53 protein-coding genes and 2 tRNA genes (1 of these 55 running past the window's edge) are annotated in these 57671 nt (G+C 39.7%); 26 read left to right on the top strand and 29 right to left on the bottom strand.

All coding sequences use genetic code 11. The annotated features are described in order from the left end of the window. Positions 1–54, top strand: the 3' portion of a protein-coding gene (locus ACFSR3_RS00275; RefSeq protein ID WP_379819185.1) for a universal stress protein. 663 nt of this gene lie to the left of the window's left edge; only the last 54 of its 717 coding nucleotides appear in the window; its start codon lies off the left edge, out of view; its stop codon occupies positions 52–54. Positions 55–75: 21 nt separating this feature from the next. Further along, positions 76–1026: a bestrophin family protein gene (locus ACFSR3_RS00270; protein WP_379819184.1), complete on the top strand. Its 951-nt coding sequence runs from the start codon at positions 76–78 to the stop codon at positions 1024–1026. 52 nt (positions 1027–1078) lie between these two features. Here the strand turns inward: ACFSR3_RS00270 and ACFSR3_RS00265 are convergent, their stop codons facing one another. Further along, positions 1079–1360: a hypothetical protein gene (locus ACFSR3_RS00265; RefSeq protein ID WP_379819183.1), complete on the bottom strand. Its 282-nt coding sequence runs from the start codon at positions 1358–1360 to the stop codon at positions 1079–1081. A gap of 330 nt (positions 1361–1690) precedes the next feature. On the opposite strand from ACFSR3_RS00265, the gene fabD reads away from it, so the two are divergent. Continuing rightward, the gene (gene fabD / locus ACFSR3_RS00260; protein WP_114758605.1) at positions 1691–2575 is read left to right on the top strand and encodes an ACP S-malonyltransferase; all 885 of its coding nucleotides are present in this window, start codon (positions 1691–1693) and stop codon (positions 2573–2575) included. Between the two features lie 167 nt (positions 2576–2742). Here fabD and ACFSR3_RS00255 read toward each other — a convergent pair whose 3' ends face one another. Then, on the bottom strand, positions 2743–3192 hold the full coding sequence (locus ACFSR3_RS00255; RefSeq protein WP_379819182.1) for a GNAT family N-acetyltransferase: 450 nt from the start codon (positions 3190–3192) through the stop codon (positions 2743–2745). Continuing rightward, positions 3192–4418 carry a 3-deoxy-D-manno-octulosonic acid transferase gene (locus ACFSR3_RS00250; RefSeq protein ID WP_379819181.1) on the bottom strand — a complete coding sequence of 409 codons (1227 nt, stop codon included), beginning with the start codon at positions 4416–4418 and terminating at the stop codon, positions 3192–3194. Before ACFSR3_RS00250 ends, ACFSR3_RS00255 begins: the two co-directional genes overlap by 1 nt. A gap of 99 nt (positions 4419–4517) precedes the next feature. Between ACFSR3_RS00250 and ACFSR3_RS00245 the strand changes: the two genes are divergently transcribed. The 3 genes from ACFSR3_RS00245 to galE are packed head-to-tail and all read left to right on the top strand — an operon-like array spanning position 4518 to position 7095. After that, positions 4518–5648 (top strand): DegT/DnrJ/EryC1/StrS family aminotransferase, encoded by a 1131-nt coding sequence (locus tag ACFSR3_RS00245; RefSeq protein WP_379819180.1) that lies wholly within the window; start codon positions 4518–4520, stop codon positions 5646–5648. Beyond that, a complete protein-coding gene (locus tag ACFSR3_RS00240) occupies positions 5648–6079 on the top strand; it encodes a hypothetical protein (RefSeq protein WP_379819179.1) in 432 nt (143 codons plus the stop codon). Before ACFSR3_RS00245 ends, ACFSR3_RS00240 begins: the two co-directional genes overlap by 1 nt. Positions 6080–6081: 2 nt before the next feature. Continuing rightward, positions 6082–7095 carry a UDP-glucose 4-epimerase GalE gene (gene galE / locus ACFSR3_RS00235; RefSeq protein ID WP_379819178.1) on the top strand — a complete coding sequence of 338 codons (1014 nt, stop codon included), beginning with the start codon at positions 6082–6084 and terminating at the stop codon, positions 7093–7095. A 221-nt stretch (positions 7096–7316) separates the two neighbouring features. Here the strand turns inward: galE and ACFSR3_RS00230 are convergent, their stop codons facing one another. Both ACFSR3_RS00230 and ACFSR3_RS00225 read right to left on the bottom strand, forming a co-directional pair. Further along, entirely contained in the window at positions 7317–7751 is a 435-nt protein-coding gene (locus tag ACFSR3_RS00230) for a carboxymuconolactone decarboxylase family protein (protein WP_379819177.1), read from the bottom strand. A gap of 104 nt (positions 7752–7855) precedes the next feature. Beyond that, positions 7856–8425: a Crp/Fnr family transcriptional regulator gene (locus ACFSR3_RS00225; RefSeq protein ID WP_379819176.1), complete on the bottom strand. Its 570-nt coding sequence runs from the start codon at positions 8423–8425 to the stop codon at positions 7856–7858. A 92-nt stretch (positions 8426–8517) separates the two neighbouring features. On the opposite strand from ACFSR3_RS00225, the gene ACFSR3_RS00220 reads away from it, so the two are divergent. From ACFSR3_RS00220 to ACFSR3_RS00210, 3 genes are all read left to right on the top strand, one after another. Then, positions 8518–10653, top strand: coding sequence for a S46 family peptidase (locus ACFSR3_RS00220; protein WP_379819175.1), 2136 nt, complete (start codon positions 8518–8520; stop codon positions 10651–10653). 229 nt (positions 10654–10882) lie between these two features. Further along, positions 10883–11089 carry a hypothetical protein gene (locus ACFSR3_RS00215; protein WP_379819174.1) on the top strand — a complete coding sequence of 69 codons (207 nt, stop codon included), beginning with the start codon at positions 10883–10885 and terminating at the stop codon, positions 11087–11089. 131 nt (positions 11090–11220) lie between these two features. Continuing rightward, a complete protein-coding gene (locus ACFSR3_RS00210) occupies positions 11221–12132 on the top strand; it encodes a magnesium transporter CorA family protein (RefSeq protein ID WP_379819173.1) in 912 nt (303 codons plus the stop codon). On the opposite strand, the gene ACFSR3_RS00205 is transcribed toward ACFSR3_RS00210, so the two are convergent. From ACFSR3_RS00205 to mutS, 4 genes are all read right to left on the bottom strand, one after another. After that, the gene (locus ACFSR3_RS00205) at positions 12110–12628 is read right to left on the bottom strand and encodes a hypothetical protein (protein ID WP_379819172.1); all 519 of its coding nucleotides are present in this window, start codon (positions 12626–12628) and stop codon (positions 12110–12112) included. The genes ACFSR3_RS00210 and ACFSR3_RS00205 overlap by 23 nt on opposite strands. Before the next feature lie 51 nt (positions 12629–12679). Next, positions 12680–12765: transfer RNA gene (locus tag ACFSR3_RS00200), tRNA-Leu, on the bottom strand. A 16-nt stretch (positions 12766–12781) separates the two neighbouring features. Next, positions 12782–12854 (bottom strand) — tRNA-Gly (locus ACFSR3_RS00195). A gap of 325 nt (positions 12855–13179) precedes the next feature. Beyond that, positions 13180–15786 (bottom strand): DNA mismatch repair protein MutS, encoded by a 2607-nt coding sequence (gene mutS, locus ACFSR3_RS00190; protein WP_379819171.1) that lies wholly within the window; start codon positions 15784–15786, stop codon positions 13180–13182. A gap of 245 nt (positions 15787–16031) precedes the next feature. Between mutS and ACFSR3_RS00185 the strand changes: the two genes are divergently transcribed. The 3 genes from ACFSR3_RS00185 to ACFSR3_RS00175 all read left to right on the top strand — a co-directional run bounded on the left by ACFSR3_RS00185 (position 16032) and on the right by ACFSR3_RS00175 (position 19414). Continuing rightward, positions 16032–16640 carry a hypothetical protein gene (locus tag ACFSR3_RS00185; RefSeq protein ID WP_379819170.1) on the top strand — a complete coding sequence of 203 codons (609 nt, stop codon included), beginning with the start codon at positions 16032–16034 and terminating at the stop codon, positions 16638–16640. A gap of 95 nt (positions 16641–16735) precedes the next feature. Then, on the top strand, positions 16736–17275 hold the full coding sequence (locus ACFSR3_RS00180) for an RNA methyltransferase (RefSeq protein ID WP_379819169.1): 540 nt from the start codon (positions 16736–16738) through the stop codon (positions 17273–17275). 24 nt (positions 17276–17299) lie between these two features. Then, a complete protein-coding gene (locus tag ACFSR3_RS00175; RefSeq protein ID WP_379819168.1) occupies positions 17300–19414 on the top strand; it encodes an Ig-like domain-containing protein in 2115 nt (704 codons plus the stop codon). A 170-nt stretch (positions 19415–19584) separates the two neighbouring features. Here ACFSR3_RS00175 and ACFSR3_RS00170 read toward each other — a convergent pair whose 3' ends face one another. Both ACFSR3_RS00170 and folK read right to left on the bottom strand, forming a co-directional pair. Continuing rightward, positions 19585–20232: an HAD hydrolase-like protein gene (locus tag ACFSR3_RS00170; protein WP_379819167.1), complete on the bottom strand. Its 648-nt coding sequence runs from the start codon at positions 20230–20232 to the stop codon at positions 19585–19587. 172 nt (positions 20233–20404) lie between these two features. Beyond that, positions 20405–21535 (bottom strand): 2-amino-4-hydroxy-6-hydroxymethyldihydropteridine diphosphokinase, encoded by a 1131-nt coding sequence (folK, locus tag ACFSR3_RS00165; protein WP_379819166.1) that lies wholly within the window; start codon positions 21533–21535, stop codon positions 20405–20407. 172 nt (positions 21536–21707) lie between these two features. Between folK and sppA the strand changes: the two genes are divergently transcribed. Continuing rightward, complete coding sequence (sppA, locus tag ACFSR3_RS00160; RefSeq protein ID WP_379819165.1) at positions 21708–23534, top strand: signal peptide peptidase SppA; 1827 nt, start codon at positions 21708–21710, stop codon at positions 23532–23534. A gap of 104 nt (positions 23535–23638) precedes the next feature. Here the strand turns inward: sppA and ACFSR3_RS00155 are convergent, their stop codons facing one another. After that, complete coding sequence (locus ACFSR3_RS00155) at positions 23639–24196, bottom strand: hypothetical protein (RefSeq protein WP_379819164.1); 558 nt, start codon at positions 24194–24196, stop codon at positions 23639–23641. 269 nt (positions 24197–24465) lie between these two features. On the opposite strand from ACFSR3_RS00155, the gene ACFSR3_RS00150 reads away from it, so the two are divergent. Further along, positions 24466–27126 carry an AsmA-like C-terminal region-containing protein gene (locus tag ACFSR3_RS00150; RefSeq protein ID WP_379819163.1) on the top strand — a complete coding sequence of 887 codons (2661 nt, stop codon included), beginning with the start codon at positions 24466–24468 and terminating at the stop codon, positions 27124–27126. A 223-nt stretch (positions 27127–27349) separates the two neighbouring features. Here ACFSR3_RS00150 and ACFSR3_RS00145 read toward each other — a convergent pair whose 3' ends face one another. Then, the gene (locus ACFSR3_RS00145; protein ID WP_379819162.1) at positions 27350–28147 is read right to left on the bottom strand and encodes a DUF2797 domain-containing protein; all 798 of its coding nucleotides are present in this window, start codon (positions 28145–28147) and stop codon (positions 27350–27352) included. A gap of 40 nt (positions 28148–28187) precedes the next feature. Here ACFSR3_RS00145 and ACFSR3_RS00140 point away from each other — a divergent pair, with 40 nt between their 5' ends. Then, complete coding sequence (locus ACFSR3_RS00140; protein WP_379819160.1) at positions 28188–29723, top strand: GH3 auxin-responsive promoter family protein; 1536 nt, start codon at positions 28188–28190, stop codon at positions 29721–29723. Positions 29724–29790: 67 nt separating this feature from the next. Then, a complete protein-coding gene (locus ACFSR3_RS00135) occupies positions 29791–29964 on the top strand; it encodes a hypothetical protein (protein ID WP_158537880.1) in 174 nt (57 codons plus the stop codon). A 107-nt stretch (positions 29965–30071) separates the two neighbouring features. Here ACFSR3_RS00135 and ACFSR3_RS00130 read toward each other — a convergent pair whose 3' ends face one another. Then, positions 30072–30371, bottom strand: a complete 300-nt coding sequence (locus ACFSR3_RS00130; protein ID WP_379819159.1) for a hypothetical protein — start codon at positions 30369–30371, stop codon at positions 30072–30074. Positions 30372–30509: 138 nt separating this feature from the next. Next, complete coding sequence (locus ACFSR3_RS00125; protein WP_379819157.1) at positions 30510–30797, bottom strand: hypothetical protein; 288 nt, start codon at positions 30795–30797, stop codon at positions 30510–30512. Between the two features lie 294 nt (positions 30798–31091). Between ACFSR3_RS00125 and ACFSR3_RS00120 the strand changes: the two genes are divergently transcribed. Then, positions 31092–31457: a hypothetical protein gene (locus tag ACFSR3_RS00120; protein WP_379819156.1), complete on the top strand. Its 366-nt coding sequence runs from the start codon at positions 31092–31094 to the stop codon at positions 31455–31457. Between the two features lie 246 nt (positions 31458–31703). On the opposite strand, the gene ACFSR3_RS00115 is transcribed toward ACFSR3_RS00120, so the two are convergent. The 9 genes from ACFSR3_RS00115 to ACFSR3_RS00075 form a co-directional block, all read right to left on the bottom strand. After that, positions 31704–33800, bottom strand: a complete 2097-nt coding sequence (locus tag ACFSR3_RS00115) for a glycoside hydrolase family 97 protein (RefSeq protein ID WP_379819155.1) — start codon at positions 33798–33800, stop codon at positions 31704–31706. A 164-nt stretch (positions 33801–33964) separates the two neighbouring features. Further along, positions 33965–35428 (bottom strand): glucosyltransferase domain-containing protein, encoded by a 1464-nt coding sequence (locus ACFSR3_RS00110; RefSeq protein WP_379819154.1) that lies wholly within the window; start codon positions 35426–35428, stop codon positions 33965–33967. Next, complete coding sequence (locus ACFSR3_RS00105; RefSeq protein ID WP_379819153.1) at positions 35406–36353, bottom strand: glycosyltransferase family 2 protein; 948 nt, start codon at positions 36351–36353, stop codon at positions 35406–35408. The genes ACFSR3_RS00110 and ACFSR3_RS00105 overlap by 23 nt, the downstream gene beginning before the upstream one ends. Before the next feature lie 380 nt (positions 36354–36733). Continuing rightward, the gene (clpX, locus tag ACFSR3_RS00100) at positions 36734–37966 is read right to left on the bottom strand and encodes an ATP-dependent Clp protease ATP-binding subunit ClpX (protein WP_379819152.1); all 1233 of its coding nucleotides are present in this window, start codon (positions 37964–37966) and stop codon (positions 36734–36736) included. A 73-nt stretch (positions 37967–38039) separates the two neighbouring features. Next, positions 38040–38714, bottom strand: coding sequence for an ATP-dependent Clp endopeptidase proteolytic subunit ClpP (gene clpP, locus ACFSR3_RS00095; protein WP_169521816.1), 675 nt, complete (start codon positions 38712–38714; stop codon positions 38040–38042). A gap of 93 nt (positions 38715–38807) precedes the next feature. Continuing rightward, positions 38808–40133 (bottom strand): trigger factor, encoded by a 1326-nt coding sequence (tig, locus tag ACFSR3_RS00090; protein WP_379819151.1) that lies wholly within the window; start codon positions 40131–40133, stop codon positions 38808–38810. A gap of 124 nt (positions 40134–40257) precedes the next feature. Then, positions 40258–40602, bottom strand: a complete 345-nt coding sequence (locus ACFSR3_RS00085) for a phage holin family protein (protein ID WP_379819150.1) — start codon at positions 40600–40602, stop codon at positions 40258–40260. 185 nt (positions 40603–40787) lie between these two features. Then, positions 40788–42368 carry a G-D-S-L family lipolytic protein gene (locus ACFSR3_RS00080; protein ID WP_379819149.1) on the bottom strand — a complete coding sequence of 527 codons (1581 nt, stop codon included), beginning with the start codon at positions 42366–42368 and terminating at the stop codon, positions 40788–40790. A gap of 15 nt (positions 42369–42383) precedes the next feature. After that, complete coding sequence (locus ACFSR3_RS00075; RefSeq protein ID WP_114758637.1) at positions 42384–43667, bottom strand: OmpP1/FadL family transporter; 1284 nt, start codon at positions 43665–43667, stop codon at positions 42384–42386. A gap of 289 nt (positions 43668–43956) precedes the next feature. Here ACFSR3_RS00075 and ACFSR3_RS00070 point away from each other — a divergent pair, with 289 nt between their 5' ends. Next, positions 43957–45585: a hypothetical protein gene (locus tag ACFSR3_RS00070; protein ID WP_379819148.1), complete on the top strand. Its 1629-nt coding sequence runs from the start codon at positions 43957–43959 to the stop codon at positions 45583–45585. An 82-nt stretch (positions 45586–45667) separates the two neighbouring features. Here ACFSR3_RS00070 and ACFSR3_RS00065 read toward each other — a convergent pair whose 3' ends face one another. Continuing rightward, complete coding sequence (locus tag ACFSR3_RS00065) at positions 45668–46432, bottom strand: alpha/beta fold hydrolase (protein WP_379819257.1); 765 nt, start codon at positions 46430–46432, stop codon at positions 45668–45670. A gap of 4 nt (positions 46433–46436) precedes the next feature. Next, complete coding sequence (locus ACFSR3_RS00060) at positions 46437–47150, bottom strand: pyridoxine 5'-phosphate synthase (protein ID WP_379819147.1); 714 nt, start codon at positions 47148–47150, stop codon at positions 46437–46439. A gap of 99 nt (positions 47151–47249) precedes the next feature. Between ACFSR3_RS00060 and ACFSR3_RS00055 the strand changes: the two genes are divergently transcribed. From ACFSR3_RS00055 to murI, 8 genes are all read left to right on the top strand, one after another. Further along, positions 47250–47909 carry a CBS domain-containing protein gene (locus ACFSR3_RS00055; RefSeq protein ID WP_379819146.1) on the top strand — a complete coding sequence of 220 codons (660 nt, stop codon included), beginning with the start codon at positions 47250–47252 and terminating at the stop codon, positions 47907–47909. 9 nt (positions 47910–47918) lie between these two features. Beyond that, a complete protein-coding gene (locus tag ACFSR3_RS00050; protein ID WP_379819145.1) occupies positions 47919–48803 on the top strand; it encodes an NAD kinase in 885 nt (294 codons plus the stop codon). A gap of 155 nt (positions 48804–48958) precedes the next feature. Then, entirely contained in the window at positions 48959–49636 is a 678-nt protein-coding gene (gene porG / locus ACFSR3_RS00045) for a type IX secretion system protein PorG (protein WP_379819143.1), read from the top strand. Position 49637: 1 nt separating this feature from the next. Continuing rightward, positions 49638–50378: an isoprenyl transferase gene (locus ACFSR3_RS00040; protein ID WP_379819142.1), complete on the top strand. Its 741-nt coding sequence runs from the start codon at positions 49638–49640 to the stop codon at positions 50376–50378. Further along, positions 50311–53070, top strand: a complete 2760-nt coding sequence (locus ACFSR3_RS00035; protein ID WP_114758645.1) for a BamA/OMP85 family outer membrane protein — start codon at positions 50311–50313, stop codon at positions 53068–53070. The genes ACFSR3_RS00040 and ACFSR3_RS00035 overlap by 68 nt, the downstream gene beginning before the upstream one ends. A gap of 36 nt (positions 53071–53106) precedes the next feature. Beyond that, on the top strand, positions 53107–54312 hold the full coding sequence (locus ACFSR3_RS00030; RefSeq protein WP_379819141.1) for an OmpH family outer membrane protein: 1206 nt from the start codon (positions 53107–53109) through the stop codon (positions 54310–54312). Positions 54313–54357: 45 nt separating this feature from the next. Next, complete coding sequence (locus tag ACFSR3_RS00025) at positions 54358–54867, top strand: OmpH family outer membrane protein (RefSeq protein WP_114758647.1); 510 nt, start codon at positions 54358–54360, stop codon at positions 54865–54867. A 63-nt stretch (positions 54868–54930) separates the two neighbouring features. Continuing rightward, positions 54931–55713 (top strand): glutamate racemase, encoded by a 783-nt coding sequence (gene murI / locus ACFSR3_RS00020; protein WP_379819140.1) that lies wholly within the window; start codon positions 54931–54933, stop codon positions 55711–55713. Between the two features lie 3 nt (positions 55714–55716). On the opposite strand, the gene ACFSR3_RS00015 is transcribed toward murI, so the two are convergent. From ACFSR3_RS00015 to ACFSR3_RS00005, 3 genes are all read right to left on the bottom strand, one after another. Further along, positions 55717–56235, bottom strand: a complete 519-nt coding sequence (locus ACFSR3_RS00015; protein ID WP_379819139.1) for a gamma carbonic anhydrase family protein — start codon at positions 56233–56235, stop codon at positions 55717–55719. 62 nt (positions 56236–56297) lie between these two features. After that, entirely contained in the window at positions 56298–57290 is a 993-nt protein-coding gene (locus ACFSR3_RS00010) for a PorP/SprF family type IX secretion system membrane protein (RefSeq protein ID WP_114758650.1), read from the bottom strand. Positions 57291–57526: 236 nt separating this feature from the next. Continuing rightward, a partial coding sequence (locus tag ACFSR3_RS00005) for a T9SS type B sorting domain-containing protein (protein ID WP_379819256.1) occupies positions 57527–57671 on the bottom strand: 145 nt, incomplete at its 5' end.

The raw sequence follows: 57671 nt of genomic DNA, 5'->3' as shown, positions 1-57671 counted from the left end.
TATGTAAATGAAACACTTGGATTACCGGTGCTTTCTATATTCGAAGAGGTCTGATTAATTAAAATTCCAAAAGACATGCTATTAAGAAAGAGAATTCCGTTACAATATACTTTAGGCAAGATCAGGCTTGAGCTTGCCCTTGTAATTGTCTACACTATAGGATTTGAGATAATACATCATTTTTATCATGCCGTATCCATAAACATCCCTATTGCAGTTCCGGCAATTATAGGAACCATCATATCATTACTCCTCGCTTTTAAATCGAACCAGGCTTATGACAGATGGTGGGAGGCACGTACTATTTGGGGTGCTATAGTAAATGATTCACGCACATTGCTGCGTCAGGTTATCGCCTTTTACGAAGACCCTGATTTCTCGGTAGAGGCTAATGACTTTAAAGAGCGTTTTGCCAAAAGACAGGCTGCATGGTGTTATGCCCTTGCTCAGGCCCTGAGAGGCAAAGATCCTGTTAAACCCATAAAAAGCTTGCTTAGCGAAAAAGAACTGCGCTTTGTAGAGAACCATAAACACGTGCCAAACGCTATACTGATGCTGCACGCCAAAGAAATTAAAAAAGCAAAAGAGAATAAAAAAATAAACGTATACCAGCAGGTAGAGATAGACAACACCCTGACAAGGTTGTGTGACTCGATGGGTAAATGCGAACGTATTAAAAATACAATTTTCCCAACAACTTACAGTATGTACATAAGGTTTACATTATTCCTTTTTATACTTCTGTTGCCATTTGGCCTTACCGATTACCTAGGCTGGATACAAATTCCTGTAATTGCTACTATTGGCGCCGCATGCTTTCTTATAGAAAAGATGGCAATCCATCTTCAGGATCCATTTGAGGGTAAGCCAACTGATACTCCTATGGTTTCTATCTCAAACAACATAGAGAAGAATCTAATGCAAATGGTACACGAATACCGTAACGAGTTTGAAGAAGAAAAATTTGCACATAACCCTACACTGCATCACATACAGCCCGTAAAGAACGCTTATTTTGTGCTTTAATATTTAGGTTTTGGATTGACGAGAAGCCCTTCGCGAAAGCGGGGGCTTTTTTTTATATTCTTTTGTTCCAGTTCTTACCCAGCCATATATTCATTTCACCACGGGTTATGCATTTTTCGGGCATATGCTTCTTTATGAGGTTTTCGAGGCGATGAAATGAATCGAGAGAAAAAAGACCCGACATCTGAAAAAAGCGCTTCATGAAATCGAGCATCTGGTAACCATTGTTTCTGTCGATGACATCATCATCGCACACGTTCTTAAAAATTTTAGCCTTATCGGTGTCCGACCACGAATATTCATAGCGCAGGGACGGTTTATCAGATCTGAACATAGGCTTATAAGTTAGACGGTTGGGGGGCTTAAAAAAAGTCAATATCACTCTAAGATTTGACACATGTCTCTAACAATATTAATAAAAAAATCCCTCAGGCGGAGGGATTTAATTAAAAAATATTTTAGGAAAACCCAGCGGGCTTTAATAAGGTTTTTCAAAAGTACAACATTATTCAACATGCAAACACGGCAAAATGTTAATTAACATGTTAAAAATTAAGTGCTTCACAATAAATATTACAAACCTGAAATGTGATTTTGGGACGACCTATAGAAAAAACATTATTTTTGCGTGACAAACTAAAAACAGAAACAAATATCTCTCAGTATGAAAGCATATGTATTTCCGGGACAGGGTGCCCAGTTTACAGGCATGGGAAAAGACCTTTATGAAAAATCTCCCCTTGCAAAAGAACTATTTGAAAAAGCTAACGAAATATTAGGTTTCCGTATAACAGACATTATGTTTGAAGGAACAGCCGAAGAACTTAAAGAAACTAAAGTAACACAACCTGCAGTATTCCTTCACTCGGTTATACTGGCTAAAACCCTTGGTGAAGATTTTAAGCCTGAAATGGTAGCGGGCCACTCCCTTGGAGAATTCTCTGCCCTTGTTGCAGCTGGCGCACTTACTTTTGAAGACGGACTTAGACTGGTATCGCAGCGTGCTATGGCAATGCAGAAAGCTTGTGAGATCACTCCATCTACTATGGCTGCTGTACTTGGCCTTGACGATAAAGTGGTTGAGGATGTATGCGCAACTATCGAAGGCGTGGTAGTTCCTGCGAATTACAACTGTCCTGGTCAGCTTGTAATCTCAGGTGAGACCACAGCTGTTGAAGCTGCTTGTGTTGCAATGAAAGAGGCTGGTGCTAAACGTGCTCTTATCCTGCCTGTAGGTGGTGCTTTCCACTCGCCTATGATGGAGCCTGCACGCGAAGAGCTTGCGGCTGCTATTGAGAAAACAACTTTTAGCGCACCGGTTTGCCCTGTGTACCAAAACGTACCGGCAAGTGCTGTGACTAATCCTGACGAGATAAAACAAAACCTTATCATACAGCTTACTGCTCCTGTAAAATGGACGCAGTCAGTTCAAAATATGGTTGCCGATGGTGGTACACTTTTCACAGAAGTTGGACCAGGTAACGTACTACAGGGGCTTGTAAAAAAAATCGCTCCTGAAGCGCAAACGGCTGCTGCTGTTTTGAGTTAACAGTACTCAGCGTAACGTTTTTGTACTACCCGTCATCGCGAGCCTGCCTGCCGGCAAAGGCAGGGAGGAACGACGAAGCAATCTAAAGATTGCCGCGCTCCATTGCATTACGCTCGCAATGACCAAAATTCATAAAAAATCCCGTTCACCGAGGCGAACGGGATTTTTTATTTCACCACCAACTTCATCAGCCCGCGATTGTGTATACTGTATCCTTTAGAGAGGTATAGTTGCTGAGCAATGGTATTATGCCCTTCTATCTCGAGGTATATTATCTTAACCGATAAAGCCTTTGCCTGTTCGCTGATAAAATCAAGTGCCTGTTTACCAAAACTAAGTCCACGCGCAGCAGGTGAAATAAACAACTCATCTAAAAAAGCGATTCGTCCTTTGTATTCAAAAGAAAATACAAAAGTCATGATTACATAGCCTACCGGTTCATTTTCTTTCAGTATCAGCCATCCCCTTCCCAATGCATCATTCTCCAAAAACTCATGCATCAGTCCGCGAGAAACATTAACGTCAATCGGGTAATTATCGATAGCATAGAATTCTTCCATCATGGCAATTACCAAAGGGATATCCTGTGCTTCTAAAGGTTTGAATACGGCCTGCATCAGTCGATGTTTTTAAGAATTACATTTACAGCACCTCGGTTCATGCTCACAAATGTTCCTGCAACATGACCGGTTTCATAACGCACATCATCATTATATACCAGTGATGATAGTGCATTATTCATCTCTTCTTTATTTTTTACGGCAATGCATCCACCCATATTGACCAAAGCAACTGCTTCGGGAAATTTTTGATGGTTAGGCCCAATGATTATTGGCACACCAAAAGCAGCAGGCTCTAAAATATTATGCAATCCCGCAGTACCGAATCCTCCTCCTACATAGGCTACATCAGCATAGCTGTAAATTTTAGTCAGTATACCTACTGTGTTGATGATGAGCACGTCATATTCAGCAAGGTTCTTCCCCTCCTTTTCTGAGAACAGGACCACTTTGCCTGTTAGGCTGTTTTTAATATCATTAATGTGGTCTTCGCCTGTGGTATGTGGCGCAATAATGAATTTAGTGTTTACCGCCGTATTAATAAAATCGACAAACATGGCTTCATCCTTTGGCCATGAACTGCCAAATACCACGGTGGTTGTATCATTTTTAAATTCTTCAATAAAAGTAAGTGAATTATCACGCTCCAGTATTTCGCTCACCCTGTCGTAACGGGTATCACCGCTAATGGTTACATTATTGAAACCGATACCCTGCAACAGCACTTTTGAACTTTCATACTGTACAAAAAAGTGATTAAAGGTTTTAAGTGCCTTTCTGTAAAAACCTCCATACCATTTAAAAAACACCTGATCTTTTCTGAAAAAACCTGAGATAAGATACACCTTTGCATCGGTCTTTTTCAACTCGTTTAGGTAATTAGGCCAGAATTCATATTTGACAAAAAATACTTTCTCCGGCTTAACGATTGAAAGGAACTTTTTAGCATTTGCCAAAGTATCCATAGGCAGGTAAACAATAACATCGGCAGTAGTGGCATTTTTCCGTACTTCGTAGCCCGATGGCGAAAAGAAAGTAAGCACAATTTTATGGCCGGGATGCATGGCTCTTACCTTTTCCATCACCGGAAGCCCCTGTTCATACTCTCCCAACGATGCCGCGTGGAACCAGATTGTCTTATCTCCCTGCTGAATTTTTTCCTGAAGTGTACTAAAAACAGTCTTTCTTCCGTTTACGAAGAGTCTAATTTTAGGGATGAAAAAAGCCACAAGACTCAGCACCCATTTAGCGATTATAATAAGCACATTATATAGAAAAAACATAGGCATAAAATTGAGGTGCTAAATTACATACTTTATGCTATTTTCATTGTCAGGCAGTCATTAAATTAGTAGTTTTGCGCTGATTAATAATTTCACATCATGAAAAAAATCCAAATGGTTGACCTGAAAAGTCAGTACGACCAGATTAAAGATACTGTAAATGCTTCTATACAGGAAGTTTTAGATACTACATCATATATAAACGGCCCACAAGTTCATAGTTTCCAAAAAAATCTTGAGACTTATCTTGATGTTAAACACGTAATACCATGTGCAAATGGTACCGATGCCCTTCAGATCATCATGATGGGTATGGGACTTCAGCCGGGCGACGAGGTAATTACTGCCGATTTTACCTTTGCCGCTACTGTAGAAGTTATTGCCCTACTGCAACTTACACCGGTACTTGTAGATGTTGAGCCGGATACTTTCAACATTTCTATAGAGGCTATCAAAAAAGCGATCACACCAAAAACGAAAGCTATCGTTCCGGTACATCTTTTTGGCCAGGCAGCCAATATGGAAGAAATTATGGACCTTGCTACTGAGCATAATCTTTATGTAATTGAAGACAACGCTCAGGGAATAGGTGCCAACTATAAATATGCCGATGGTTCTAAGAAAAAGACAGGTGTTATAGGCCATGCCGCTTCAACATCGTTCTTCCCATCTAAAAACCTTGGCTGTTATGGCGATGGTGGTGCTATATTCACAAATGATGATGCGCTTGCCCATACGCTAAGAGGAATTGTTAATCACGGTATGTATGTGCGTTACCACCACGATGTTGTAGGTGTTAACTCAAGGCTTGACAGCATTCAGGCTGCGGTACTTAATGCTAAGCTCCCATTGCTTGACGGTTATAATGTAAAAAGACAGGAAGCCGCTGCAAAATACAGTGCTGCTCTTGCCAACCATACAAATATTATTACCCCTGTAATCACAGGAGAACAGGACAGCCACGTGTTCCATCAGTATACACTACGTATAATCAACGCTGACAGGGACGGACTAATGCAACACCTTCTTGACAAAGGTATTCCGTGTGCTATATACTACCCTATTCCGCTTCATAGCCAAAAGGCATATGCGGATAGCCGTTATAACGAATCGGATTTCCCGGTAACAAATCAACTTGTAAAAGAAGTAATATCGTTGCCAATGCATACTGAGCTTGATGATGAGCAGATAAAATTCATTACGGATAGTGTAATTGAGTTTTTAAGCTAATGGAAATAACAAAAAAGAAAGCGTGGGGTCCGATTATCGGAATAGCTATAGGAGTTGGCGTCATGACAGGGATAAGCAATGTAAACAGGACAAGTCCTTACAAAGAGCTTTCAAAATTTTCAAAAGAAATCAATGCAAAAGGAGCTGTAACAATTGATCCGGACACCAGAATGGACAGCACATCTGTAGCTGAAGATCCGCTTATGGTTGTTTATCACTATACGGTTGTATCTGTTGATAAAGACTCTGTTACCATTGACGAAAAAGAGGCTAAAGAGGTATTGATAAAGCAAACGCAGGAAAACCTTGACAACAGCCCGGACATGGAAACGTTCAGAAAACATGATGTTTCTATGAAATATGATTACAAGGATAAAAAAGGCAGACATTTGTTTGACTTTACCATAAAACCAGCAAAAAACATCCAGTAAATATGAAAATTCTTGTAACCGGCGGACTAGGCTTTATAGGTTCGCATACTGTAGTAGAACTTCAGAACGAAGGTTTTGATGTGGTTGTAATTGACGACCTGTCTAATTCTTCTATCGAGGTACTTGACGGTATACAGGCCATTACCGGCAAAAAACCGGATTTTGAACAAACAGACCTTCGCGATAAGGCTGCTGTACAAAACTTCTTTGCAAAATACAGCGATGTATCAGGCATCATTCACTTTGCAGCTTCTAAGGCTGTAGGCGAAAGTGTAGAAAACCCATTATTGTATTATGAAAACAATATTGGTGCACTGGTATACCTTTTACAGGGATTACAGGCAAAACCTGAATCGCATTTTATCTTTAGCTCATCATGTACTGTTTACGGACAGGCAGAAAAAATGCCTATTACCGAAAACGCTCCTATACAAACTGCAATGTCTCCTTATGGAAATACAAAACAAATAGGTGAAGAGATCATTCAGGACGTTGCAAAAGTAAGTGGCATCAATTCAATATTGTTACGTTACTTTAACCCTATCGGAGCCCATGAGTCTGCTAACATTGGCGAATTACCTAAAGGAACTCCGCAAAACCTTGTTCCGTTCATTACGCAAACTGCTATTGGACTAAGACAACAGCTATCGGTTTTTGGGTCTGACTACCCAACGCCGGATGGCACCTGCATTCGTGATTACATTCACGTGGTAGATCTTGCCAAAGCACACGTTACTGCGCTTAAGCGATTAGTGAACAAAGCGAACGCTGATAAAGTTGAAATCTTTAACCTTGGAACAGGTAAAGGAAGTTCGGTTCTTGAAGTTATCAATGCGTTTGAAAAAGTAAGCGGACAAAAACTGAATTACAAAATTGTAGACAAACGCCCGGGCGACATAACAGAAGCCTATGCAGATACTGATAAAGCCAATAACGTCCTAGGCTGGAAAGCCGAACTTTCTCTTGATGAGGCTTTGGCTTCAGCATGGAAATGGGAACAGAAAATAAGAAAGTAGGCCGTCGCAGTATTCAGTATACAGACAATCACACTATAATTTAAAAAATCCGAAGCTAATGCTTCGGATTTTTGTTTATAATTCTTTCTTCATTTTATAGTTGATGAGTATAACATCACTTCTTTGGTTTTGCTGAAGAGTTCTTTCATCTCGGGGAGGTCGCTTAATGATGCCCGACGTATTATGACTTTATCTTTGCTCATATCAAACAAATATAGACATTATTCAGGCTGCATACCCGTAGTAATGGCAATACGGTTCCAGCCATTGATCGCAATGATTGCCATAATAACCTGAGCAACATATTTTTCGCCCAACAGCGTTACGGCATCACTATACGTTTTATCCGAAACATGGTTTGATATTTGGGTAACCTCTTCGGTAAGCGCAAGTATAGCCTGCTCTTCTTTAGTGAAGAAAGGAGTATCCCTCCACGCACTAAGTGTAAAGATACGTTGTTGGGTTTCACCATATTTAAGAGCATCTTTAGTATGCATATCCAGACAGAAAGCACAACCATTAATTTGTGATGCTCTTATTTTAATAAGCTCTTTATGAGTTTTGGTAAGTTCTGTAGCTGCAAGGTATTTTTCAAATGCAAGCATCGTGTTATATCCTTCAGTTTCAACTTTAAAAAGGTTCATTCTATTTTCCATAACTTTAAAAATTAAATTTGTTATTTGATTTGTACATGACAAATTTCCGTCAATACCTCCTCAAAAAACTTAATCATGGTTAAGAAATGAAATTTAGTCAAAATTTATTTTTTCGCCCTCACCTTACTTAAAAACTCAGGAGTAATCCCTAAAAAGGAAGCCAGCATATATTGTGGAACACGTTGAACAAATTCCGGATAGCGCTCTACCATCATTCTGTATTGTTCCTCCCCTCCCAAATTGAAAATATAATGAATTCGATTAAGCTGGGCTGCATATGCTTTTTCCAAAACTATTCTGAAATATTTTTCCAGCTGAGGAAGCTTTTCAAAAAGCTCGTCCTGTGCCTTTCTGCTAATTGCTATTACAGTAGTTTTTTCTATTGCCTGTATGTAAAAATTTGACGGCTGATTACTTTTAAAACTGAAATAATCGGTCATCCACCAGTTCTCAATAGCAAACTGTATAACCTGTTCGGTTCCTTTATCTGTCGTAAGATACATCCTCAGGCAACCGTCGGCTACAAAGTAATTCTCATTGCAAATCTGTCCGGCTTCCAGCAAATGCTCTTTCTTTTTAAGTTCCCTAAGCTCAAGAGAAGCCAACAGCAATTCCGTCTCCTCGCGGGTGAGGCTTACATGTTTTTTTATATGTGTAACAATTGCATCAAACATACTACTCATTATTAAACAGCTGAAAGATACAAATTATAGCTTTTTATAAATAATGTGTACCTTGCACACCGCTAAAACAATTAAACCCAAATATGAGATTATTACGACTTCTTGTCCTGATATTGGTTCTTCCTGCCTATGCGCAGCAAGGCGGTATGTGGATTCCTTCCCTGCTTAAAGGGATGAACGAAAAAGAAATGAAAAGCCTGGGCATGAAAATGTCTGCATCAGACATTTATGATGTAAACCATTCGAGCCTTAAAGATGCGGTTCCGCAATTTAACGGAGGCTGTACATCGGAGGTTATTTCTTCTCGCGGATTGTTGCTTACTAACCACCACTGTGGTTTTGGAGAAATACAATCGCACTCAACTGTAGAACACGATTATCTTGCCAATGGCTTCTGGGCTATGAGCCTAGCAGAAGAGCTGCCTAACCCAGACCTTGAAGTAACTTTTATCGTAAGGATAGAAGATGTTACCACCCAAGTTCTTGAAGGTGTAGCATCACTGACAAACGAGAAAGACAAACAGAAAAAAATCCAGGAAAATATTACACGTCTTACCAATACACTTCCTAAAGAATCGTGGCAGGGTAACAGCATCCGTACTTTTTACGAAGGTAATCAATACATGCGTTTTGTAACTGAAACTTTTGAAGACGTTCGTCTTGTAGGAGCACCACCTTCATCAATAGGTAAATTTGGGTCGGATACCGACAACTGGGTATGGCCAAGACATACAGGTGACTTCTCTCTTTTCCGTATTTATGCCGGTAAAGACAACAAACCTGCAAAATACTCTAAGGACAATGTTCCGTATGTGCCCAAGCATTACTTCCCGGTATCTATCGGTGGCGTAAAAGAAGACGACTTTACAATGGTATTTGGTTATCCTGGGAGAACTACCGAGTACCTTCCTGCGGTTGCGGTAGAACAAATTGTAAACAGCCTTAACCCAGCAAAAATTGAAGTAAGGGATGCAGCTCTTAAAGTAGCTGACGGCTTTATGCGTAAAGACCAGGCAATAAAAATACAGTATGCTGCTAAATATGCACAAATTGCCAACTATTGGAAAAAATGGATAGGTGAAACGCAGGGACTTAAGAAAAGTAATGCCGTTGCCATTAAAAAAGCAAACGAGAAGGATTTCCTTGCACGCGTTGCCAAAGCCGGTAAGCAGGCCGAGTATGGCAATCTTCTGGCAGATTTTGAAAAGAATTATAATGAGATCGCTCCTTATGCACTGGCAAGAGACTATTTCACGGAGGTTGTTTTACGAAACACCGAACTACTTACAACAGCTTACAGACTCTACCAACTGGAGCAGATTTACAATGCCAGAGGAGAGCAATCATTCAGTGACAGAAGGGACAACACAATTCTTGGACTTGAAGAGACCTACAAGAATTTCAACAAGAATGTGGATGAGAAAGTTTTTGAACAGCTTATAGCACTTTATGCTGCAAAATTGCCTAAGCAATTCCAGCCGGAAATTCTTAAGGGTGCCGACCTGAAGGCTATGACATCTGAAATTTACGGCACTTCAAAACTAACCTCTTATGATGGAGTAAAAGAACTTCTGAAAGGTGATGCCAAAACTGTTATTGCCAATCTTAATGAAGACAAAGGTTACAAACTGGTAAAAGCACTTACAAATGCTTATTACGAAAACGTAGCTCCAAAATATGACGAGATCAACCTGAAGATAACAGGTCTTCAGCGCACCTATATGAAAGGCATACTGGAACTAAGCCCGAAAGATGCACGCATCTTCCCGGATGCTAACAGCACACTGCGTGTTACTTATGGCAAAGTAGATGGCTACGAACCTAAAGATGCCACTTACTACGGACCTGTAACTTACCTTGACGGTGTTATGGAAAAGTACATTCCGGGTGATTATGAATTTGACGTTCCTCAAAAACTTATCGATCTTTACAATAAAAAAGATTACGGCCGCTATGGCGAAAACGGTAAGATGCCGGTATGTTTTATAGGCACTAACCACACTACGGGAGGTAACTCAGGCAGCCCGGCAATTGATGCTAAAGGAAACCTTATAGGCCTTAACTTTGATCGTGTGTGGGAAGGAACCATGAGCGACATTTATTATGACCCGTCTATTTGCCGTAACATTATGGTAGATATGCGCTATGTGTTATTCATTATCGAGAAGTATGCCGGAGCCAAGCACCTGGTAGACGAAATGAAGGTTGTAACCAAATAATCGTAATCGTTTTCGTAAAAAAACAAAAGAGAAACCTTTGCGGTTTCTCTTTTGTTTTTTATAGCTACCATAAAGGCAAAAACCTACAAAAAAAGCAAACCAAAATCATCAAACCCCTTGATTTTAAAGGGCAAAACGGAAATATTTTTTTTTCAGCCAAACAGCCCCTGATATTAAAAAATTTATATCTTTGCTTCGAATTAATAATTAACCTTTATAATTTAGTAAGATGAAAAAAGTTGTTTTAAGCCTAGCTCTAGTAGCAATGATGAGTGTTTCTTTCGTTTCTTGTAAAGAAACTAAAACTGAAGAAACTACAGTAGAAGAAACTGCAACTCCAGTTGAAGAAGCTCCAGTTGTTGAAGAAACTCCTGCTGCTGCTGATACTACAGCTGTTGAGGCTGCTAGCCCAGCTGAAGCTGCTCCTGCTCACTAAGAAATAGCAAGACGACAGTCAAAGTATTTGAAAACCTTCGCTAAGCGAAGGTTTTCTTTTTTTACAGGGTTTATAAAAAACTTAAGAAAAGATATGCTAACTTTGAGTAAACCACCCCAAAACAAAGTAGTATGCCTACAACATCCTGCCGTATCAACGACACCGATATAGACTGGATAGACATTAGCGATCCCAGTAAAGATGAATTAATAGAGGTAAGTAAAAGGTACAGCCTTAACCGCTATACGCTAAGAGACTCTTTAGATCCGGATCACCTGCCAAAATATGAAGAACATAATGATACGCATTTTATCATTGTAAGGATACTGAAGGACATTGATTCCGAAAGCAGGAACCAGCAAACCATACAAAGCCTTAGCAGCAAGATTGCGCTCTTCTTCAACAAGAACTTCATCATTTCAATACACCGCAACGAGCAATCAATTATACACGATATAAAGGCTGGTTTTGTCGATACCGGAAAAATTACCTCAACAACGGGAGTTGCCATACGCATATTACGCGATGTACTCCACTCTTACGAGCAACCTGCAATCAAACTTTCAGATGAAATAGATTTTTTTGAATCGAAACTTTTCCTAAAAAAGAATACCCCTTCCGACATGATAGAAGACATTTATTATGTGAAGAACAAAGCCGGACTCTATAAAAAGCTGTTGGTATTAAGCAACGAGGTAATCAATTCGCTTATTACAGAAGGAGAAGACAGGCCTGCATTACGCGATGTACGCGACCTGCATACCAAACTGATGCTGCTGTATGACCAGATACTCGAAGACGCCAATAACCTGCTGAATATTTACCTTTCGCTTTCGGCACGAAAAACCAATGATGTAATGAAGATACTCACGGTATTTTCAGTATTCTTTATGCCACTTACTTTTATTGTTGGGGTTTACGGAATGAATTTCAAATTTATGCCCGAACTGGAATACAAATGGGGTTATCCACTCTCAATAGCATCTATGGTGATAATATCAGTGATTATCTATATTTGGTTTAAGAGGAAGAAGTGGCTGTAGTCATTTCTTTTTTGAGACGAAAGAGGCTTATGTAGTGAAATGGGGCATGAAATGGACTTCTTATATCATGTCGCATAAGCTTTACCTTGTTAACATAAGCACTATTTTCATCAAATAATATTACAAGCTTATGACCCCCAGTAAACATACCTGTACTTGTATGTACTTCGATTATATTTTTACCTTCGTCAATTATTTTTATATTGGGATACCAGGATTTCAAAGATTCGACTACCGCCTCTCTGTTTTCAGGCAGTGCGCCACCCTCTATACAAATTAGCTTACCCCTCAAATACAAGCCAGAGAGAATATACAAATCTACAATCCATACTAATAAAGGCACATCATTTATGCCCTGTATAAAAATCTCTACAATAGTAAACACAGGAAACAGCAACCAGAAACCACCATCAAGAACAGCATCCAATATACTTTCCCATCCCCATTTATAGAGAATTCGTTTGTGTTTTATACTACGTGCAATATCAATTGTCATGAAAGAATATAATAAATAAAAAAGCCCTAAACTTTCGTTTAAGGCTTTTTGTACTCAAGGCGGGACTTGAACCCGCACGGGCATTACTACCCACTGGATTTTAAGTCCAGCGTGTCTACCAATTCCACCACTCGAGCATAAACTGATAGTTTGAGCGAAAAACGGGGTTCGAACCCGCGACCTCAACCTTGGCAAGGTTGCGCTCTACCAACTGAGCTATTTTCGCGTTTTATACCGCTGTTTGTTTCAGTATTACGGGTGCAAATGTAGCACTTAATTTCAATTCTGCAAACGTTTCAGCGAAAAAAAATCAAAGAAAAACATAACCTTCTGATAACGTTTCGCTTAAAATTGAAAGTTTTTTAGACCCGGAAGCTACACCACAGAGATTCGCAAAGAAATCGCAAAGGTTCGCAAAGACTTTTATCAGCTTAAACACCCAAAGCCTCTCTATTCTGCGCGCCGAACTGAACACTGAACACTGAACACTGAACACTGAACACTGAACACTGAACACTGAACACTGAACACTGAACACTGAACACTGAACACTACTTCGTCAGCATTCTCTTTATCTCGTTCAGTTTCATTAGTGCCTCTACCGGTGTAAGCGTATTGATATCAAGATTCACGATCTCTTCTTTTATTTCCTGCAATAACGGATCATCAAGATTAAAGAAGCTCAGTTGCAGTTCATCTTTGGCAGTAGCTTTGCCGTTTGACAATGCTTCACCTGAATGATCTTTCTCAAGCTTTTTAAGGAGTTTTTGCGCCTTCTGGATTACTGTTTGCGGCATCCCCGCCATCTTGGCTACATGGATACCAAAACTGTGTGCCGAACCGCCTTTTACAAGCTTACGGATAAACAGCACTGTATCCTTAAGCTCTTTTACCGAAACGTTGAAATTCTGGATGCGCTCAAAGATATCCTGCATCTCGTTCAGTTCGTGGTAATGCGTAGCAAACAGCGTTTTTGGCTGTGCAGGGTGTTCGTGCAAAAACTCGGCAATAGCCCATGCGATAGAGATACCATCATAGGTACTCGTACCACGACCAATCTCATCCAACAGAATTAGGCTTCGGTCGGATATATTGTTCAAAATGCTGGCCGTTTCATTCATCTCTACCATGAAGGTCGATTCACCCATAGAGATATTATCCGACGCTCCTACCCTTGTGAATATCTTATCCACTATACCCATGCGCACGCTCTCTGCAGGTACAAAGCTACCCATCTGCGCCAGCAGTACTATCAGTGCAGTCTGACGCAGGATGGCCGATTTACCCGACATATTAGGACCGGTAATCATAATGATCTGCTGTCCGCTTCGGTCAAGGTAAACATCGTTGGTAATATATTCTGTACCGACAGGTAGTTGCTTCTCAATTACCGGGTGGCGCCCTTCTTTTATCTCAAGATCAAAGCTATCATCTATAACCGGGCAAACATATTTATTGTCAATTGCCAGTTGGGCAAATGAACTAAGACAGTCCATTTGTGCCACAAGGCTTGCATTAAGCTGCACCGGTTTTATGTAGGTTCCGATCCAGATAACAAGCTGCTCGAACAACTGTGTTTCAAGCGCATGGATTTTTTCCTCGGCACCTAATATTTTCGATTCGTATTCTTTAAGCTCTTCGGTAATGTAACGCTCCGCATTCACCAATGTTTGCTTACGTATCCACTCTGCCGGAACTTTGTCTTTGTGTGTATTACGTACTTCGATATAATATCCGAATACATTATTAAATGAAATCTTCAATGAAGATATCCCTGTCGCTTCCGACTCCCTTCTTTCAATTCCTTCAAGATATTCTTTACCGGAATTGGAGATATTCCTCAAATCATCTAGTTCAGGATGAATACCTGTTGCAATGGCATTTCCTTTATTGATAGACACCGGAGCATCAGGGTGAAGTGTAGTTTTTATCTTCTCACGAAGCAGGTCGCAGGCATGAAGGCTATCGCCAATAGCTTTAAGTGCCTCGTTCTTGCTTTCCAGTGCCAGTGCTTTTATGGGTACGATGGCATCCAGCGAGTCTTTCAGGTAAATTACCTCACGCGGACTCACCTTTCCTGTTGCGATCTTAGAAATAAGACGCTCCAGGTCGGATATCTGTTTTATTTGATACTGAATCTTGTTCAGGGTTTCCTGATTGTCTTTCAGGTAGGCTACTACTTCATGACGCACTCGTACCTTATTGGCATCCTTTAGCGGAAGCGCCAGCCAGCGTTTCAGCAGTCGGCTACCCATAGGCGAAAGCGTTTTATCGATGACATCAAGCAGGGTTACAGCATTCAGGTTTGGGCTTTGATACAGCTCAAGGTTACGAATGGTAAAACGGTCCATCCACACATAAGCATCCTCGGCAATACGCTGAATAGATGTAATGTGCTGCACTTTGTTATGCTGCGTTTCCGACAGGTAATACAATACCGCTCCCGACGCAATGATACCCTCCTGCAGTTCTTCTACCCCAAAACCTTTAAGGGAATTAGTTCCGAAGTGGGCTGTAAGGTTCTCAAAAGCATAGTCCTCCTTAAAAACCCAGTCTTCGAGGTAGAACGTATGAAAATCTTCGCCAAAGGCTTCCCTGAAATTATTTTTCTCCGCTTTAGGCACCAACACCTCACTCGGACTGAAGTTTTGTAATAGTTTATCAATGTATTCCTCATTACCCTGCGCCGTAAGGAATTCTCCCGTAGACACATCAAGGAATGAAACACCCATTGTCCTTTTTCCAAAATATACCGATGCCAAAAAGTTATTGCTTTTGGAGTGCAGCACCTCATCGTTCATTGAAACCCCCGGAGTAACCAGTTCGGTCACGCCGCGTTTCACGATGGTCTTGGTCATTTTCGGGTCTTCAAGCTGATCGCATATCGCAACACGAAGACCTGCCTTAACCAGCTTTGGCAAATAGGTATTCAGCGAGTGATGCGGAAATCCGGCAAGAGCCGTTTCTGTTTCACTGCCCGCCCCTCTTTTGGTAAGCACTATCCCTAATATCCCGGCTGCCCTTATGGCATCTTCGCCAAAGGTCTCATAAAAGTCGCCCACACGAAACAACAGGCACGCATCAGGATACTTTGCCTTAATCTCGTTATACTGTTTCATTAACGGGGTTTCTTTGGGTGCTTTTTCTTTAGTCGCCAAGGGAAATAGGTTTAAATTAACTTAATGGGCGAAGTTACTCAAATTCTGAAAAAGGTAAACGCGGTGTTGGTAAATGGTGGATAAATTTATTATCCCTTGAAATTTATAAATCCAGAATATTCATTAACACCATATGTACAGACGTTGCACTGCAACGTCTCTACCCTACAATACAAATCCTGCAAGGGTTTCAAAACCTTGTAGGTATAATTTATATATTTGGCTTAATTGAATATCTTATAAAAATGGATAACTACAATACTGAATTAGAAAAGTTGATTTCAATTTTAAATAGGGACACTAAGAAAGACAATATCGCTAACATTCTATTATTCAGAGATTACTTATCAAAACTTTTCGCATGGAAGAAAAAGCTTGGGGACACTTCAGAATTCATAAAAACTAAGGAAGCTCATAACTTATTTTTAAATATTAATTCTGAATGGACAGCTAAACTTGAATCATTGGAAGAATTCAATTCAAAGTTAATAGCCAATAATATTCCTGTAAAAAGCGGACGGTATTTTAACGATATTTTCATCTACCTTTATTTTCAATGGAACTTAAATTCGGATAGAACAGAAATAAATGAATGCGAATTAGCAAATCCTTATCAACCCGCAATTAAAATCATTGAAAGATGTAAAGATATACATACGCACAATGGACAATTCGAAATTGGAAAATACACTTACAACAATCGCGAAAAATACAAAAATTTCACTCTCCCTTCTTTAGAAGATGATTTTTTGGACTATATAGACAACAAACTAAATCATCTAGGAACTTCCGGCATCCCCAACCAACAGGAAACCAATAAACTTTGGGAAGAATTTCAAAAACTAAAACAATAATTTTAAAAAGGAGAAGGAAACTAACGAATACGTTTGATATCAGGCTATTTCTTTAAAATATGTTTACATTTGCGGTTATCTATTCCAAAAAACACATGAGAAAATTAGCTAACAGTGAGCTAGGCCGCAAAAGCATCGAAGACTTTAAAGAAGCCGAGAAGACCCCGCTCATCATAATACTTGACGACATCCGCAGCCTGCACAATATAGGCTCGGTATTTCGTACTGCCGATGCTTTTCTTGTAGAGAAGATCTACCTGTGCGGCATTACCGCCACCCCTCCCAATAAGGAGATTCACAAGACCGCCCTTGGTGCTACCGATACCGTAGCCTGGGAATATGCCAAAGATGTTCTCGAAGTCATCACAAAACTTCAGGCAGAAGGCACTGATGTATGGGCTATAGAACAGGTGGAAAACTCAGTTTACCTGAATGATTTCCAGCCTGAAGAAGGAAAGAAATATGCCCTTGTTTTTGGCAACGAAGTAAAGGGCGTATCACAGGAAGCCATAAAACTGTGCAGCGGCACTATTGAGATTCCTCAACTTGGGACTAAACATTCCCTGAATATCTCGGTAAGTGCCGGTATAGTCGTGTGGGATATTTTCCAGAAAAACCATATAACAGCAGGTTAAGCCCCAACCTCTCACACTTACGACATGATACTATTTCAACCCTCTTTTAACGGGAGCATTAGTAGTGCGCGACTGTTTGGGACTGCACTATTTCTGTTCGTAATACAACATATTAACGCACAAGACATTGCACCAGTAGTTACGGCAACAGGCCAACAAACCTATTGCCCCGGCACTCCGCTAAATATCGCTACGGATTTTAACATTACCGATGTTGATGATACCGGTGCGGAAGCTGCGTACATACAAATTTCATCAGGTTATGTAAACGGAGAAGACATCGTGAGTCTTAACAGTGTACCTGGACTTACAGCAACATGGAATGCAACATCGGCAACCCTTACCATAAAAAGCACTACACCCGGCGCGGAAATACCTTATCCGACACTTAGAGATGCCATAAAATTTAACGTTATATACAACAATATGTCGGCAAATCCATCTGCCGGACAACGTACTTTTTCCATATCATTAGGCGACGCTAACTATCTGGCTTCAACAGGGCATTATTACAAATTCATAGCTGCAGACGGCATTTTATGGACGAATGCAAAAATCGAAGCAGAGAACACCACTTATTACGGACTTCAGGGTTACCTGGCTACTCTTGGGTCGGCCGACGAAGCTCAGCTTTGCGGGGAACAGGCAACAGGAACGGGATGGATAGGCGGTAGTGATGCCGAACAGGAAGGCGTATGGAAATGGATGACCGGTCCCGAAGCAGGTACTGTTTTTTGGAACGGTGGAGCAAACGGATCCACACCTAATTTTGCCTTTTGGAATAGTGGCGAACCCAACAACATGGGAGCAGAAGATTATGCCCACATTACGGCTCCGGGAGTAGGTATTCCAGGTTCGTGGAATGACCTTGCCAATGCCGGCAGCGGCGGGCAATATGCCCCAAAAGGTTATATAGTAGAATTTGGCGGCATGCCGGGTGATCCGGTATTGCAGATATCAGCCACTACTACAATAGATGTGGAAAAACTAACCGAAACCACCCCTGCACAACGCTGCGGCGATGGTGCAGTCACTTTACAGGCAGTCTCAACAGGCGGGATGGTATATTGGTATGATGCACCCACAGGTGGTAACCTTCTCACTACAGGCTCGAGTTTTACGACCCCATCATTATCGCAAACAACAACCTACTACGCATCAGCATATTCACCGGGCTGCATCACGGGTCCGAGAAGAGCTGTAATAGCAACAATCAACACTCAACCCTCCTTACCAAATCCTGATCCAGTTGCGCCAGTTTGTTACGGAGATCCTGCACAACTTACAGCAACTGTTACTTCGGGAACATTAAACTGGTATGATGCACCCACCGGAGGAACACTTTTAGGCACAGGAAGCCCTTTTACTACATCTCCGCTTACTGCCGAAACCACTTTTTATGCCGAAGTAGTTAGCACCGGATGCCCGGCAACCTCACGGGAGGCCGTAATAGTTAGCGTTTTACCACTACCGGTTGTAACCGACGAAGAAATAGAATTTTGCGAAAAAACAAGAACTACAATAAATGCAGGGATTTCAGGTGTAACCTATGAATGGTCGACAGGAGCGACCACACCATCCATAGAAATTAACGCGGCAGGGACCTACACAGTTAAAGTAACAAATCCGGCAGGCTGCAGCGCGGTAAAAACCATTACAGCCACTACCCTCCCTTCGGCAGATATAGTCCGCGTGGAGGTGAACAGCGACGTTGCAACTGTTATCATGTCCGATCCTGAAATAAACCATTATGTATTCTCACTTGATGGCAACAGCTATGGAGACTCAAATGTTTTTTACAACCTCAATCCCGGGCAGCATACGATAAAAGTACGCTCTAAAAATGGCTGCGGAAGTGATTCGATGACATTCTACGTGTACATGATACCAAAGTTCTTTACCCCTAATGGTGACAACATCAATGATGTGTTTACTATTGCAGGCATGTCAGCCTACCCTCAGGCAACTATCAATATCTTTGACCGCTATGGTAAGATTGTAGCTGCCTTAAACAGCCGCAACCGTTCATGGGATGGTACATTTCAGGGACATCGGCTACCGGCAACCGATTATTGGTACATTATTAAACTAACCTACGATAGTGAAGAAATTAAAGGGCATTTTAGTTTGATTCGATAATCGTTGTAAAGAAATTTATTCCCCACGGGGAAATATGAGCCAATGCATATTAATTTCTACCAGCATTCATTCCCTACGGAAAACTTCCATTCCGAATATCGCGTAGCGTTTTAATGCTGGTAGCAAACAATTAGAACAGGGAGAAAATTTCCCATAGGGAATAAATTTCGTTATACCGCAACAACAGGCTTATGCAACACAAGCGATAATATTTGGGCCGGGCTATCAATATGGTAGTCCGGCTTATTATTTTCAAGAGCTTTTTCATTGTCGTAACCCCAGCTTACCCATGCAACATCTACACCGCTTTTACGGCAGGCAATTACATCACGAAGTTCATCACCCACATAGAGTATCTCAGAAGGTTTTACATCTTTATCCCTCAGGAATTTATTAATAAGCAAATGTTTACCAAACATACTTCGGGAAGAATAAATGCGCTTGCACTTTACTTTATGCTGCCTGAAAAACTGCTCGATATTGGTTTTGGAATTAGACGAAAGCACAGCATATTTAACCCTGTTTTCAGTTAATGACAATAGCAGTTCTTTCATGCCTTCATTAAACTCCAGTTTAGGTATTGCTGCTTTATACCTTCGGATAATTACCGAAGCCAGGAATGGTATTTTATACAATGGCACCCCTAATAACCGGCAGCGTTCGGTAATGCTAAGGCAACGGAGCTCATCGAGATTTTCCTCATTAAGCAGCTGATAGCTATTTTTTAGCGCAAGTTCGTTATAGAGTTCAATAAATAAGGACCGCGAATCGGCAATAGTGCCGTCAAAGTCGAAGACAATAAATTTATAAGGATACATTTAATGATTGATGATGATGATTTAATACTGCAAAGGTAATTAGTTATAGTATACATTTATAAATTATCATCTTAAAGCTCGTGAGGAGCTGAATATTATACGCCACCCCTCACGAGCTCACAGAATTATCGTCATTTATTTTCTATAAATATGCTGCCACGCTGTGACCTGACTATCTATTTAAATTTACCTGCTCCAACACCCAAACATAATCCTCCTGATTGTGTACAAAATCCCTGTTGGAAACATCAAGTACCAAAACATTCAGCCCAGTATGGGTTTTGATGTAATCCAGATAACCCTGATTTATCTTATCAAGGTACTCCGCCTCAATTTCCTGCTCATAGCTTCGTCCACGAAGTTTGATATGTTTCAACAAGGTTTCGGTAGTCTGGTATAAATATACATAGAGTCCCGGTCTGCGCATTTCGCCATACATAATATCAAACAGTTTTTTATATAGCGTATACTCATCTTCCCCAAGCGTAACTTTTGAGAAAATCAGCGATTTGATGATATGATAGTCGGCAACAACAAAATCGGTCTGTGGGTTTACCTGCAACAGATCGTCGCTAAGCTGTTGGTAGCGATCAGCCAGAAATGACATTTCTAGTGAAAACGCATAACGTTGCGGATCTTTGTAAAATTGTGGCAGAAAAGGGTTATCGGCAAAACGCTCTAACACTATTTGTCCCCCAAAGTCTTCCGAAAGCTTTCCGGCAAGACTGGTCTTACCAGCCCCTATATTTCCCTCAATAGCAATATAGCTATGATGTTTTGGATTAAATTGTTCAATTGGCGAAGGCAACTGCACTACAAATTCACATTTACTTTCGTCTCCCGATTCGGTTATCAACTGGTTAATATTCTTTTTGAATTTTGGGTGCTCCCAATGCGGGGCGACATCCCGTAACGGAATCAAAACAAAATTGCGGTTCTGCATTCGCGGATGCGGTACTTCGAGCGTTGGCTCAGCAATAATCTCATTATTAAAAGTAATCACATCAATATCTATGGTACGCGAATGATAGCGTTCTTCAGGATTGCGAACCCTGCCACCCTCCAGTTCGGCACCAAGCAATTCGGCTAATAGCTGTACAGCTGGCTTTTGTGTATGCACCAACAAACAGCAGTTGTAAAAATCGTCGCCTTCGAAACCGACAGACGGATTCTCATAAATACCCGAAACCTTTACTACCGTAGCAATATGGTTATTAATATAATCGATGCACCATTGCAGGTTTTCAAGGCGATTGCCCATGTTGCTGCCCAGTGACAGTATGGCTTTGTTTTGAAATCTCATACCGCAAAGTAAGCGAAAAGTATTCAGTTTTCAGTCGCGGTCGTCAGTATCTTACTGGCTGAAAACTGAGACTGCGACTGAAAACTGAATACTTCTTTAATTTTTCTAACTTAGTAGTTGTAACATATCTGGCAACTTTGCGTCTGATTAATAAATAAACTATCTATTTAAGATGAACGACACCCCACAACAACCACAGTACAGGCAACCACAGCCTAAATCGCCCTCATTCCTTAAGAATGTACTTTCTACCGTAGTAGGGCTTTTTGTGTTTTGCTTTATTTTCTTCTTTCTAATACTACTTATCGGTATTATTGCCGCTGCTGCCAGCGGTGGGAACGACACAGCCGTAAAAGTTGAAAAAAACAGTGTTATTGAACTTGACCTTTCTCAGGTTACTAATGATTATTCAGGAAAATTCAAATATAAAGACTTCCCAATGTTCGACTCTGACAGTCAGGAAGGTCTTGTTGATGTTATAAGAGCTATTGATGCTGCAAAAGACGACGAAAGAATTAAGGGAATCACTATAACCAACAGTAGCACCCAACTGGGTATTGCCCAAAACAAAGCACTTCGCGATGAGCTTGATGCCTTTAAAAAATCAGGAAAATTCATCGTCGCTTATTCTGACGGTTATTCACAAAGCGATTACTACCTGAATTCTGTTGCCGATACCATTTACCTTAACCCGGTAGGTGAAATTGACTTTAAAGGACTTTCATCAGAAGTGATGTTCTACAAGGACCTTCAGGACAAAACGGGCATTAAAATGGAAGTTATCCGTCACGGAAAATACAAGAGTGCTGTTGAGCCTTTCCTAAGCAATGAGATGAGCCCTGAGAACAGGGAGCAGATTACCGCATTACTTAACTCGGTTTGGACATCGGTTGTTGGCGATATCGCTAAAAGCCGCAAAATTCCGGTTGACAGTCTTAATGCTGTAGCCGACAGGCTTGGTGGCCGTACTCCGGAACTGGCAAAAGAAGCAAAACTTATAGACAAAATTGGTTATATCGACCAGTATGAAGCCGGTATCAAAAAAGCACTTAAACTGAAAAAGGATGAAGACTATAAAAGAGTATCAATTCTTGATTATGTAAAAGCTACTGCGCTTGACAAACTGCTATCGGGTGGTAAAGACGAGATTGCTATCATTTATGCACAGGGTGAGATTCGCGGCGGAGAAGGTGATGTGAATACCGTTAGCGAAGTACCAATCCGCAAAGCGCTAAAAGAGGCAAGAGAGAATGATGCCGTTAAAGCTATCGTACTTCGTGTAGACTCTCCGGGTGGTAGTGCACTGACTTCTGAGCTGATATGGAGGGATATTGAACTTACTAAAAAAGTAAAACCGGTTGTAGTATCTATGGGTAATGTAGCAGCTTCGGGAGGATACTACATCTCTTGTAATGCTAACCGAATTTTTGCAGAAGAAGGTACTATTACAGGATCGATAGGTGTATTTGGAATGCTGCCAAACTTTACAGAACTGTCTAACCGAATTGGTATCCATACCGAGCAGGTAAGCACACATAAAAACGCATCAGGATACAGTGTATTCACTCCGCTTAAAGATGACACAAGAGCTATCATTCAGGAAAGTGTAGAGAAAGTATATACAACATTTGTGAGTCGTGTAGCTGCCGGGAGAAAACTTACTCCGGAGCAGGTCGATGCTATAGGACAGGGACGTGTATGGAGTGGAAGCATGGCACTGAAAAACGGACTTGTAGACGAAATTGGCGGACTTGATGCTGCGATTGAATATGCTGCTAAACTGGGTAAAACAAACGACTATTCTGTTTCGGATTACCCTGAGTTTGAAAAAGACTTCAGTAAAATTTTAAGCATGTTCGGACTTAGCACACAAACTAAAGAAGAGCTTATTAAAGAACAGGTGGGCGTAGAAAACTACCGCGTTATAGAGCGCATTCGTCGTGTAAGCCAAATCAAGGGTAACCAGGTATTAATGCCTTATGAGCTGACCATAAAATAAATCCCGAAAGGAATTAAACAACAAAAGCACAATGATAATCATTGTGCTTTTTGCTTTTTAGATTATTTCATCAAAGACTGTGTCCAGTGATTTTTTGATTCCATTTACTGTACAGTGTGCCATAAGCTATCCTGTTTACTAAGACTGGTAAACAAAGGTAATCTGTGTAGCGCACCGTATATTACAGCAATCTTTTCTGCCTTTGATTCTTTTACCATTTCAACTAACCTTCTATTTCTTAGTGTATCAATAAGGAAATCATAATCCTGCTGATCTATTTTTGTTCTGTACTTGTCTTTTAAAGGTGTTTTTAAATCATAATCAGAAAGCAACACCTCTCCCTTTTCTTTTTCGTATAAGGCAATCAGCTTGTTTATTGGTAAATCTGCCTGAACATCCAAAGAATCTATAATACCTGTATTGCTTTGCGACTGCTGCACAAAGCCTTTGATCTGCAAAACCTTAAATTGTTTTTTGTTACTATAATCAGGATAAAACCCTGTAATGCTTCTTAATTTCCTATAAATCAAATCTTTTTGAAGACTATCTATTTCTTTATCTGCTTCAATCGATTCATAAAAAACACTATAACCTTCAGACCGTAAAGAATCTAATTTGTATTTTACTTTTACATAAAACTCCGGTTTACTTATATGTACCATTGGCAGATAAACTACCTTCTTATCGCCATTGGCATAGACATGAAGTCTAAAATTATCAGCATGTTGATTGACGATTGCTTCAATAAGTTTTTTTGACAGGATATAAGCGTAAACAATAAACTGATAATTATAATTTTTTTCATTCTGGTGATATGTTGGTTAAGGCACAATATTAACAATATGTGAGGAAAATACACACAACAATCATACTGTTTTTAAGTTATTGTAGAGTATATTCTCTATATTAGGGGCAAAATTTAAAAAATATCATGGTTAAGAAAGTTTTAAAATGGACCGGTATCGTTTTACTGGTGATTATCATTGCGTTGGCGGCTACGCCATTCTTATTCAAAGGAAAAATTAAAGAACTGGTATTAAAAACCATCAATGAAAAGGTAGATGCCAATGTAGCATTTGAGGATGTAAGCCTGAGCCTTTTCAGGAGTTTCCCTAAAGCCAATGTTACCATTGAAAAACTTAGCATTGTAAACAAGGCCCCTTTCGCAGGTGATACACTTGTTTACATGGAAGAAATAGACCTTGATATGTCGGTTAAGGAATTATTCAAAGGTGAAGGAGAACCGATGAATATTGAATACATCGGCACCAAAAATGGTATTGTAAACATCCTTTTCAATAAAGATGGCGTAGGCAACTTTGATATTGCCATCAAAGACGAAAAAGAGCAGCCTGCCGACAATAAAGAAAGCAAGCCGTTTGCCCTTAATATGCAAAAGTACAAAGTAGAAAACCTGCGTTTCCGTTACTTTGATGAGCGCTCCAAGATAAACATGGTAATTGACAGCCTTAACCACGAAGGTAAAGGTAACATGGCAGCTAATAAGCTTGACCTTGACACCAAAACCACAGCTAAGCTTTCACTCAGCATGGATAAGGCCAACTACATGAACAATGTAGCCCTTAGCCTTGATGCGGTATTAGGCCTTGATCTTGACAAAAGCATTTATACTTTTAAAAACAATAAAGCACTCATTAACCAGTTGCCTCTTGAATTTGACGGTAGCTTTGCGATGGTGGAACAGGGACAGCAAATTGACATTACATTCAAAACGCCTACCTCATCATTCAAAAACTTCTTAGGTCTTGTACCGGAAGCCTATTCAGGCAATCTTGCCACGGTTAAAACAGACGGTGATTTTACTATTAATGGTAAAGTAAACGGACTGAATGGCGATAATTCAATCCCTAAATTCAACATTGCGATTGCATCAAACAATGCATCATTCAAGTATCCTGACCTACCTAAATCAGTTCAGAATATTGTTATCGACACTAAGATCATCAATGAAACAGGTGTGCTTAACGACACCTATGTAAACCTTGATAAACTTTCGTTCAGGATAGACCAGGATGTTTTTGATGCCAGCGCAAGTATTAAAAACATTGTAGAAAACCCTCTTGTAGACGCAAGACTTAAAGGTGTAATAAACCTTGCCAACGTATCTAAGGCTTACCCTGTTAAGGTTGACATTCCGCTTTCAGGTATACTTAGGGCAGATGCGTCTACTAAATTCGATATGAAATCAGTAGAAAACAGCCAGTACGAAAAAATACAGAACAATGGTAGTATGAGCCTTAGCGGATTTACCTATAAAGGTGACCTGCCAAAACCGGTAAAAATCAACGAGGCCGCAGTACAGTTTAATCCAAGCCGTATCACCCTTAGCAAATTTGATGCTGTAACAGGCGGATCTGATATTAATGTAAGCGGTACGCTCGATAACTTCTACGGGTTTGTGTTCAGGGATCAGACCCTGAAGGGTAACTTTAACATGAGTTCTAACAAGCTTGTAGTTGCTGACTTTATGGCTCCTGAGGCTGCCAATGCAGCAGCTAAAAAAGCTGAGGGCACAGAAAAAACCGAAGCTCCTAAGCAGGTAGCAGCTACCGACGCGGTTAAAATCCCGGCTTTCCTTGACTGTACTATTACAGCAAAAGCCGGCACTGTTGTATATGACAACCTGTTCCTGAAAGATGTATCAGGTAAAATGATTATTAAAGACGAGACTGTTGCCATCCAAAACCTGCAGTCGTCAATATTTGGCGGAAAAATAGGTGTTAGCGGAGATGTATCTACCAAAGGTACCACACCTAAATTTAACGTAGACCTTGCTCTTAACAACGTTGACATTACACAGTCGTTCAACCAGCTTGACATGCTTAAGTCCATTGCCCCTATAGTAGGTGTAATAACAGGTAAAATGAATACCACCATTAAGGTAGGTGGTAATCTGGATGCTAAAGAAATGACTCCGGACCTTAAATCCCTTTCAGGTGATTTACTTGGACAGTTATTGAATACAACTGTAAACCCTCAGAATTCAAAAATGCTTACGGCATTAACATCTAACGTTAAGTTCCTTGACCTTTCAAAAGTAGACCTGAATAAAAAGATCGGACTTACCTTCGAGAACGGTAATGTAGTGATTAAGCCAATTGACCTGAAATACCAGGATATTCCAATCAAGATACAGGGATCACACGGTTTTGACCAGAACATGAACTATACTGTTGCTTTTGAAGTTCCTGCCAAATACCTGGGCAGCGATGTAAACAGGCTTATAACTCAGGCAAAAGGAGATCCAAGTAAAATAATCGTTCCGGTAAACGCATCAATTACAGGTAACTTTAAAAGCCCTAAAGTATCAACCGATCTTAGCAAGGCTGCAACTAACCTGACGAACCAATTGGTACAACAGCAAAAAGACAAGTATATCAACGAAGCTACCGACAAAGGTAAAGATGCCCTGAACAAGCTTTTAGGGGGAGGTAAAACAACGTCGACTGATACAACTAAAACAACTACACCTAAAACCAACGCCGAAACACAAAAACAAATAGAAGATAAAGCTAAAGAAGGTGCAGGCAAACTAATTAATGGCCTGTTTAAAAAAGATAAGAAAGAATAGACTTTGTCTGTTTCGGGTTATTGAGTTTCGGCTTGCTTAATCAGACCAATTAACTCAAACCCATAAAAAAACCGCCTGATGAAAATTTCATCAGGCGGTTTTTATTTGTCATTGCGACCGAAGCGGTAGCATAGCGGAGAAATCCCTAAGAGATTTTTCAACTTCGTTACACTCCGCTCAAAATGACAGCTACCGACAACGGACAACCATCAACTGACAACATTTACACGTTTATCTGCACTACAAAACCTTCGTAAGATCTTACGTTAAAAACAGTACCATCTTCAAATAAAAGATACTGCCCTTTTACGCCCATAAGTTTACCGTTGAAGATTGGAGTCTTAGACAGATTTAAACTTGACCCCAATTTTTGAGGGTATTGCAGTACAGGATAGTCTAAGGTATACAATTTTTCCTGGGTTGACTCAAAATAAGGAGCAACTTCTGCCGGAAGCAATGAGCGCACCTCGTTTCGCCTAGCAATAAGGTCTATTTCATTTACTTCGTTAAGCAGCATTTTTTTCCAGTTGATCTTATCCGAGAAATGATCTTTAAGTGCAACCTCCGTAATACCGGCAAGATAACGGTTAGGCACCTCCACCAGTGGTGTAGCCCACGAAGCCCCCTGATCTATCCATCGTGTGGGCACCTGTGTTTTACGGGTTACCCCTACCTTCATATCACTCGATGCGGCCAGATAAACAATATGCGGCTGTACCTGTACTCTGGTTTCATATTCAAGGTCGCGATCGGCAATACCCAGGTGGGCCGTACTAAGCTCCGGACGCATGATCCAGTCGCCTGCAGCCGCCGAACTGTAAAAACAATCATAACAAAATCCCTGACGGTAGATCTTTTTCTTCTTACCACAGTTAAGGCACTGGAAACCCATAAAATTAATCTCTAAGTCTTTACCTAACAGCTGATTTACATTCAAAAAACTGTTTTCAAAAACCAGGTAATATTGTATCGGGCTGCCCGCCTCAGTTTGCATTTTTGTTAAAACCCCTTCGTATTGCATATAAATTTTAGTATTTTTATGGGCATAAAGATACTAAAATATGGCGTTGCCGATTATCAATTCCATTGCTTCGTGGATCCTTAAAAAGCGTATCCATGATATCGAATTGTTCCTGAAATACCCTAACGAGGTACAGGAAGAACTGTTAATGAACCTTATCCGTACTGCGGAGGGCACATCCATTGGCAGAAAATACGATTTCTCATCCGTAAAGAATTATAGAGCTTTTTCCGAAAGGGTACCTGTTTCCACCTATGAAGAACTGGAACCCATGATAGAACAAACCCGTAAAGGTGAGCAAAACGTTTTTTGGCCCAGCCAGATTAAATGGTTTGCCAAATCGAGCGGAACTACCAATGCCAAAAGCAAGTTTATTCCAGTAAGTAATGATGCGCTTGAGGACTGTCATTATAAGGCCGCAAAAGACCTATTGTGCCTTTACCTGAACAACAATGAGGAATCGCAACTCTTTACAGGTAAATCCCTTCGCCTGGGAGGCAGCAAACAGCTGTATGAGGACAACAATTCATTCTTTGGTGACCTCTCGGCCATTCTGATAGACAACATGCCTATATGGGCAGAATTCAGCAGCACGCCAAGCAATAAGGTATCACTAATGAGCGAATGGGAAACAAAACTGCCGGCTATAGTTAAAGAAACCATCAACGAAAATGTAACCAGTTTTGCCGGTGTACCTTCGTGGATGCTTGTACTGATGAACCGTGCGCTTGAAGAAACCGGAAAAACCAACCTGATGGAAATATGGCCCAATCTGGAAGTATACTTTCACGGAGGGGTAAGTTTTGAACCATATCGCGACCAGTACAAAAAGATACTACCTAAAGCTGACTTTAAATACTACGAGATATATAATGCTTCTGAAGGGTTCTTTGCTATACAGGACAGCAACGACAGCAACGAATTATTGCTGATGCTCGACTATGGTATCTTCTACGAATTTATCCCGATGGATACTTTCGGAACGCTGAACCAAAGAACGATTCCCCTTTCAGAAGTTGTTGTAGATAAAAATTATGCTATAGTTATCACTACTAATTCCGGCCTATGGCGCTACATGATCGGCGATACCGTGAGGTTTACGTCTGTCAATCCGTACCGCATAAAAGTTACAGGAAGAACCAAACACCATATTAATGTTTTTGGCGAGGAGCTGATGGTAGAAAATACCGATACCGCAATAGCCAAAGCCTGTAAAGTTACTGGCCACGAAGTAATTGATTATACCGTGGCTCCCGTATTTATGAACGGAAAAGAGAAAGGGGCACACGAATGGATCATTGAATTTAAAGAACCTCCGGCAGATGCCGAGCACTTCCGTACTATTCTTGACGAAACACTGCAAACACTTAACTCCGACTATGAAGCCAAGCGTTACAATAATATGACGCTGAATCCGTTAGTACTGAACGTAGCACGACCAAGGCTTTTTTATGACTGGTTAAAGGAACAGGACAAACTTGGTGGACAGCACAAAATACCACGCCTGAGCAACGAGCGACATTACCTTGAACAGCTAAAAGCCATGCAGGATAGTTTTTCTACAGACTTAGCGTAATACAACAAATAGAAAACCAGCAATCTGGCATTATGTTTGCTTGCTTTAAATAATGAAACAGATGATAATGAAGAGGAAACACATTTTTACATTAGCAGCAGGAGTATTGCTATTAGCTTCCTGCGGGCCTAAACTGCACCGTTATAGCTGCGGTGGAAGGAAACGCTGCATAAGCCATGTCGAAAAAGAAAGACCGGCTGCTGACAAATCAGTCCAAAAAGTACAGACTAAAGACTCATAAAAAAAGCCTCACTTCGTGAGGCTTTTTAGTGCCCTCTCCCTTATAAAACTAAAGCAAAAAGGAGTAGAAACCTTAATAACCCAAATCTTGTATTTTATTACAGCATTTTAATCAAAAACACTGCAGTCCATTTCTTCTACCACTGTTTTGGTCTGATCCAGTTCAGTAGTAGCATAACCACATGATTTCATTTTGTTATACACATTAAACCATGCTGTTTTATAAGCCTGGCAGTTGGCTACTGTCTGATTAGAGCTTAATGCACTGGTTTTTTCCAGTAGTATGTTCGACAGATTCTCAACCTCGTCCAAACAGTTATCACCACTTACATTTGTAGTTTCTTCCTCTTCACACGCAATACTTACCAACGCAAGCGCGGCAACAAATAAGATAAATTTCGCTTTCATATCGTTCTGATTTAAGATTAATATGAAGTCAAAGATATTTTACCCGTTTGATGTAAGTCCTAGGCTATTAACTAAAGCTAATGAGGATTTTACCTAGAAATGAATAAGCACATCCCTGAAAGGAATGTAAAATCGGAATTAATTTGCCAGTAGTGAAATATCCACCACTTTAACAATCTCTTCAAAGTCGGCAATGACAGAAGTATGTGCTGCGGTGTTTTTAGGATCTTTTATAAACCTGTCAATATTGTAAAGCCAAAGATCCATTTCGTCTTCAGTATGGTTACGGTCGTGTGAAGATAATGGCAGTTTATTGAGTTCCTTAAAGATGTTATCACGTATTTCTGCACGTTCTGAAGCATCAGATGTTGCAAGGAAGTCGGCAATCAGTTTATTGAGCAGTGCCTTTTTTTCAGATTTAGTCATAGTGTTGGATTTGGTATCTTAAAGGTACGATAAAAAAGGATTAATTCCCTACGGGAAAATAAAAACCCACTTGAATTATCTTCTACCAAAATTATTTCCCTAACGGGAAAACCTCATTATGGCTATCATATCACGTAGCGATTTAATTTCGGCAGACAAAATAAACTAAAGCAGTAATGGTTCACGTAGGGAATAAATTATATCTATAAGGTTTAAATTGTACAGCACCATGTTAAAACCGCTTGACCCGCTTCTTTAAAATGCGTATATTAGTGATATATTTACAACCCATATATGCCCTATTACAAAGCCATTTTCAGGCTGCCGGGAGGCAGCGAACTCAAAGCCGACAGAGGCTACGTTCCTGATGCGTTTTTCAACGCCCTTTTTGAAGTTACAACTACAGATATTGTTGATATACACGAAGGCGGATTTATCCTTTCTACCGAAATGCATGAAAAACTGAGCGTGCCCGATCACTTTACCAGCTATGCTATTACCGGACTGAATGCGTCTGAAGAAGAAAAGTTTTCGCCTGAATTCCACATCAAACTACTGGAACATCTTAGGGAAGCGAACCATGCCCGCCCTATTGAGGAGCATTACAATTACCAGGTGTTTATGATGGAGTATATTGAGGAAGTACCGGATGATGATTAAGCCTGACCCCTAGCCCCTCTCCAAAGGAGAGGGGAACTCATATCGAATAATTAAAGCTTCGGAGAAGCGGCATATTTATAGCAAATAATGCATAATCCCATAAAGAGCTCCGGAGGAGCGGCATGATTATATGCCGCTCCTCCGGAGCTCTTTACAAACTATAACAAACTATAAATATGTCGCCCCGCAGGGGCTAAATAAAAAACCGGACATCGCTGCCCGGTTTTTTAAAATATAAACACGAAATTATTTAATGCTTATTGCACATCCTCCACCAGGAGCCAGTTTCTGGTCAAGCTTGGTTTTGCTTGTGACCTTAATGGTTTTGATAGTATAGCTTTGCGGATTTTTCTCGTAGTGAGCATCGGCACCATCAGCATAGATTGTTGCTGTATAGGTTTTACCTTTTGGCAGGTACTCAAAAGTAATTTTTGCCGTACGGGCATTCTCATCATTGATAGCACCTACATACCATTCGTCTTTACCTTTAGCCTTACGCGCTATTGTGATATAATCACCCGGCTCTGCCTCAAGAATATAACTGTTATCCCAATCAACCGCTACATCTTTAATGAACTGGAATGCATCCAGGTATTTATTATACGTTTCCGGAAGATCGGCAGCCATTTGTAATGGGCTGTACATTGTCACGTATAGTGCCAATTGTTTTACAAGCGTAGTGTGAACAAATGAATTGTTCTCAGGATTGTAAGCACTTACTTTAGTCTGGAAGATACCCGGAGTATAATCCATAGGGCCACCCATTAAGCGTGTAAACGGAAGTATAGTAGTATGATCAGCATTGTTACCACCAAAAGCTTCATATTCTGTACCGCGAGCTGCCTCGTTTCCTATAAGGTTCGGGTACGTACGGCTTAATCCTGTAGGACGTACTGCCTCATGAGCATTTACCATTATTTTGTAATCTGCCGCTTTTGTAATAGCATAATTATAGTGATTGATCATACTCTGGCTATAGTGGAACTCTCCTCTTGGGATAATATCGCCTACATAACCGCTTTTTACAGCATTATAGCCATAATCATTCATCAGTTGGTATGCTTTATCCATATGACGCTCATAATTCGCTGCAGCACCCGATGTTTCGTGGTGCATAATGATCTTCACCCCTTTTGAGTGTGCATAGTCGTTAAGCGCCTTGATATCAAAGTCAGGATATGGCGTTACGAAATCGAATACATATTCTTTCGATTTACCGAACCAGTCTTCCCAACCTTCATTCCAGCCTTCTACAAGTACGGCATCAAAACCATGTTTTGCAGCAAAGTCAATATATTCTCTAACGTGAGCATTATTAGCAGCGTGCTTACCATTCGGTTTTGTTTTAGAATAGTCAAGCTCACCCAGTTTTACGTTAGTAAGGTCGTTATAAGCCCATGTACTTTTACCTGTAATCATTTCCCACCATACACCAACATACTTCACCGGTTTGATCCATGAAACATCTTTGTATTTAGTAGGTTCATTAAGGTTTAGTATCAGTTTAGAAGCAAGGATATCAGTTGCTTTATCACTAACCACCACAGTTCTCCAAGGCGACTGTGTAGTAGTTTGCATATAACCTTTGTCACCAATGGCATCAGGAGTAAGCCATGATTCCAGTATCATGTTCTTGTCATCCAGATTAAGCGACATACAAGAATAGTTAATTAGTCCCGCCTCATGAATATTGATGTACAAACCATCGTTACTCTTCATCATAAGAGGCGTCTGTAATCCTGTATCAGAGAATGGATGCTGAGAAGCATTTGGTGTAACCGCTTCTTTCATTTTGCCACGAACTTCAGACAGTTTAGATGTTACCGTACTGTATTCCTGCGTATCATAATCACCCGGAAGCCAGAATGCTTTGTGGTCACCCGCTAGAGCAAACTGTGTTTTTTCTTCTTTGATCACAAAGTAGTTAAGGTTGGGTTGTTCAGGGAACTCATAACGGAAACCAAGACCGTCGTTAAACACCCTGAAACGGATATTGATAAACCTGCCTTTTTCAGCCTGCTGTGCAATTGTAACCACAAGTTCGTTGTAGTTGTTACGAATGTCCTTTTGCTCACCCCATACCGGACTCCAGGTTTCATCAAAACTAGCCTGCTTTGTCCCGGTAACGGTAAATCCTTCAAGCATATCAGCCTCTTTTTTAAGGTCAAGTCCCAGTTTACTGGTTTTTATAACCGGCTTATTCTTGTAAGTAAGTTGATAGGTTGGCTCTCCTTTTGCGCTCAGGGCAAAAGTAAGCGAAAGGTTTTTGTCGGGTGACGAGATGGTTTGTGCACCTGCCAGAGCCGCTGCCAGAAGTAAAACGGCAGAAAACAGTTTCTTCATAGTATAGATTTTGTCTTTTGAAATGCTAAATTACCCAAATTCAGCACATAAACATAAATACACATAATCGAAACCGTTTTCGTGTTGACAACTTTTATGTTTTTTTACTCTTATGTAAGTATTCCGTGCAAAACTTAAAACTAAATGACGGGCTAAAATCTTAGTTATTCACATTTATTCCTTTCAAAATCAAACACGAGAGTTGAAGCATCTATCCTTCTGACAATATAAAACTTAGACTCTTTGACAACTTCTCCCTTGCAAACCCAAACTCTTGAACCTTCAATACTAACATCATTAAGCATTGAATTTATGTTCAGCGCTTCTTTAACCCATGCTGAGTGCTGGCTGATAGGTGTCTGTATAAGATTTTCGAATAAAGGGAATTCTGAGTAGGAAAAATAATTTTTTGGTGCAATCGTCAACGCCCCAATCATCCCAACTTTTTTAAGGGACTTATCGCTCAAAAAAGGCTTGGTCTCTGCAATGAAATCGTTTTGAAACTGGGTCTGAAGCGTAAGGCATTTTCCAAACTGGGCGCATAGTACAAACGAAAAGAAAACAAGCAGCACGACGGAAAACCTGCTGATCTTTTCAAGAATTGAGCCTTTCAGATAAGCCTGAAAGAACACACAAATTACAATAAAAAAGCCTAGTCCACAATAACTTCTTAAATCCCAGTTACATTTTAAGAGTAACATATTAACCCCGGAAATAAGCCAGAAGTTTACAGCAACAACAAGCAATACAAGAGGAAGAGCAACTAACCGTTTTACATTTCTTTTCGCAGAATATACCACCGAAACCAATCCCAGTACCGCAAAAAGTATCGTAAATGAAACATAATATTTATAGTTCCCGGAGCGCAGCATTAAATCAATCCTGTCTAAAAAACGGGTGTTATTATAAGCCAACATCTCATTTAATTTTGGTTCTGTAATAATTAATGCCGCTCTGTCAGACATATTCAACCCCAATAGTTTTAAGGCAACTGTATAAGCTACATAAGCTGCAAGAAATACCCCTAAAATAATACCGGAATTAATAAAAAAACGTTTCCATTCACCATTAATTAGTTCTCTTATTAAAAATAAAGAGCCCACCATAAAAAATACAGTAGCACTGCTTTGGTACAAGCCTAAAGAAAGGAACACACCTATGACCGAAGCGATTACAAACTTTATGCGGCTATTATAAAAGATATAAGGCAGAACTACAACGGACAATGATAATGACATTGGAATGCAGTCGAATTTATACACTAGGTTTCCTAAAAAAGCTGGTGCTGTAATTATAAGCAGTGAAGACCATTTTACAGTTTTGTTTTTTTCTATACCTGCCATAGAGACAAGGATATACCCAGTAAAACCAAGTATTAGGGTACTCAGTAATAATGAAAAGGGGTATATTGAAAGGTTGTTACTGTTTAGTGAGCACAACTTACCCAATAAAGTAGCTATAAATCTTCCGTCATGTTGCCAGCCATAACCGAATAAATTCCTTCCATAATCATCAAGGTATTCATAATCAGCAAATAAAATTGGAAATACATATAACAATGATATTCCGAGTGTAATCAATAACGATTTTTTATCCTGAAGTAAACTATCCAGCTCTTTGATTCTCATTAATCGATTTTTTTATAATGTATTTAGGTCTTTGTTTTGTTTCCAGATAAGTTCGCCCAAGGTATTCTCCTATTACACCTATCCCAATAAGCTGTACACCTCCAAAAAACAGTACAGCTACCATTAAAGAAGCATATCCTGAGACATTAATCCCAAAGAAGAGTTTTTCAATAATAATTTTTAAACCATATAAAAAAGAGATAAAAGCCGTTATGCCACCAAAGTAAGTCCATATCTTTAACGGAAGGGTTGAAAACGAAGTGATGCCCTGAATAGCTAAATTCCACAATTTGAAGAAATTGAATTTAGTATCACCTTCATTTCTAGCAGGCCTTACATAAGTAACAACCACAGTATCAAAACCAACCCAACTCATAAGCCCTTTCATAAAAAGCTGGCTTTCTTTAAGTCTCAGTATCTCGTTTACTACCTGGCGTGTCATCAGGCGGAAATCTCCTACGTTATTTTCCAGCTTAAGCGAAGACATTTTATTATTCACTTTATAAAACATTTCAGCCGACCTCCTTTTCAAATAAGTATCTGTACCTCTGTCTATTCGCTTCGCCAAAACAACATCAGCTCCTTCCTCATATTTTTTCAGCATCTCAAAAACAACTTCAAAAGGATCCTGAAGATCAACATCCATAGGAATAATTAAATCTCCTGAGGCATGCTCAAGCCCTGCAAAAAGAGCCGATTCCTTACCAAAATTTCTTGAAAATAGTATTGCCCTGACATAAACATATTTATTCGCAAGTGCTTCAATAATAGCTGCAGTATTATCTTTGCTGCCATCATCAACAAACTGAATATCAAAATTATAATTCAATTCTGAAAATTTCGAATAATGTCTATTGAACTCATCTATAAAGGTATTGAGGTTCAACTGTTCATTATACACAGGCACTACAAGAGTAACATTCATACTTAGCAATTATTTATGTCAATTCCGAATCAACATATAAGATTGTAAATATAAATTAAATTAAGAATTGACAACACCATGTTCAATCATAAAATCGCTTTTTTCTGACAACTCAGTAAAATCATCTCCTTTATTTTTAGCATCTACAAAGTAATATTGAAATTCAAACCACTACAAAACAACAACTTAACATGTCTATTATTACGCAGCAAAAGAGCTTTTCTGGGGTTTTCGAGATACCAAAAGCGTAACATTAACACTTTTTTGAATCATTTATGTAAGTATTACTCTAAATAAAAATCCCTTGCATTCGCAAGGGATTTTTCAATTTTATATCGTTTTGCAAATCACTGAAAACTACGACCGCAAACTTTATACTTTTATGAAGCCGTTTTAAGACGCTTTAAAAGTGTCCTGTTCAGGTGGTGTTCTACATAGTCTTTATCGATATGCAGTTCCTTCTCGTCAGAACCCGGCAATTCATACATTGCTTCGGTTAGGATAGCCTCACAAAGTGAACGTAACCCTCTGGCACCCAGCTTGTACTCCAGTGCTTTTTCTACAATATAGTCAAGCGCATCGTTTTCTACAGTAAGAGCAACCTCATCCATAGCGAATAACTTAACATATTGTTTTACAAGGGCATTCTTAGGCTCAGTAAGGATAGCACGAAGCGTTTCCCTATCCAGTGGATCCATATGTGTAAGCACCGGCATACGCCCGATGATCTCAGGGATAAGTCCGAAATCTTTAACATCCTTAGGGATAATATATTGCAACAGGTTATCCTTATCTATGTTATCTGTATTCCTTGACGTGCTGTACCCAACCGCCTGACGGTTAAGCCTTTTTGATATGATAAGTTCGATACCATCAAAAGCACCTCCGGCAATAAACAGGATATCCTGTGTATTTACCTCAATAAATTTCTGGTCAGGGTGTTTACGCCCACCTTTCGGCGGAACGTTAACTACAGTACCCTCAAGCAGTTTCAGTAAAGCTTGTTGTACCCCCTCACCCGATACGTCACGGGTAATAGAAGGGTTGTCGCTTTTACGGGCAATCTTGTCTATCTCGTCGATAAACACAATACCACGCTCAGCTTTTTTAACATCATAGTCAGCAGCCTGTAACAGACGCGTTAGTATACTCTCTACGTCCTCACCCACGTAACCTGCTTCGGTAAGTACAGTAGCATCTACAATAGTTAAAGGCACATTAAGCATACGTGCGATAGTTTTAGCCACCAGTGTTTTTCCGGTACCAGTCTGGCCCACCATAAGGATGTTGCTCTTTTCGATTTCAACACCATCATCGCCGGCAGGCTGCATAAGTCTCTTGTAGTGGTTATATACCGCTACAGAAAGCACTTTTTTAGTCTGATCCTGACCAATAACATATTGATCAAGGAATGAGCGTATTTCTTTAGGCTTTTTAAGCTCAAGCTCGGCAGATAATGCCGATGTACCTGACTGCCTTAATTCTTCAAGCACAATGCCGTGAGCCTGCTCTATGCATCGGTCACAGATGTGTGCACTAATACCCGCTATAAGCAGGTTTGTTTCCGGCTTCTTCCTACCACAAAAAGAACACTCTAATACTTCTTTAGCCATTTTTATTCATTTGGTAATGCAACAATAAGACTAACATATAGCCCTATTGTTACATAACTCAGGTTTTATTTTTTTATTCTCTGATCAAAACTTCATCGATCATTCCATACTCTTTAGCTTCAGGAGCTTTCATCCAGTAATCCCTTTCGCTGTCTTTATGTACTTTTTCAAAAGTCTGGCCTGAATGCTTAGAGATAATCTCATAAAGCTCATCTTTAAGCTTAAGCATCTCTTTAAGGTTAATCTCCATATCGGTAGCAACACCCTGCGCACCTCCTGATGGCTGGTGAATCATAACCCTTGAGTGTGGCAATGCCGAACGTTTTCCGGCCGCACCGGCACATAAAAGCACTGCACCCATAGAAGCAGCCATACCTGTACAGATAGTAGCTACATCAGGACGGATATACTGCATAGTATCATACATACCAAGACCGGCATAAACGCTACCACCCGGTGAGTTAATATATATCTGGATATCTTTAGATGCATCTGTACTCTCAAGGAACAATAACTGTGCCTGTACGATGTTAGCAATCTGGTCGTCGATACCTGTACCAAGGAAGATGATCCTGTCCATCATAAGACGTGAGAAAACGTCTAGCTGGGCAACATTCATCTGACGCTCTTCCATAATGTATGGCGTCATTCCTGTTGGTGTAACACGGCTTATAAGTTTATCGTAGTATAAGTTGTTTATGCCGTGATGTTTAGTGGCATATTTGTGAAATTCTTTTCCGTAATTCATAATTGAAGTAAAATAAATTTATTTGTTTGCATTAAAGAACGAAACGCCAGCCCAAACGGACTGACGTTCAAATATACTTATTTTTTACGAGAATTATTCTCCGTACATTTCTTTAACAAACTCCTGATATGTAACATCTTTCGTTTTGTACTTCACTTTTTCTTTGAAAAGGTTAAGCATTTTTTCGCTCATTACCTGCTCAGAAAGTCTCTTAACTTCATCTTTGTTAGAAAGTACTCTTGCAACGATGTTATCTACATCTTCCTGGCTTGGATCAAGCTGACCGAATTGTGCCATTTGTTTTTTGATAACCTCAGCAGTATACGCTTTAAGGTCATCAAAAGTGATCTGAAGTCCGTTCTCAGTGATTACTTTACCTTCGATAAGCTGGTAACGAAGACCGTTCTCAGATTTTTTGTACTCAGCCTCAGCCTCTTCAGCCGTTAGCGTAGTCTCACCTGCAGTCTGAAGCCATTTTACAAGGAATTCAGCCGGAAGCTCAAATTTAGTATTCTCGATTAGCGACTCAGTTACATCATTAAGGAATTTCTGATCTGCCTGAGAACCAAATTGCTGCTCTGCATCCTCTTTAATTTTTTCTTTAAGCTGCTCTACAGATGTTACAACACCTTCGCCAAACAGTTTATCAAAAAGCTCCTGGTTAAGTTCAGCTTTTTCAGATGTGTTGATCTCGCTGATAGTAAAGTTTACTTCAACATCAAGACCGTGAACATCATCATGACCTACTTTAAGGTAGTCCATTAGTTTGTGATCGTCATCAAAAAGACCTTTTGTAGAAACAGTAACTACATCACCAACTTTTTTACCAAGGAATTTTTTCCCTGTAGTTTTTGTTTTGAAGATATCAGAAGAGATTGTAGCCTCAGCGTTGATACCTTTCTCCTCGTTAGTGAAAGTACCACGGATATCATCACCTTCTTCTGATTTCTCTTTAGAGATAAGTTTACCAAATTGTTTCTGAATGCGCTCTACCTGCTCATTAAGCATAGTCTCATCAGCAGTGATGTTGTATTTTACAACTTTATTCTTAGCACCAAGATCTACTGAAAACTCAGGAGCAAGACCAAGTTCAAACTCAAAAGAGAAATCGTCAGCATCCCAGTTAAAATCTTCAGTTACTTTTGGTAGCGGGTTACCAAGTATATCAAGTTTTTCTTCTACAAGATAATCGTTAAGAGAAGTCTGAAGTAATTTGTTTACTTCATCTAAAAGTACAGCTTTACCATATTGTTTTACGATAAGGCTCATAGGAACAGCACCTTTCCTGAAACCCGGAATACTTGCATTTTTCCTGTAGTCCTGTAAAACTTTGTCTACTTTTTGTTTGTAATCTTCTTTACTTACAGCTACTGTTACAACAGCGTTTAATGCATCTACCTGCTCTCTTGTAATATTCATTATCTAAATTTGTTTTATATCCATATAAATTTGGGTTGCAAAATTATAGTTTTTTTACAACCCATACAAGTTTTTAAATTATTGTCTACCAATATCCTGAAAAAAAGAAGTGCAATTATTACCCTTAGTCTTTTTTACCTGAAAGCGAGGCTACCAACGACTGACAGAAAGAAAGCACAAGACTAAACAACAACGCCCTCCAGAAACCAATTATTTCAAAGCCATCTACCAGCGAATCGCACAGCATTATTATTAGCGCATTGATTACCAGCAAAAACAAACCTAAGGTAAAAATAGTTACAGGAAGGGTAAAAAGCACTAATAAAGGTTTTATAAAAATATTAAGCAATCCCAGCACCAATGCTACTATAAACGCAGTAAAAAAACTATCTACCCTTACGCCGGGCATTAAATAAGACAGCAGTATTACAAACAATGCAGTAAAGAAAATATTGATAAGTGTTTTCATAATATCTGTTTTATACAAAATTAAAAAAAGCATTTAAAATGCGGGAGATTTAGTCCCCACAATAACAAACCCTAAAGTCGCCACTCTCCTTTGGAGTCCCGATAGTTATTGGGAGGGGTGAGGCTAAAATTAAAAAAAGCATCCGCCGTGGCGGATGCTTTTAAGATTTATTTACCCTTGCACCGTTAGTTTGATGTCAGTACTGTAGCACCCGGATATGCACCAGGTATTACAAAAGGTAAATGCGCTTTATAATGACTGTTGATCACTTTTATAAACTCGTTAGCCACAATAGCATAACCTCTTGCGTTTGGATGTATTCCATCAAGAGAGAACACTACAGTGTTAGCAGTAGCCGAACTAAAGTATCCCGCTTTATAAATTTGTCCGTCAGCCGTCTGAAGACCTGTTACAAGCTGGTTAAGTACTGCGTTCATATCTGCAACAGCAAGCCCTTTAGAAGAAGCTACAGCTTTAATAGTTGTATTAAACGCTGTTGTTGCATTATTAATAAGTGTAATTTCAGAAGGCACTAAAAGGTGCTGATCCTGTAACGGATAAGTAATACCAAACTTGTTAAGCGGATCGATACCTCCGGTAGCCGTTGTGCCGATAGCTGTTCTCGTAGTTAAAAGTACAAGATCAGCAGAAGTAGCCTGTCTTGCTTGTCCGTAAACAGCCCCTAAATAAGGTGCAAGTGCAACAAGTTGCGGATTACCACTTGCCGCAGCTACTGCAGATATCTGAGCACCAACATCAGCAAGACCCTCATCTTTAATCAGTAGTGGGTTAGCATCAGTAGCAGACAACAGGTTAATCCTTGATCCCTGGCCAATAGCAGTAAGTATTTGCTTAAGCGGACCGTATAACTGCTGATTAAGCGCAGTAATTGTAGCCTGACCTACCTGTTCATTACCCTGACCTATTACTGATGCCGTAAGAGGATTGTAAGGAACAGTTGTAAAATAAGGAATAGATGTTACATTTGGAATAGTAGCACAAACACCTTTAGCACCGTTTGCCGTCAAAGCATCAGTTATATTAGAATAAATACTGGCAAATACAGTAGGATCGGTAATATCATTATCGCCGTATGAAGAAGGATCAAAATTACCAGTCTGGTCTACACCTACACCTCCTGAAGTTGCAAATGCCAACACATCCATATCGCCTACCCAGTTCGTAAAGAATGTAGGATTTTTAGCCACCGCATCACCTAAAACTGTTGCAGATGGCGAAGAAGCCTGACGCACAAAGTAAGGATTAGCTTTACCTGTTGTACCCAGTACCTGAAGGCTACCATAACCCGGAGCTATGAAATGATATGACTTTGCCCCCGGAACACCCATGTTATTATATGGACCGGGAACTATATTAGACACTAAAGACGACGGACCTCCTGAAATTGGCTCCGGACCTCCTGTTGACGTATTGATAACAAGTCTTGTAGAAGTCGTTATGCCCGGACCTAAAATCATACCTCCGGTATTATTTACATCATCCTCATAAGAAGGCTGCGTAAATGCACCTCCCCCCACAAGCGCAAACTGCTGCGAAAGAATGTTTGGAAATGAATTCTTCTGACCTTCGCGATAAACGGTACCATCAATATAACCGGCAGTAAGTGAATTACCTATTGCCACATATGAACTGAAGTCAGCCTCTCCGGCACTATAACTGGCGTTGCTAACCTCATTATCAAATTCCGGTTGACAGCCTGCAAATACAGCTGAAAGAACCGCTAAGTATATAAATTTATTTTTCATGATATTTTTTTCAGATTAGAACTTGTACGACAAACCAATACCCGGCGAGAAAACTACATTTTTATATGTTCCACCAAATGAAACATTTGTATTTCCGTCTTCAATATAATGATCATACGATGCATTAACCTCACTAAAGTGAAGATAAAGGAAAGAAGCATCAACACCTAAGTTTGGCGTAATCATATATGTTAAACCACCTGTATAACCGGTAGAGTCATTTCTTGGCGTTTCAGGAGCAAAGTATCCGTTTTGTACCGGGCTCTCGTCATAATAAATACCTGCACGGAAAGAGAACTTATCGTTGTGTTTATATTGCGCACCAAATCTGTAAGTACTTGCATCTTTATAGTTACGCGGATTGTATGACTGCGGCACCTGAGAAGTAGCTGTTGGTTTAAAATCTACCACTAACGCATCATATACATTCCAGAATGCTCTGTTGTAATCAAAAGCAACCAACCATTTATCTGTTAGCTGAACCGAAAGACCGGCAGTAATTTCTGCAGGAAGCGGAAGATCTGCATTAAAAGTTGTATTACCTAATTGTATATCCTGAGCTGATGTTGGAGCATCAGCAAGATAAGCAGGCACCTGATTGAAAGTAGCATCACCATCACGCGCTTCCATTGTAATTTCAGAACGGTAGTTAACCCCTAACCTTACTTTATCCGTTGGGTTAACCATAAAACCTGCGCTCCATCCCCAAGCAGTTACATTTTTAGCTTCAATGGTAACATCTGTTTTATTGCCTTGTTCATCAGTAACGCTTCGCCCAACATTTCTGTTAAAGTCTACACCACCGGTAACAAAGATAGGTCCACCACCTACACTAAATTCATCGCTAACTTTTACCGAAACAATAGGCTGGATATATATTGCCTTAAGATCAATATTGTTAACAAGATGAGCTCCTTCCCAATCCTGATCCCACTCTACAGCACTACCATAAGGGCTATAAACCGCAAGACCAACCGACAACCAATCAGTAGCTTTATAAGCAATATAAGCACTGAAAGGAGTTCCTGTGTTCTCTGTAGAATTTCTAAGATTGTTTTCCAGACTCTGGAATTTAGTACGCGCAAAAAGAGCATTTGCACCTACTGATGCGCTAAAGCGATCTTCAAGATATACCGCTCCCGCAGGGTTAAAGAACAATACCTCGGCACTGTTCACAACAGCTACTCCGGTATGCCCCATCGCTAATTGTTTCTGACCCTGAAGACTCACGCGGTATCCTCCGGCGAAAGCCGATGATGTTGCAAGAGCCATCATTGTTAAAGATAATAGTTTTCTCATAAGTTTAAGACGTGTTAGTTTCCCGTTGTTAAAAATTGTATTTCAAATTTATAATATTTTATGAATTACACAATAGGAAACGTCAAAATATTATGCATTCATAATAATTATATTGTCAAAAATTACGTATCAATTTTGAAAAATTATCATAAATATTATTTAAAATTGCGCGATTACACCAAAACTTAACACCTGTCACCCCTCATTATAGCCTCAGGCTATTAATAAAAACATAAATAACTGGCTTAAGCAGCTGCTTTGTAGTAAATTACATCAAACAAAATTTTACATGAAGCTGCTCCGAAAAATTGTAATCATACTCTTATCATTCTTTCTACTCATAGCCATCGCCAGTTTTGGTCTTAGCTGGTATGTTTCCGAAAAGCTGCCATCGATACTTAGAGGAGAAAAAGATTTTCCTTACAACGTAAGTTATGCTAATCTCGATATCGACCTGTTGAGCGGAAGTTTCACGATTCAGAACACCTACCTCGCTCCTAAAGACAGTCTCAATCAGGGAATACAAACAGGAGCATTTGGAAAAATTGAACGTATAGAAGTCAACAACTTTAGCTTATGGGCCCTGCTATGCAAAAACCAGATTGCAGTAAGTGAAGTCATTATCATAAAGCCGGATGTAACCTTATTTTTCCGTAAAGAAAAATATGACCCTCAAAAAGACTTTGTAAAACCATTTGAAAATACCATCAGCACAGGAAAACTAGTCATAAAAAACGGCGAGTTTAAAATGCTGGACTCTTTACAGAAGCCTTCAGTAAAAGTTGCAAATATTAGTTTCGAGCTTACCAATATAAAGGTAGACAGCACCACACTCAAAAAAGATATTCCTGTTCGCTATAGGGATTATGCCCTTAAATGTGACAGCCTGTTTTTTGACATGGGAAAACATTACACGATAACCGCCAACAAACTTTCTACAACAGACAGCAAGCTGAGTCTGGAAAATTTCAGGATGACACCCAAACAATCGAGAGAGCAGTTTACACGAATGCAGCCTAAAGAGCTCGATCAGTTTAACCTGAGTACTAAAAAAATCAGTATTCCCAATCTTGACTGGGGCTACTTCCGCGACACTTTATATGTTCATACACCAAAAATTACGCTGGATGGCATATATGCCAACATCTACCGAAGCAAGGAACCGGCAGACGATTACACCCGCAAAAAACTGTATAGTGAAATGCTTCGTTCTTTAAAGTTTGATCTTGATGTAAAGCAGCTCGACATAAAAAACACTAGTATAGAATATGAAGAGCAACTCACTTTCAGTAAACCTGCCGCAAAGGTTTCGTTCTCTAAGTTTGATGCTAAAATTAAAAACATCTATAGCCTGACAGGACACAACAACCAGAAAAAACTACCTGCAACAGTATTAGACGTAAAATGCCTGTTCATGAAATCTTCACCACTTAGGGTTACATGGTCTTTCAACATTCCGGATAAAAGCGATGCCTTTACTATTATGGGGCATTTACAAAACATAGATGCCCAAAAAACAGACGCCATCACTATGCCTCTCATGAATGCAAGAACTGACGGCCACATCAAAGAGGTAAAATTCACCTTTAATGGTAACCTGCGACACGGCAGCGGCCCATTTGCTATAAACTACGACGATCTAAAAGTAGACATCCTTAAAAAAGATGGTAAAAAGGAAAACAAGCTTGTTAGCACCATTGCCAACACCATCGTAAAAAATGATTCTGACGATAAATTAAAAGAAACCCATGTAGAGGTTGACCGGATTCAGCATAAATCGGTATTCAATTTTCTGTGGCGTTTTACCGAACAAGGGTTAAAACAAAGTGTACTACCTAAAACGGTGGTAAATATTGCCAATAACAAAAAAGAGAAGAAAGACGAAAAGGAAAAAGCGAAGACGAAAGGAAAGAAATAGTTTCCAGTATTCAGTCACAGTAAGCAGACACACCCCTAGCCCCTCTTCTCTTGAGAAGGCTAGGGGTGTGTAGTTTCATTTATTACTTCAGGAACTCCAGCGTTTCAGCTAAAAAATCCGCAGGATTTTCGGCATGAAGCCAGTGCCCTGAATTATGTATTGTTTTTATTTCCGCCTGTGGGAAATGCAATTTTATAAGATCAAAATCTTCATCCTTTATGTAGCTGGATTTGTCTCCACGCAGGAAAAGCGTTGGCTCATGAAACACTGCCCCTTCCGGAAGTGCTTCTCCTATATTCTCAACAACTTTATTAAAGGCATCAAGATTAAAACGGAAGCCCAGCTTTTTGCCCGGTTCAACCCAGTAAACACTTTTTAGCAAGAACTGGCGTGTTCCCCAGTCCGGAAGATAAGGCTCCATAGCAGCCTCAACGGCAGCCCTGTCAGTATGTACTGAGAAATCAACAGCATTAAGTGCCGCCATTACATCCTGATGGTGTGGCTTATAATATTTAGGACCTATATCAGCAACCACCAGCTTATCTATCAGTTGCGGATATTGCACCGCAAAGAACATCGCTACCTTACCACCCATAGAGTGCCCTATAATATCAACCTTTCCTAAACCGTAATGATTAATATATTCAACCAGATCCTGCACCATTACAGCATAGGTAAACTCATCCGAATGAAAGCTCTTACCGTGGTTACGCATATCTATAGCGTGCGTTTGGAAACCTGCAGCAACATATTGCCCTGCCAGCGTTTTCCAGTTATCACTCATACCCAGATAGCCATGAATGATTAGAAGCGGCTTACCCTCCCCTTGTATGACAGAATGTAACAGCATATTATTTCAGTCGTTGAAGATACATATTCACTACATTCTCAAGTCCCAGGTATAATGACTCTGATATAAGGGCGTGCCCTATTGACACCTCCAGAAGTCCGGGGATATTCTCCTTAAAGAATTTGATATTATCAAGACTCAGATCGTGTCCGGCATTAATCCCAAGGTTCAGTTTATTGGCAAGTTCTGCGGCAGCCACATAAGGCTTAATGCCGCTTTCATTGCCCAAACCATAATCATGAGCAAAAGCTTCGGTGTACAACTCAATCCTGTCGGATCCTGTTAGTGCAGCACCTTCAATCATAGACAACACCGGATCTACAAAAATCGATGTACGTATACCATTACGCTTGAACTCGGCAATAACATCTGCCAGGAAATCTTTATGCTTTACGGTATCCCAGCCCGCATTGGATGTGATGGCATCATCAGCGTCCGGAACCAGTGTAACCTGTGTAGGTTTGGTTTCTAAAACAAGATCGATGAATTTTTTAACCGGATTTCCTTCGATATTATATTCGGTATATACCACCGGAACAAGATCGCGGGCATCCTGATAGCGGATATGCCTTTCATCAGGTCTTGGGTGAATGGTTACACCTTCTGCACCGAACTTCTGAACATCGGCAGCTACTTTTAAAAGATTAGGAACATCGCCCCCTCTTGAGTTACGAAGAGTGGCTATTTTATTTATGTTTACGCTTAATTTTGCCATATATTTGTATAGTGTGCATTTTCACACAAAAATACAAAGTTAAAAAGGCATAGTCTCTTTATTTTTGATTATTTTGCATAATATATTCCCATTTGCCCCATGACAGACATTACAGATTTTATCAATAAAGACATCAAGGCTTTAAGGACTACAGATAGCGTTGCTGATGCACAGGATCTGTTTGCCGATTATCCTTTTTCTCATTTTCCGGTACTGGAAGACGGCATATATATAGGTGCCGCCAGAGCAGAAGACATAGAGCTGGTGGATATTGACAAAACACTGGCCGACGTACGTTTTAGCTTTGACCGCTTTTTTGTAAGGGATACGGCATTATGGCTTGACGTGCTTGAGGTTTTTGCTAAAAACGAAACTAATCTGCTTCCGGTCCTTGATAAAGACAACAAATACCTGGGGTATTACGAAATTACCGATATCATTACCTTTTTTCACGAAACACCTTTCCTTAAGGAAAACGGAGGCATAATAGTGGTTGAAAAAGGCATCAACGATTATAGCATGAGCCAGGCTGCACAGATAGTAGAAAGCAATAACGGCAGATTGCTTGGGCTTTTTATATCTGAAGCTAATATGGAAAAGGTTCAGATTACCCTGAAAATAAGCCTTGGAGGTATGAGTGACATACTACAAACCTTCAGGCGTTATAATTATGAAATCATCACAGAACATCAGGAAGACGCTTACCTGAATACCTTAAAAGACCGCTCAGATTATCTTGACAAATACCTGAACATCTAAAACCTGCCTATGAAGATCGCTGTATACGGACAGTACTATAAAGATAACACCGAAGACATCATTCATAAAATGATTACTGTTTTCGAAAGGTTTAATCCCGAGGTAACTTTTGAATCGAAGTTTTATAATGTACTGAATGAGCACAACCTGCTCAACAAGGCTTTCGATACATACACCACTCATGAAGAGCTGGATAGCGGCTACAACCTGCTTATATGTATAGGCGGAGACGGCACCATGCTTCGCGCAGCGACCTATGTGCGCAATAAAGGCATCCCTATTTTAGGGATCAATGCCGGGCGTCTAGGATTTTTAGCTACAGTACAGCAGGAAAACATAGAGACTTTACTGCCTCTTATTTTTGAACACAAATACAAAGTATCGCCACGCTCGCTCCTTACTCTCGATTATGATGGCAAAGCTGAGGAACTTAATGAACTTGACTATGCGCTTAACGAAGTAACCGTGAGCCGTAAGGATACCACTTCGATGATAACCATAGAAACAAGGCTTAACGGAGATTATCTTAATGCTTACTGGGCAGACGGACTTATAATATCTACCCCTACCGGATCTACAGGCTATTCTTTAAGTTGTGGCGGACCAATATTAATGCCTGAGGTAAACAGTTTTGTAATAACCCCTATTGCACCACACAATCTAAATGCACGTCCTCTGGTAATACAGGACGACACAGAAATAGAACTCATCGTCAGCAGCAGAGAAAACCAACATCTTATCTCTTTGGATTCCCGAATAATAACCGTTGAAACAGGAACGGTACTACGCCTTAAAAAAGCACCTTTTAAAATCAATCTTGTTGAATTCCCACAGGAAAAATTCCTGGTTACTTTGCGTAAAAAACTGCTTTGGGGAGAAGACAAAAGAAATTAAAAATGCACAATTTTATTCCGTTTACATACTACACTGCATCTTCTTCCGTTTTCAAGACTGTATTTAATGCTAATTATGCAATTATGGATGTAAAAAGTCTATTGTTACAATAATTAGAAATCTATATTGTTATATTTGCAGCCAATTTCGAAAGAATGAAAAGGATCATTTTTATTTTATTGTTAATCGTAACGTCGCTAAACAGCCATGCTCAGATCAATGAACTGGGTGTATTTGTGGGTGGTGCAAACTATATCGGTGACGTAGGACCTACTAATTACATAGCTCCCAACGAGCCTGCACTTGGCATTATATACAAATGGAACAGGAGTCCGCGTCACTCATGGAGGGCTTCATTTACGTATGCAGACATTAAATCTAAAGACATCGATTCTGACGAGACATCGAGACAACAAAGAGGCTACGAATTTAAAAACACAATAAAAGAATTATCTTTAGGCCTTGAATTCAATTTTTTTGACTTCAACCTTCACGAGCCTGACTTTAAAATCACACCTTATACTTATATAGGTGCAAGTTATTTTTGGGCAGATGAACTTTATATAAGCGGAGGCGAAACGCATAGTGGTAACACAAAGGGCAATTTTGCAATACCAATGACGGTAGGCATAAAAAGCAACTTGTTCGAAAACTTTGTCCTTGGATTTGAAGTTGGTGCACGCTACAGTTTTACCGACAACATAGACGGAAGCAACAACCCTGACTATAAACCGTATGCGTTTGGTAACCTGAACAACAATGACTGGTATGTATTTACCGGATTTACCTTAACGTATACCTTTGGTGAACAGCCTTGCTATTGTGCTCAATAATATGGATATAACAACTACTATAAATACCGACAATCTTCCCAAACATCTTGCGATAATCATGGATGGCAATGGGCGTTGGGCTAAAAAGCAGGGATTATTGCGCGCTATAGGACACGAAAATGGCACAAAAGCCGTTAAGCAGGTTGTAGAATCCTGTGCAAAACTTGGCATCGAAAACCTTACGCTGTATGCCTTCTCTACCGAGAACTGGAACAGGCCCAAACTTGAGGTAGATGCCCTTATGAATATTCTGGTAAATTCCCTGAAAAAAGAACTACCTACCCTTATAAAAAACAACATAAGGCTTAATACCATAGGAAATACCGACCTTTTGCCCTCTAAAGCCCGCAGGCAGCTGCTTGACGTTATAGAGCAAACAAAAGGAAACAGCAGAATGACTCTTACACTTGCCCTGAGCTATGGCTCAAGGGAAGAGCTTATCTCTGCCTTCAAAAAAATAACCGAGAAAATAAACACAAATCAGCTAACTGTTGCTGATATAAATGAAAACACCATAAACGAGCATTTGTATACTCATGACCTCCCTGATGTTGACCTTGTGATCAGAACAAGCGGTGAACACAGGATAAGCAACTTCCTGCTTTGGCAGATTGCTTATGCCGAGTTATACTTTACAGATATTTTATGGCCCGATTTCAGGGAAAAAGACCTACATGAAGCAATCATCAGTTACCAACAAAGAGAACGTAGATTTGGAAAGACCAGTGAACAAGTTAAATAAAAAATCAATGCTTCAGAGAGGCATCAAATTGCTTTTTAGCATCTTAGTATTAGCCGCAGGGAATAAAGCTGCTGCTCAGGATGGTCCCCGCCTTGAAACAGGCAGGCAATATATCCTTGCCGATGTTCTCGTTACAGGTAAAATCAGCTACAATGAGCAAACCGTAGTTACTTTTACCGGTCTTGAAAAAGGACAGGCAATAAATGTACCCGGTGAAGAAATAAGTACAGCTATTAAAAAACTATGGAAGCTTGGTCTTTTCAGCGATATTGAATTTTATGAGGTAAAAACTCAAAATGACAGTATCTGGCTGGAACTGAACATTAACGAACTACCCAAACTTAGCGAAGCCAGGATTCAGGGCGTTAAAAAAGGTAAGCGCGAAGGCCTTATAAAAGACACTCAGCTTACAAAAGGTAAAATTGTAAATGAAAACCTCCTGACAACCACCAAAAATTATATTGAAAACAAATATAAAAAGGATGGTTACTACAATACTAAAGTTGCTATTAACGTAATACCTGACAGTACCAATACGGTAAAAATGGTAGTAAACGTTGACAGAGGCAGCAAAGTAAAAGTAAAATCGATCGCTTTTTCAGGGAACACCAAGCTTAGCAATGCAAAGCTGAAACAAGCCATGAAAAACACTAAAGTTAAGGCATTCCCTAACCCACTACGCATATTCAAGTCGTCAAAATTCGTTTCGGACAAGTACAAGGAAGACCTTAACAGCATTGTAGACAAATACAAAGAAAAAGGATATCGCGATGCAAGGATAACCGAAGATACTGTAGTATATGATGCTAAGAAAAACCTTGTTTCAATAAAAATCAACCTTGAAGAGGGTAACAAATACTATTTTGGTGATATAAAATACCTTGGAAACACGGTTTATACCAACCAGCAATTAAACCAGATTCTTGGCATTAAAAAAGGTGAAGTATACAACGGTATATTACTTCAGAAAAGAATTGCCGACCCGTCTAAACCAGATGGTATGGATCTTACAAACCTTTACCAGAACAATGGTTACCTGTTCTCAAACATCAATGCTGTAGAGGTTAAAACAGCTAATGATACTATTGACTTTGAAATCAGGATTGTTGAAGGTCCGATTGCCTACTTCAATAACGTAACCGTAGTAGGTAATGATAAGACAAACGACCACGTAATTTACCGAGAGCTTAGAACAAGACCGGGAATGCGTTGGAACAAAGAAGAGGTTATCGGTACAATCAGAGAACTTGGAGCACTTGGTTTCTTTGACCCGGAAACCATCAGGCCTGATGTAAAAAACCCGGATCCGGCAACAGGAACTGTAGATATCGAATGGAACGTTACTGAAAAAGGATCTAGCCAGATTGAGCTTCAGGGAGGTTATGGTGGCGGTGGATTCATCGGTACACTTGGTCTATCATTCAATAACTTCTCGGCAAGAAATATGTTCAAGAAAGAAGCCTATAAACCAATACCTATGGGAGATGGCCAAAAGCTTTCTTTACGCCTGCAGGGAAGTACCTACTTCCAGACATACAGCTTATCATTTACTGAGCCATGGTTTGGAGGTAAAAAACCAATACAACTTTTCACTACCTTATCGCACAGTAAACAATATTTGTATAACTTTAACACCCGCGATGTAGACAGAAATAAGAGTTTTACAATATCTTCGATATCGCTTGGGCTTGCCAAAAGGCTTAGTGAACCGGATTATTACATGAGATTATCTCACGCATTGACATTCCAGTACTATGACCTTAGCAACTATAATACAGGATTATTTACCTTTGGTAACGGACAGTCAAGAAACATTAACTACACAGTAGAATTAAGCAGGGACAACAGAGGATATAACATCATCTACCCATCAACAGGTTCTTATTTTAGTGTAAGTGCAAAGTTGACGCCTCCATATTCAATGTTTAACGGCATCGACTATGCAAACCTTGGCAACAAGGAAGAGTATAAACTTAAAAACACCGGAGCTCCTTATGAAGGTTCAGATGGTATTGGTATCGGTACAGGAGATTACATCCGTCAGGAAACCGTTAACGGAACAACAAGACAGTACCGTGCAAACACATGGCAAGAAGCTTCTGCTGACCAGGGTAAAGTAGACCAGCAGCGCTTTAACTGGCTGGAATACTATAAAGTTAAGTTCAAAGCTGATACATATACAAGGCTTGCAGGTACTAAATCGCATGAACTTGTATTACGCTCGCTTGCCGAATTCGGATTTATGGGAGCTTACAACCAAGCGAGAGGACTTGTACCTTTTGAAAGGTTCTACCTTGGTGGTGACGGTCTTGCCAACTATGCACTCGACGGAAGGGAAGTTATACAGTTAAGAGGTTACCCTAACCAGTCACTTGCTCCAATAGATGCAAGCGGAAACCAGATAGGAGGTACAATTTATAATAAGTTCTCAATGGAACTTCGTTACCCTATCACACTTAAACAACAGGCATCAATTTATGTGCTTTCGTTTGCAGAAGCAGGTAGATCGTTCAACTCGTTCAGAAACTACAACCCGTTTGCACTTAAACGTTCGGCGGGAGCAGGTCTTAGGGTATTTATGCCTGCATTTGGTTTACTTGGTATTGACTTCGGTTACGGATTTGACCCGGTTGAAGGCGGAACCCAAACAAATGGATGGGAAACACACTTCATCATCGGACAACAGTTTTAAAAAATTGGCATGATATTTTCTAATACGTAATAGGTTATGAAAAAATGTTTTTTTACAGTACTTTTTGCTTTAGCAGCCTTAATGGTAAATGCTCAGGGAGCACGTGGTATTAAGATTGCATATCTTGATATGAATTATATTCTTGATAAGGTACCTGACTATGCTGAAGCTAAAAATCAACTTGAGCAAAAAGCCTCTAAATGGAGACAGGAACTTGAAGTAAAGCGAAATGATATAGCCAAGCTTAAAGAAAGCCTTGCTCAGGAAAAAGCATTGCTTACTAAAGAGCTTATAGAAGAAAGAGAAGAAGAAATTGCTTTTCAGGAAAAAGAACTATTAGACTATCAGGAGAAGAAATTTGGCCCTACAGGCGACTTGATGTCCCAAAAAGCAGTACTTGTAAAACCTATACAGGATCAGGTATTCACTATAGCACAAGATCTTGCGGAAATAAGAAAATATGATTTTGTTTTTGACAAATCGTCCGATCTTACAATGATTGTAGCAGCTAAAAAACACGACATCAGCGATCTTATTATCAAAAGGATGTCACGCGCTGCTAAACAGGAAAAACTGAGCAGCAAGGAACTTAAAGAGTTTGAAAAACAAGAAGCTAAAGAAGAGCTTGAATCAAATCCTGACTTTGCCGAAAGACAAAAAGTTCTTGAAGACAGAAAGAACGCAAGAGATAAAAAACTTGAAGAGCGTAAAGCTTTACAGGAAGAAAAGAAAAGAGCTTATGAAGAAAAGCGTGAGCAGATGAAACGTGACAGAGAGGCTAAGTTGAATGGAACTGCACCGGCACCGAAATCGGCTGCTCCTGCTTCAACTGAAAGCAATCCTGCTTCTGGAAGCACCACTGCAAAAACAGGCGCACCTAAGTCAACGGCAAAAGAAAATAAAGCACCTGACACAAACGCCAAACCTGAAGCATCATCAACAGCGAAAACAGGAAATCCTAAAACAACTCCTGCCGATACTGATGCAAAACAGGCTACAACAAATGACTCAGACAATGCTACTCCGGAAAAGACAGCCGCTCAGCTTGCGAAAGAAGAACGCGACAGAAAACTGGAAGAGAGAAAGAAACTGATTGAAGAAAAAAGAAAAAAACAACAGGAAGATAGAGAGGCAGCAATAAAAGCGCGCGAAGAGAAAATTAACGCTCAAAAAGAAAAAACGTCTGCTCCTGCAACCGATACACCGGAAGAAAAAGAAACTCCGGCGACACCTTCAAACTAATAACACAGAACAAAAACGAAAAATTAATAATAAATACCTTAAATGATGAAACAATTGAAATCTTTACTAATCGCTGCGTTACTTTTTGCAGGAGCAAGTCAAACTGTTTCAGCTCAGGCTAAAGTATCTCACATTAATGTACAAGAATTGATGACGAATATGCCGGAGATGAAAGCTGCTAATACACAGTTAGAGAAACTTGGCAAAACATATGATACTGAATATGAAACTATGGTTACTGAGTATCAGAACAAAATTAAAAAATATGACGCAGAAGCAAATACTGTAGGTGAAGCTGTAAACAAAACCCGTGAGGCTGAAGTACAGGATATGCGTGCAAGAATCCAGCAGTATCAACAAACAGCTACTACTGAACTTCAGAAAAAACAAGAAGAGATTGTTAAGCCTATCCTGGAGAAAGCAAGAACTGCTATCCAAAAAGTAGCTAAAGCAAAAGGTTACCAATATGTACTTGACTCTTCTACAGGAAGCGGTGTGCTTTTAGCTGACGGTCCGGATCTTTTAGCAGATGTAAAAAAAGAACTTGGTTTCTAAGAAAACCATCATCAATACACAGAACGGCTCATTTTATGAGCCGTTTTTTTTTATATTTGTTATATGGATAAAAGCACAGCCCCTATCGGATTATTTGACTCAGGAATTGGTGGAACATCAATATGGAAAGAAATACACAACCTACTCCCTAACGAAGACACCATTTATCTTGCCGATAGCAAAAATGCTCCATACGGACAAAAATCGAAAGAAGAAATTATTGAGCTTAGCTTTAAGAACACTGAATACCTTCTGGAGCAAAATTCAAAGATTATTGTTGTTGCCTGTAATACTGCTACAACAAACGCCATAAAAGAATTAAGAGCAAAATATGATGTGCCTTTTATAGGCATTGAACCGGCAATAAAGCCGGCAGCCTTTAATACGAAAACAAAAACCATTGGCATCCTGGCAACAAAAGGAACACTCTCAAGCGAACTTTTTTACAAAACCGTATCTAGCCTTGAAGGCATCAATGTAATTGAGCAGGTAGGCTATAACCTTGTAAAACTTATAGAAGAAGGTAAGCTGGGTTCACCCGAAATAAAAGAACTCCTTGAAGAATACTTAAATCCTATGATTGAAGCCAATATAGACCATTTAGTCCTTGGTTGCAGCCACTACCCATATCTTGTACCTCAAATAAGAGAAATCCTTCCTGAGAGCGTTAAAATCATCGATTCAGGAGAAGCTGTAGCCAAACAGACAAAAGCAATCTTAGAGAAAAATAATCTATTGAATACAAACAGCCATAAAAATAAAAATGCCTTTTATACAAACGCTGATACGACTGTATTAAAAAGCATCTTAAATAACGAATATGAGGTTTTAAATAAAGACTTTTAAAAACTATTTGTCTTTATCAAACCACGAAGAATACATAACATAGTTATTAGATATTCTTTCTATTTCTCCTGCAAAGTCAGAAGCACTTATATCCTTAACTTTTTTAGCAGGAACACCTGCATAAATAGTACCCGATTCAACTACAGTATTCTGGGTTACCACTGCCCCTGCCGCAATAATGGAATTGCTCTCTACCACACAATTATCCATCACGATAGCCCCCATACCAATCAGCACGTTATCTTTTAATGTACAGCCGTGCACTATTGCATTGTGACCTATAGAAACATTATTACCAATGTCCGTTGGATGCTTTTGATATGTTGCATGTATAACAGCGCCATCCTGAATATTAACCTTGTTCCCTATCTTGATGTAATGAACATCTCCACGTATCACAGCATTAAACCAAACACTGCATTGTGCACCTAAAACTACATCACCTACTATTGTTGCGTTTTCCGCAACAAAACAATCCTCAGGTATCTGTGGATATTTTCCGTTAACTTCTTTAATTACCATATGCTTTAAAAAAATTGTCCCGATAGAATCTATCGGGACTGAATTAACAATATATGTTTTGATTAATTAACTGCAGGACAGTTACAATCATATTTCTCTCTTTTACAGAACAGGTTAAGACCTAATGTAATTTGATGGAAACCGCTGTTATCAAATCTCACGTTACCGGTAAGGTAAGAATAAGTATAAGCAAACATAACGTTTTTATAATTGATACCTATTATCGGAGTAAAATATTGAAGGTTTTGATCTGAAGTACTACCTCCATCTACGTATTGCGCTCCTTCAAGACTTCTTCTGTATGATAACCCTCCCCAAAGTCTTCCGAAATCCATTTCTTTATAAAGCTTAAGGTTTATATCAATAGTTTTCTCTTTTGTTTGATCTACCGCCTGGAACATAATTGATGGCTCCCACTGTAAAGACTCCTGGAATCCAAAAACATAACCTAAAGAGAAAAGGTATTTCCTTAAGTTATCACTTTCTATATCAGTATAAATATCCCTTTTACTTGCTATTACGTTCATAGCGGTAAAATGCGCATAAAAATCAAGATAGTGATATGACGCTCCTATATCAACATTGAAATATGAATCTTTTTGTTTCATCCCTCCGTCAACAATTGGATCAAACTCAGGGTCGAACTTAGTTTCATCAAGACGGCTGGCAATCAAACCTGCATTAATACCAAATGAAAGCTGATTCAAATCGTAATCACTTCTTGAAAAACGAATATGGTGCGCGTAAGTAAGTTTTGCCCCGGTTTGAGAATGATAACCATTCTTATCATTGAATGCAATAGCACCGATACCTGAAGAAGGACCAACACTACCATTAAAACTTAGGGTTTGTAATTGTGGAGCATCGTCCTGTCCAAACCATTGTTGGCGAGCAGTAAGCCTAACTTTAGCACAATTAGCTGCTCCGGCCATTGATGGGTGTATCAGATAGTAGTTATCAGACAAGTAATCTGAATAAACTGCTATACCTTCCTGAGAAAAAGACAGCTGCGTTAATAACAATCCAAAAATTAAAGAAATCTTTTTAAAATTCATGTCGACCTTTTCGTTTAATGAGAATGCGCTTTTTTATTATACCATACAGGCAATTAATGTTCAATAATCCCATTTGGTTACAGTGCTTTGTAATTCTGCAACTCCTTTATTTTACAGTAATTTTCCATAGCGGTCAAATATATAAATTTTTGTCATAGGTTGGTAATATAATCCTAATATTATTATAAAAAATGCTGCCATTACTGACAGCATTTTTAAAATTTAACTTTATTTCATTATCTCTTCAGTGAGAAATGCGATTTAAATTCACGTATCACGGTTGTTGTACCGTCATATTCCGGGTAGGTTACCGTAAACCAGTAGTCCGTTGCCGGTACCGGTGTACCGTTGAAGGTACCATCCCATCCATCACTGTCTGGG

Source organism: Flavobacterium suzhouense, from assembly GCF_042684765.1.
Lineage (GTDB): Bacteria > Bacteroidota > Bacteroidia > Flavobacteriales > Flavobacteriaceae > Flavobacterium > Flavobacterium suzhouense.
This window is presented reverse-complemented; position numbering and strand designations above follow the sequence as displayed.

What these genes read in the sequence shown, in the direction of transcription:
- ACFSR3_RS00060 (WP_379819147.1), bottom strand. Translation starts at nt 47,150, where the DNA reads ATGGCAAAATTAAGCGTAAACATAAATAAAATAGCCACTCTTCGTAAC.
- ACFSR3_RS00030 (WP_379819141.1), top strand. Translation starts at nt 53,107, where the DNA reads ATGAAAAAATGTTTTTTTACAGTACTTTTTGCTTTAGCAGCCTTAATG.
- ACFSR3_RS00245 (WP_379819180.1), top strand. Translation starts at nt 4,518, where the DNA reads ATGAAAAAAATCCAAATGGTTGACCTGAAAAGTCAGTACGACCAGATT.
- ACFSR3_RS00055 (WP_379819146.1), top strand. Translation starts at nt 47,250, where the DNA reads ATGACAGACATTACAGATTTTATCAATAAAGACATCAAGGCTTTAAGG.
- ACFSR3_RS00010 (WP_114758650.1), bottom strand. Translation starts at nt 57,290, where the DNA reads ATGAATTTTAAAAAGATTTCTTTAATTTTTGGATTGTTATTAACGCAG.
- murI (WP_379819140.1), top strand. Translation starts at nt 54,931, where the DNA reads ATGGATAAAAGCACAGCCCCTATCGGATTATTTGACTCAGGAATTGGT.
- clpP (WP_169521816.1), bottom strand. Translation starts at nt 38,714, where the DNA reads ATGAATTACGGAAAAGAATTTCACAAATATGCCACTAAACATCACGGC.
- ACFSR3_RS00105 (WP_379819153.1), bottom strand. Translation starts at nt 36,353, where the DNA reads ATGAATGTTACTCTTGTAGTGCCTGTGTATAATGAACAGTTGAACCTC.
- ACFSR3_RS00080 (WP_379819149.1), bottom strand. Translation starts at nt 42,368, where the DNA reads ATGAAAAATAAATTTATATACTTAGCGGTTCTTTCAGCTGTATTTGCA.
- ACFSR3_RS00205 (WP_379819172.1), bottom strand. Translation starts at nt 12,628, where the DNA reads ATGACAATTGATATTGCACGTAGTATAAAACACAAACGAATTCTCTAT.
- ACFSR3_RS00265 (WP_379819183.1), bottom strand. Translation starts at nt 1,360, where the DNA reads ATGTTCAGATCTGATAAACCGTCCCTGCGCTATGAATATTCGTGGTCG.
- ACFSR3_RS00070 (WP_379819148.1), top strand. Translation starts at nt 43,957, where the DNA reads ATGAAGCTGCTCCGAAAAATTGTAATCATACTCTTATCATTCTTTCTA.
- ACFSR3_RS00125 (WP_379819157.1), bottom strand. Translation starts at nt 30,797, where the DNA reads ATGACTAAATCTGAAAAAAAGGCACTGCTCAATAAACTGATTGCCGAC.
- ACFSR3_RS00155 (WP_379819164.1), bottom strand. Translation starts at nt 24,196, where the DNA reads ATGGTACATATAAGTAAACCGGAGTTTTATGTAAAAGTAAAATACAAA.
- ACFSR3_RS00120 (WP_379819156.1), top strand. Translation starts at nt 31,092, where the DNA reads ATGCCCTATTACAAAGCCATTTTCAGGCTGCCGGGAGGCAGCGAACTC.
- ACFSR3_RS00135 (WP_158537880.1), top strand. Translation starts at nt 29,791, where the DNA reads ATGAAGAGGAAACACATTTTTACATTAGCAGCAGGAGTATTGCTATTA.
- ACFSR3_RS00215 (WP_379819174.1), top strand. Translation starts at nt 10,883, where the DNA reads ATGAAAAAAGTTGTTTTAAGCCTAGCTCTAGTAGCAATGATGAGTGTT.
- ACFSR3_RS00180 (WP_379819169.1), top strand. Translation starts at nt 16,736, where the DNA reads ATGAGAAAATTAGCTAACAGTGAGCTAGGCCGCAAAAGCATCGAAGAC.
- ACFSR3_RS00175 (WP_379819168.1), top strand. Translation starts at nt 17,300, where the DNA reads ATGATACTATTTCAACCCTCTTTTAACGGGAGCATTAGTAGTGCGCGA.
- tig (WP_379819151.1), bottom strand. Translation starts at nt 40,133, where the DNA reads ATGAATATTACAAGAGAGCAGGTAGATGCATTAAACGCTGTTGTAACA.
- ACFSR3_RS00145 (WP_379819162.1), bottom strand. Translation starts at nt 28,147, where the DNA reads ATGCAATACGAAGGGGTTTTAACAAAAATGCAAACTGAGGCGGGCAGC.
- ACFSR3_RS00085 (WP_379819150.1), bottom strand. Translation starts at nt 40,602, where the DNA reads ATGAAAACACTTATCAATATTTTCTTTACTGCATTGTTTGTAATACTG.
- ACFSR3_RS00210 (WP_379819173.1), top strand. Translation starts at nt 11,221, where the DNA reads ATGCCTACAACATCCTGCCGTATCAACGACACCGATATAGACTGGATA.
- ACFSR3_RS00130 (WP_379819159.1), bottom strand. Translation starts at nt 30,371, where the DNA reads ATGAAAGCGAAATTTATCTTATTTGTTGCCGCGCTTGCGTTGGTAAGT.
- ACFSR3_RS00170 (WP_379819167.1), bottom strand. Translation starts at nt 20,232, where the DNA reads ATGTATCCTTATAAATTTATTGTCTTCGACTTTGACGGCACTATTGCC.
- ACFSR3_RS00035 (WP_114758645.1), top strand. Translation starts at nt 50,311, where the DNA reads ATGAAGCAATCATCAGTTACCAACAAAGAGAACGTAGATTTGGAAAGA.
- galE (WP_379819178.1), top strand. Translation starts at nt 6,082, where the DNA reads ATGAAAATTCTTGTAACCGGCGGACTAGGCTTTATAGGTTCGCATACT.
- ACFSR3_RS00115 (WP_379819155.1), bottom strand. Translation starts at nt 33,800, where the DNA reads ATGAAGAAACTGTTTTCTGCCGTTTTACTTCTGGCAGCGGCTCTGGCA.
- ACFSR3_RS00015 (WP_379819139.1), bottom strand. Translation starts at nt 56,235, where the DNA reads ATGGTAATTAAAGAAGTTAACGGAAAATATCCACAGATACCTGAGGAT.
- ACFSR3_RS00075 (WP_114758637.1), bottom strand. Translation starts at nt 43,667, where the DNA reads ATGAGAAAACTATTATCTTTAACAATGATGGCTCTTGCAACATCATCG.
- ACFSR3_RS00230 (WP_379819177.1), bottom strand. Translation starts at nt 7,751, where the DNA reads ATGGAAAATAGAATGAACCTTTTTAAAGTTGAAACTGAAGGATATAAC.
- ACFSR3_RS00050 (WP_379819145.1), top strand. Translation starts at nt 47,919, where the DNA reads ATGAAGATCGCTGTATACGGACAGTACTATAAAGATAACACCGAAGAC.
- ACFSR3_RS00250 (WP_379819181.1), bottom strand. Translation starts at nt 4,418, where the DNA reads ATGTTTTTTCTATATAATGTGCTTATTATAATCGCTAAATGGGTGCTG.
- ACFSR3_RS00240 (WP_379819179.1), top strand. Translation starts at nt 5,648, where the DNA reads ATGGAAATAACAAAAAAGAAAGCGTGGGGTCCGATTATCGGAATAGCT.
- clpX (WP_379819152.1), bottom strand. Translation starts at nt 37,966, where the DNA reads ATGGCTAAAGAAGTATTAGAGTGTTCTTTTTGTGGTAGGAAGAAGCCG.
- ACFSR3_RS00185 (WP_379819170.1), top strand. Translation starts at nt 16,032, where the DNA reads ATGGATAACTACAATACTGAATTAGAAAAGTTGATTTCAATTTTAAAT.
- ACFSR3_RS00225 (WP_379819176.1), bottom strand. Translation starts at nt 8,425, where the DNA reads ATGTTTGATGCAATTGTTACACATATAAAAAAACATGTAAGCCTCACC.
- ACFSR3_RS00140 (WP_379819160.1), top strand. Translation starts at nt 28,188, where the DNA reads ATGGCGTTGCCGATTATCAATTCCATTGCTTCGTGGATCCTTAAAAAG.
- fabD (WP_114758605.1), top strand. Translation starts at nt 1,691, where the DNA reads ATGAAAGCATATGTATTTCCGGGACAGGGTGCCCAGTTTACAGGCATG.
- porG (WP_379819143.1), top strand. Translation starts at nt 48,959, where the DNA reads ATGAAAAGGATCATTTTTATTTTATTGTTAATCGTAACGTCGCTAAAC.
- sppA (WP_379819165.1), top strand. Translation starts at nt 21,708, where the DNA reads ATGAACGACACCCCACAACAACCACAGTACAGGCAACCACAGCCTAAA.
- ACFSR3_RS00110 (WP_379819154.1), bottom strand. Translation starts at nt 35,428, where the DNA reads ATGAGAATCAAAGAGCTGGATAGTTTACTTCAGGATAAAAAATCGTTA.
- ACFSR3_RS00040 (WP_379819142.1), top strand. Translation starts at nt 49,638, where the DNA reads ATGGATATAACAACTACTATAAATACCGACAATCTTCCCAAACATCTT.
- ACFSR3_RS00255 (WP_379819182.1), bottom strand. Translation starts at nt 3,192, where the DNA reads ATGCAGGCCGTATTCAAACCTTTAGAAGCACAGGATATCCCTTTGGTA.
- ACFSR3_RS00150 (WP_379819163.1), top strand. Translation starts at nt 24,466, where the DNA reads ATGGTTAAGAAAGTTTTAAAATGGACCGGTATCGTTTTACTGGTGATT.
- ACFSR3_RS00025 (WP_114758647.1), top strand. Translation starts at nt 54,358, where the DNA reads ATGAAACAATTGAAATCTTTACTAATCGCTGCGTTACTTTTTGCAGGA.
- folK (WP_379819166.1), bottom strand. Translation starts at nt 21,535, where the DNA reads ATGAGATTTCAAAACAAAGCCATACTGTCACTGGGCAGCAACATGGGC.
- ACFSR3_RS00220 (WP_379819175.1), top strand. Translation starts at nt 8,518, where the DNA reads ATGAGATTATTACGACTTCTTGTCCTGATATTGGTTCTTCCTGCCTAT.
- ACFSR3_RS00270 (WP_379819184.1), top strand. Translation starts at nt 76, where the DNA reads ATGCTATTAAGAAAGAGAATTCCGTTACAATATACTTTAGGCAAGATC.